Raw genomic sequence first — 41,539 nt, forward strand, 5'->3', positions numbered from 1 at the left:
GCATGCTACGTTTTCAAACGCTTGGTGGTTGGAATCCTCAAGTGATGCAAGCCCAGCGCGTGCAGGTCATGACAAAGAATGGACCGATTGTCGGGGTTATAGCTTCCGTGCCACCTCATTTAATGTCAGATGCAGAGCGGAAAAAAGCCAACTGATCCTAAAAATTTACTCATCGATATTGGAGCTGATTCTTTAGATGAAGCAAAAGAATTCGGTATTCAACCTGGTCAATTTATTGTACCTGTTTCCGAATTTACGCCCCTTTTTAATCCAAAGAAAATTTTAGCGAAAGCTTGGGATAATCGTTACGGAGTGGGTCTTGCTATTGAGCTTTTAAAAGAATTAAAAGGCGATTCGCTTCCTAACACATTATTTTCAGGTGCAAATGTACAAGAAGAGGTAGGGCTAAGAGGAGCTGGTGTTAGTGCGCATATGGTTCAGCCTGATTTATTTTTTGCGCTTGATGCAAGTCCAGCTAACGATACAACCGGAGACAAAACGCAATTTGGACAACTTGGAAAGGGCTTTTTAATGCGCGTTTTTGATCGCACGATGATTATGCATAGAGGAATGAGAGAATTTTTATTAGATACAGCTGAAAGCAACCAGATTCCTTATCAATATTTTACTTCCCCAGGTGGAACTGATGCGGGGAAAGTGCATACTTCACTAAACGGGATTCCGAGTGCAGTGATTGGCGTACCTTCTCGCTATATTCATTCCAGTAATTCAATTTTACACGTAGATGATTATGCTGCGGCTAAGGAAATGATTGTGACGCTTATTCGCGGTTTAGATAAAACGACATATGAAACCATACGAGCAAATGCTTAGATTTTTGAAAAAAGGCACCGTTATTGTGGCTGTCCTTTTAATCAGTAGTGGGCTTTTTTGTTTCATTTTAAATCGTTTACATAGAGGCCAATTTGATTTAGGGTGGTCCATTACAGCTTTCATCGCAGGATGCCTCATTCTTTCATTTGATGGTTTAAATTTTTATTTAGAAGAACGAAAAAAAGCACGACAATCGAAACGATGATTGTCGTGCTTTTTTTAAGATTTTTTAACATAATTGGGACTATCAGGAATATAACCTATTACGCTATTTGTTAACACTACTTCAAGCCAACCTGATTTAGGCATTTTTCTAAGAACTAGAACAGATTCACCAGCTTTTTTACTTTGTGCAACTGGGCTATCCCATTTCTCGGCAGTTCGGAAATTGACATTATTTGTTGTTACATATTTGGTAGTTGGATTTTTATCATACCAATATAAGGATAGACTTGGTTTGTACCAGCCACGTTTACCTTGATAAATCACTTCAATAAAGCCGTTTTCTTGTTTGCCATAATTTAGTTGTGCGGCATAGTAGGGTGTGATTTTAAATGCAATGCTTGAATCCCAAGAAGCCGCTGAGCGAATATTTAACGTTTCGCGAGCATAACGCCATTTGGCATTTTTTAAAGATGCAATATCAAATGCTTCTTGATCCCAAGCGGTTAAACCTCGAGCTTCAATAATAGAGACAAGTTTTTTAGCATAGTCTGGATCAGTTGCATAGCCAGCTTTTTGTAAATAATTAGCGGCTTTCACATAGTCAGTTTCACCAATTAAATCTTGATAACGAGATTTTTGAAGAAAATCACCATGGTCAGTCATACTTTCATTTTTACTTGGATATTTTCTAAACTGGGCATCGATTGTAATCCATTTTCCGTTAACATACTCTTGAGTAGGCATTGTAACAAAACTACCGTTATAAGTACCTTTTACCCCGAAAAGATTGTGTGCCATGGTTGAAAGTTGAGAAGTACCCCAACCGCTTTCAAGTACGGCCTGTGCACCTGTTATAGAGGGAAGAACGGAGTGCTTATCCCAGCTATCAACAGAGCCTTTTTTAAATATCTGCTAAAAAGGCAGGTGGATTTGTAGCTGCTCTAAGCATCGGACGATTTGTGTCCGTGACAGCATAAAATCCCTGACCTAATTCTGGGTTCTGTTTAAGGACGCTCTCTTCTGCATGAGCTACTTGTGTAAGTGGCGCCATAGTCAAAGAAAGAGCCAATAATGAAATTGCTATTTTTTTCAAATTGTTAACTCCTTTTTTAAAAAAAATAAGTACTTCTAAAGTTTAACATAAAAATAGCGATATAAATGTGACAATTTGTTTAAAATTAAAGCGAGCTATGTGCGTTATACTTCAAATAGATATTGCAATACTTGTGCAGCTTCTTTAATGCTTGAAACTGTCACGTTTGCACGCTCAGAAAGTTCTTTTAACGGATGATGAAGATTCTCTTTTCGAATTAAAATAACTGGTGTGCCGTTTGCAATTGCAAGAGAAGCATCAGAGGCGGTATTCCACTGTTTAAACTGTTCGCCAAAATACGCAATGACAAGGTCAGCTTTTTTTAAATAAAGCTGTGTTCGTAAATTGTTTATTTTAGATGCTTGTATATCTTTATAGTAGGAATTAGGTTGTTCGCCCAGTATCGCCTCACCAATCGCATCTGATTTTTCATGATTTTCTTCTGGTCCGGAAAACGTAAACGAAGCAGATGAAATGTGGCGAATGCTCTCTCGTAACTCATTTCGCCAATCAGAATGAATTTCCCCCGCTAGATAAATCATATAGTCCATTTTGAACACTCCTTTCTATCCAATAGTTTAACGAAAAAAAGAAACCGCTTCAAATAATAAAAAAGAAGCTGATTTCTGGACGAACACCCAAACTTTAGGTACGATTTAAAAAAAGCTAATAAAAGGAGCGTTTTTAATGGAAAACTTGCAATCTGTTCAACAATTTGAAGAGGTAAAAGAGAACGGGAAAACCGTTTTTATGTTTAGTGCGGATTGGTGTGGCGATTGTCGCTTTATAGAACCTGTGATGCCGGAAATTGAATCAGAAAATAGTGATTTTACGTTTTATCATGTCGATCGTGATGAATTTATCGATTTATGTGCGGATTTAGCGATTTTTGGAATCCCCAGTTTCCTTGCCTTTGAGGATGGGGAGGAAATTGGACGTTTTGTCAGCAAAGATCGAAAAACAAAGGAAGAAATAAATGACTTTTTAGCTGCACTTTAAAGGAGGTAGCAGATTGAAATTTGACACATTTGGTATGAAAGCAAAATTAGAGGATTTTTTTAAAAAAAAGAGGGGAGAGAATTTACTTTTGACAGAGAAAAAGAACGGTTAAAAGTTTCGGAATATGGTCATTTCGTGACACTTTCCATCCCGCAAATCATCTCTCGTTTTGAATCAGAAGGGGAGGATACTTTTAAAAAAATAGCCTATTATGTGGATGAAGGATTAGAAGCTGGTCAAAAAGAAGTGTCGTTAATTGGACAAGAGGAGAAAATTTTCCCTGTTATTCGAGCGGGGTCCCATCCAGTAAAAACAACAGCTGGTGAAAAATTGTTTTTTGAAGAACATACAGCGGAAACAAAGATTTTTTATGTGCTTGATATAGGGAAATCGTATAAATTTATCACTGAAAATGATTTGATAAAAGCGGATGTTTCCCCAACTGAAGTTCGCATGAAGGCTATGGCGAATGTACGGAAATTAGATACACCGCTCAAAAAAGATACGGTTTCCGAAAATGACTTCTATTTTCTTAGAACAAATGATGGTTATGATGCGAGCCGGGTTTGTAATGAGAAATTTCTGGCGGAGATGCGTTCGCAATTTACAGGTGAGATGGTTATCGCGATTCCTCATCAAGATGTGCTTATTTTGGCTGATATTCGTAATAATACAGGTTATGATGTATTGGCGCATATGACATTGCAATTTTTCGCTGAAGGTATTGTCCCAGTGACGTCTTTGCCATTTGTCTATAATAATGGTAAACTGGAACCGATATTTATTATGGCAAAAAATAGACCAAAGGAGTAATGAAACTTGATAGCAAATGTATTATACAATGAAAAAGGGATTGGCGACACGCTTATTGTCTCCATCAAAGATATTGATCGTTACACGCGAACTTTTGATAAAAAAGGTGATGTTGTGCGTATATTTGATACAGAAACAGGCGCTTTAAGTGGCTTCAATATTTTTAATGCATCTCGTCACTTTACTTTACATGCAAATGGAAAAGTAACTTTGACAGAAGAGTTTGTATCAGCGCTTAAAAAAGTCATCCAAGAAGCAGGCTTTAATGATGATTTAAATATCGATATAACACCAAAATTTGTTGTAGGTTATGTGGAAAGCACCGAAAAACACCCCAATGCGGATAAGCTTCGTATTTGCCAAGTGGATGTAAAAGATGACAAACTTCAAATTGTATGTGGGGCTCCAAATGTTGCGTCAGGCCAGAAAGTAGTGGTAGCGAAAATTGGTGCTGTTATGCCAAGTGGTTTGATTATCAAGCCGTCTAATTTACGCGGCGTTGATTCGTATGGTATGCTTTGTGCCGCAAGAGAGCTTGCCATTCCTAATGCGCCAGAAGAAAAAGGTATCTTAGTATTAGAGGATGACTACATGGTTGGAGAAGAGTTTCAAACGACTTTTTAAAACGATTAGAACTAGCTAAAATCATTTAGCTAGTTTTTTATTGCGTAAAACTGTGTACAATATATAGTAATATTGTTCTTTTTTTCATCAAGAAACCGAGCATAAGATTATCTTATAGCTCCTTTTAAGCCTTTGTTTTCAGTAGTTAAGGCGAGTTTTAGCTTTAAGAAAATGATTTTTCAATGGACATGTATAGCTTTAATCTTTTTTCTCTGTTAGAATCAAAAAAGAAAATCAAAATTAGGGTGATAGACATGGGATGGTTAAAAGATTTTTTCTTTGGCGACTTTGAGGAATCAAAAGAAGAACCGATACAAAAAGCGCCTGTGAAGGAACAGCCAAAAAAAACGGAACAAGTTAAATTAAGTAAGCAGACGGAGACAAAACGTCCAGAACGTAAATTAAACAAAGAACGTGCGGTTGTAACAAAAATGGTATATGAATACCCAAAAGGAAATTTTCGCTTTCCTGTCATACCAGATCGCGCGTTAAATAACGAGGAAGACTTACCATATAAACCGGTGACTGAAACGAAAACTTTAGAGGTAAAGAAAGAAACAACTGTAAAGGAAAAATTTACACCTACAGAAGTGCCGTCGCCAGTATTTGCGTTTCACAAAAGACCAAATCATTTTGAATTTGACTTAGATCAAGCGCAATCAGAAGAGAAAAACTATGAGAGAATTTCTTTAATCACAGAAGAGGTTGAAGTAAAGGAAGAACCAAAAGAAACTTTTTCCAATCCTGTTATTTTAGAAAAAAAAAGAAGAACCAAAGCAAGTTGAAGAAACGCCAAAAGTCACGGAACAAAAGCAAGAAATTGAACCGAAAGAACGAGCGCTTAGAAAACAGAAGAAAGCTTCATCTTCGCATATTCCTTTCAATGTTATGATGGTCAACCAAGATCAGAAACCGAAAGAGGAAGATAACAAACAAGAAGTGGATGCTTATCTTGCGCAAACAGAACAAGTTGTCACACAACCTACTCCTGTCGAAAAGGGGAGTGAGGAGCCATCATCTTATTACTACCCACCGGCGGCATTACTAAGTCCGCCTGTTCATTTAAATAAAGATGAAAGCTGGCTTGATTATCAGGAAGACTTGTTAAATGAAACACTTCAAAATTTTAATGTGGAGGCCCATGTGGTTAATCGTACGCAAGGACCATCTGTCACACGTTTTGAAGTGCAACCTGAAAAAGGTGTGAAAGTAAGTAAAATTACTAATTTAACAGATGATATTAAACTTAGTCTTGCAGCAAAAGATATCCGAATTGAAGCGCCTATTCCGGGTAAAAGTACAATAGGGATTGAAATTCCTAATCAATCGAGTAGACCAGTAATGCTTTCTGAGATTATGAATACGCCTGTCTTTAAAGATAATAAATCGCCACTTACGGCGGCATTGGGCCTTGATATTTCAGGGGCTCCAATTGTGACAGATTTACAAAAAATGCCACATGGACTAATTGCAGGTGCAACAGGTTCTGGTAAAAGTGTTTGCATTAATTCACTTCTTGTCAGTTTACTTTATAAAGCGCGTCCAGATGAGCTGAAATTACTTTTAATTGATCCTAAAATGGTGGAATTAGCTCCCTATAATCGCATTCCCCACCTAGTTAGTCCTGTCATTACAGATGCAAAAGCAGCTACAGCAGCGCTTAAGTGGGCGGTGGAAGAAATGGAACGTCGCTATCAGCTATTTTCTCATGCTGGTGTGCGCAATATGGAACGTTATAATTCACTTTCAGAAGCAGAAGGGCATTCAGGAGAAAAGCTGCCTTATATTTTAATTATCATTGATGAATTAGCAGATTTAATGATGGTGGCACCAAATGATGTTGAAGAAGCAATAAGTCGAATTGCGCAAAAGGCTAGGGCGTGTGGAATACATATGATTGTGGCAACGCAGCGTCCTTCGGTTGATGTTATTACAGGGCTTATTAAAGCAAACATTCCAACACGTATTTCGTTTTCTGTTTCAAGTTCCATTGATTCTAGAACAATCTTAGATGCGACAGGTGCAGAAAAATTACTTGGTAAAGGAGACATGCTTTTCCTACCAAGCGGGGTGAGTAAGCCAGTTCGTTTACAAGGTACATTTGTCAGTGATGAAGAAATCGATGCTGTCGTCCAGCATGTACGTAATCAGGGCGACCCGAATTATTTGTTTGAAGAACAAGAACTTCTAGCTAAAGAAACAATGCGAGAAGAGGAGGATGAACTTTTTGATGAGGCCTGTGATTTTGTTATGAAGCAAAATGCCGCCTCGACTTCGCTTCTTCAAAGGCATTTTAGAATTGGCTATAATCGTGCCGCAAGACTTATGGAGACCTTAGAAAATTACAATATTGTCTCAGGAACAAACGGATCAAAACCGCGGGACGTAATTATTACACGAGAACAACTTGAAATTTTAAGAAATAAAGAAGCTGCAAACTAGTGCTAAACTCACATAAATCGTTGATGATTTATCACATTAAGCGTTTTCTTTCATGAATTCCTATGTCTTTTTCCGTGATTTAAAAAGAATCGTTTTTCTATTGATGGGATAAATGCTATAATATAACGAGTGAACGAGAGCATATAGGACTTAAACATTAAACACTATTTGTAAAAAAGTTAAGTAAGAAGATGTCTAGAATTTTTTTAGACACCCTCTTCAAGTTGAAAATACGGGGGTTCGAAACAATGACAACTTATCATTTTGTTGGGATTAAAGGTGCTGGAATGAGTGCGTTAGCTCAAATTTTATATGATAAAGGATTCAAAGTGCAGGGAAGCGATGTTGAAAAATACTTTTTCACACAAAAAGTTTTAGAGGAAAAAGAAATTCCAATTTTCCCATTTAGTGCGAATAATATTCATGAAGGATTAACGATTATTGCAGGAAATGCATTTCCAGATACACATGAAGAAATTGCAAAAGCATTAGAAATGGATTTACCTGTCATTCGCTATCATAAGTTTTTAGGACAGTTATTAGAAGGTTATTCAAGTATTGCAGTTACTGGATCGCATGGTAAAACATCGACAACCGGCTTGCTTTCGCATGTGCTAGAGTCTATTAAACCGACTTCTTATTTAATCGGGGATGGTACTGGGAAAGGGAATAAACAAGCGGAATACTTTGCACTAGAAGCCTGTGAATATCAACGTCATTTTCTTGCATATAAACCTACATATGCCATTATGACAAATATTGATTGGGATCATCCAGATTATTTTAAAAGTGTGGATGATGTGTTTAATGCGTTTGAAAACTTTGGGAAACAAGTGAAAAAAGCCGTATTCGCTCTTGGTGATGATGTCCAATTGCGTCGTTTAGAAGATTCATTAACGATACCTGTAATTTATTTCGGTTTTGGTGCGGAAAATGAATATATCGCTAAAAATGTTATTAAAAAGACAACTGGAACTATTTTCGATGTTTATCACCGCGAGGAATTTTTAGGAAACTTTGAAATTCCGACTTATGGCGATCATAATGTCTTAAATGCACTCAGTGTCATATCACTTGCCGATTATGACGCTCTAAGCATGGAAGAAGTGAAGAAAGAATTACTTACTTTTGAAGGCGTGAAAAGACGTTTTAGTATTACTGAAAAAGATCATCAAATTTTAGTGGATGATTACGCTCACCATCCGTCTGAAATTCGTGCCACCGTGAACGCGGCACGACAAAAATATCCAGATAAAAAAGTGATCGCGGTTTTTCAACCCCATACTTTTACAAGAACAAAAGCATTTTTGCAGGGCTTTGCAGATAGCTTAAACTTAGCAGATGAAGTCTATCTTTGTGATATATTTGGTTCAGCGCGCGAAAAAACCGGGAATTTAACGATTTATGACTTGGCGAAGAAAACAAAGGGTCAACATGTCATTAAAGAAGATCATACAGATGCTTTACTTGCTTATGATGATGCAGTTATTCTTTTCATGGGTGCCGGGGATGTGCAAAAATTTCAAGCAGCTTATGAAAAAGTGCTAGATGCACATTCAAAAACCCCAAATCTTAGCGAAAAAGCAGCTTTCTAATTTAAAATATAAAGGTCGATACAGATTTTGTATCGACCTTGCTTGTAGAAAAATTCAAAGTTTACGCGAAACAAAACGGCGCACGCCAAAATCAGGCTGCTGAAAAATGGTGAGATTCTAGGCAGAGTCTCTGTTCCGGAGCGGAGCGTACTTGAGTACGTGAGCACCGGAACAGAGGCTCTAACAACGAAGATTGCCGTTTGTCAGCAGTCTGGGTCGATACAGATTTTGTATCGACCTTTTCTTTACAGTTTTTCTTGCCTATATTAAAATTGATGTATGGAATGATTTTAAGGAAGGAAGATGGAATTGACGACACGATTAGTTGGCAATAAGGCACCTAGTTTTTTTGAACAAGCAGTCATGCCAGATGGCTCCATTCAAAAAGTAGCACTTTCCGATTTTATAACAGCAAATAAATGGCTTGTCCTATTTTTCTATCCAAAAGATTTTACATTTATTTGTCCTGCTGAAATTATGGCACTCTCGGCGCGAATGAAAGAGTTTACGCATCTAGAAACTGAAATAGTAGGTATTTCATCAGATAACGTCCATACCCATTTAGAATGGACGCAAACGCCAGTCGCAAAAGGTGGAATTGGAAAATTAAACTATCCGCTTCTTGAGGATACTTCTCATAGTGTTGCCAAAAATTATGGTGTTTTTGTAGAAAAGGAAAGTGAAACGTTACGAGGCCTTTTTATCATAAATCCTGAAGGCGAAGTAGTTTATGAAACCATTCATTTAAATATCGTGTCACGCGAGGTAGATGAAATCTTACGTGTATTAACAGCCTTACAAACTGGCGGATTATGCGAGATAGAATGGTAAAAAGGAGGAGAATCTTGTGATTCTCCTCCTTTTCTCGTTATCTTAAATTTTTAGGATTTAGAATTTCAAGTTCGGGTAAAACAAACAAGCCATCTTTTCGAATTAGAACATCATCAAAATAAATTTCCCCACCACCATACTCAGGACGTTGGATATTGACTAAATCCCAGTGAATATTAGATTTATTACCATTATAGGCCTCATCATAGCACTGACCAGGGGTGAAGTGGAAGCTTCCTTCAATTTTTTCATCAAACAAGATATCGCCCATAGGTTCGTGGATAAAAGGATTGACCCCAATTGCAAATTCTCCAATATAACGCGCACCTTCATCTGTGTCTAAAATTTCATTCAAGCGTAACGTATCATTTGATGTCGCTTCAACAATTTGACCATCTTTAAATGTAAAAGATACATTTTCAAAAACAAAACCTTGATAAGGACTTGGTGTATTATAAGTTAAAGTACCTTGTACAGAATCGCGGATAGGTGCCGTATAAACTTCCCCATCAGGAATATTTAGTTCACCAGCGCACTTTATCGCAGGGATGTTTTGAATGGAGAATGATAAATCTGTTCCTGGTCCAACTAAACGAACTTTATCCGTTTTATTCATTAAATCAACTAAATTGTCCATAGCCAGACTCATTTTTTCATAGTCTAACGTGCAAACATCAAAATAGAAGTTTTCAAAGCCCTCTGTACTCATACCAGAAAGTTGTGCCATAGAGGAGGTTGGATAGCGTAAAACAACCCATTTTGTTTGTTTAACTCGAATATTTGTATGCATTTTTCCAATTGTGCCACCAGAAATTTGCATTTTTCTAGAAGGAACATCGGCTAGTTCATTAATATTATCGCCAGAACGAAGGCCGATATACGCATCCATTTCTTTCATAACAGCGCCCTCAAACGAAGCCATAAGGTCGTACTGTTCTTGACTTGCACCAAGCAACAAAGCACGATCGATTTTAGGCTCCTTAATGGAAACAAAAGGTAGTCCAGAGACATTATAAGCTTCCTTAACAAGTGCTTCTACCAGTTCCGTTTGGAGACCAAAATTTTCAATGAGAACCTTTTCTCCTTTTTTTAGTTTAACGGAATGATGAATTAAGTTATATGCAAGTTTTTCAATACGTGGATCCTTCATTTATATTTCCTCCCTTAATGTTTTTCTTTTCCATTTTACCTGAAAAATGGTAGAATGTGAACGTATAAAAATTCATTTTATTTTATTTTTTACTGTGAAATTGCTAAAATAGATGTATTAAAACGATACCTATACGTTTTAAGTTTTACATAATAAAGGATAGGGTAGAATGAAGAATATGGAGGTGTGGGTACATGATTGTTATTCTATACATTGCAGCACTTATTGCAGCAATTGGGTTGTTTGTTATTGCTATCTACTTAAGTAAAACACTAAAATCAACATCTAAAACGCTTGATGAAGTGGCAAGCACAGTAGATAAAATGGCAACCGAACTACAAGGAATATCAGGAGAAACACAAAAGTTACTTGATAAAACAAATGACTTGCTTGAAGATGTGAATGGAAAAGTTGCTAAAGTTGATCCAGTTTTTGACGCAATTGGTGATGTTGGAACATCTCTACTTGGATTAAGTCAATCCGTTCGTGAACTGGCTACACTTGCGACAAATAAGGTTTCAGCAAATGATAAAAAAATTGCTCAAGCAGTTTCATTTAGTCACTCAATTTTAGCTTTTAAAGATAAATTGAAAGCAAGTAAAGCAGCCAAAGAAGCTGCTAAAGAATCAATTCAATAATTGGAGGGAAAAAAGATGGCGGATAAAAATGGATTAAATGTAAAAGATTTTCTAATTGGTGGTTTAATCGGTGGTATTATCGGTTCAGTAACTGCTTTACTTTTAGCTCCAAAATCAGGTAAAGAGTTACGTAGCGATTTAAATGATCAAGTAGATGTATTAAAAGAAAAAGGTAACGAATGGAAAGATGTTGCCTATGAAAAAGGAATCGAAATTGGCGGTGTGGCTAAAGAAAAAACAAGTCAATTAAAAGATACGGCTGGTGGATTTGTGGATGTAGTAAAAGATAAATCACAACAGTTGGCTGATACGGTTTCCAAACAAGGTAAAAATGTAAAAGATGTTGTTCTTAAAAATAAAGAAGAAAATCTGGAAGCAACAGAAGAAGCAGTAAAAAATGTAAAAGAAGAAGTGGAGCATGCTTCTAAAGATGTTCAAAAAGCAGCCGATAAAGCAAAAACTGATGCAAAGAAAACTGTAGAAGCTGGTAAAGTGGAAGCAGAAAAAATTGCTAAAAAATAATCATCCTAAAAAACATTGTGTTTTAAAATAAACGCAATGTTTTTTTATGGTTGCTAAATTTCCATAAGCATGATAATATTACATTTATAACTTAAATGCTTTATCACTTAAAAGCGATTAAGTGTAAAAGGGTGATGACAAACGAAGCGTTATCCTCTATAATGAATGGTAATCTTTATCGTTTTGATAGCAGAAGGGTGGAAATCTAATGGTGAACAAGGACTTAGATGCATTACGTCATCAAGTGGACGAACTAAATCTAGAATTGCTAAATGTGATAAACAAACGCGCCAATTTAGTTCAAGAAATTGGTAAAATTAAAGGAGTACAAGGTTCGTTGCGATTTGATCCTCTTCGCGAAAGAGAAATGTTAAATCAAATTGTAAGTCAAAATAATGGGCCGTTTGAAGACTCAACGATTGAACATTTGTTCAAAGAAATCTTCAAAGCTGGACTTGAACTTCAAGAAGAAGATCATTCTAAAGCGCTTCTTGTATCGCGTAAAAATAAAAAAGAAGATACCATTGTGAATGTTAATGGCCTTCCAATTGGTAACGGTGAACCTGTTTTTGTATTTGGCCCGTGTTCGGTGGAATCTTATGATCAAGTAGCGGCAGTAGCTGCTTCTATCCGAGATAAAGGTCTGAAATTAATTCGCGGTGGCGCGTTTAAACCACGTACAAGCCCGTATGATTTCCAAGGTTTAGGTGTAGAAGGCTTGCAAATTTTAAAACGAATTTCTGATGAATATGGTTTAGGTGTAATCAGTGAAATTGTAACACCAGCTGATATTGAAACAGCACTTGATTATGTTGATGTTATTCAAATTGGTGCGCGTAACATGCAAAATTTTGAGTTATTAAAAGAAGCCGGGCGTGTAAATAAACCAATACTCTTAAAACGCGGTTTATCTGCGACCATTGAAGAATTTATTGGGGCAGCTGAATACATCATGTCACAAGGAAATGGTCAAATTATTTTATGCGAACGTGGAATTAGAACGTATGAGAAGGCAACACGAAATACGTTAGACATTTCTGCTGTTCCGATTTTAAAGAAAGAGACGCACTTGCCTGTTATGGTTGATGTGACTCACTCTACTGGGCGAAAAGATTTGTTACTCCCATGTGCGAAGGCGGCGCTTGCGATTGAAGCAGACGGAGTTATGGCGGAGGTTCATCCGGATCCAGCGGTTGCACTTTCTGATTCAGCTCAACAAATGAATATTCCTGAATTTGATAAATTCTGGGAAGAAATTTTATCGTCTAAATTAATGGCACATCGCGTCAAATAAAAATTGGCTTTCTAATGGTTTCATTAGGAAGCTTTTTTTGTTTGAAAAAAGTAAGCCTTTTCATGCTTAAATCACTATATTTTATATTATTTGATGCTTTTTTAATATGAAAATTAATGAAAAACAGAAGCGAAAACAATTGCATAACACAAATGAATACTGTATGATTAAGTGAAGGTAACAATGTTTACGTTTACATTGGAAGCAACTTGCTTCTTTAAATATTTTTTTGGAGTGTGAATAAAGATGAATGTGACCATTTATGATGTTGCACGTGAAGCGAATGTATCAATGGCAACTGTATCACGTGTCGTGAACGGAAATCCGAATGTTAAACCAGTAACTAGAAAAAAAGTATTAGATGTGATTAATCAACTTGGTTATCGTCCAAATGCTGTAGCACGAGGACTTGCAAGTAAGAGAACTACCACTGTTGGGGTCATTATCCTGATATTTCAAACGTATTTTATGCAGAGTTAGCACGCGGGATTGAAGATATTGCGACGATGTATAAATATAATATTATTTTAAGCAGTTCAGATGAAAATGAAGATAAAGAACTTCAAGTTCTAAACACTTTATTAGGAAAACAAGTGGACGGAATCATTTATATGGGTGAAAAAATCACCGCTCAATTACAAGAGGAATTTGATCGCTCACCTGCACCTGTAGTACTAGCTGGAGCCGTCGATATGGAACAGAAACTTGCTTCAGTGAATATCGATTACCGAGAAGCTACAAAATCGGCAGTGGCGCGTTTTATCGCTAATGGCCATAAACAAATTGCATTTATCACAGGCTCGTTAGAAGAACCTGTTAATCGTGAATTTAAATTAGAAGGCTATAAAGATGCTCTTAAAGAAGCAGGGATTTCATATGATGAAACCTATGTCATTGAAGCAGATTATAACTATAATGCCGGCGTAAAAGCTTGGGAAGAGCTTTCTGGATTAAAATCTAGACCAAATGCTGCTATCGTGACCGATGACGAACTTGCTATTGGCGTTTTAAATGCCGCACTAGACGCTAATGTAAGTGTTCCTGAGGAATTAGAAGTGATGACAAGCAATAATACTAAATTAACTCTTATGGCGCGTCCGCAACTTTCTACAATCGTTCAACCGCTTTATGATATTGGAGCTGTTGCGATGCGTTTGTTAACTAAGTTAATGACAAATGAAGATGTAGAAGAGAAGACAGTTGTTTTACCACATAGTGAAAAATTACGCGGAACGACAAAATAAATTAGTTCTTGACGGACGAATTTAGATTGTGGTATAACTGAAACTATAATTAAATGATGTAAATGACAATGAATGGACGAAGTAATTCTTTATCCCTGTTTAAAAGAGAACCAGTGGGTGGTGGAAACTGGTACAAATAAAGAATGAATTACATCCTGGAGTCACGCTGCGCTGGATAATAGTGCGGCCGGTTAAAACCGTTAACGAATGAAGAACAAAAGTTGGGTGGTACCACGTTAATACGTCCCTTCGCTATTTTTAGCGGAGGGCTTTTTTATTGTCTAAAAAAAGAAAGAAGGTTATAAAATGAATATTATTGATGAACTTGAATGGCGCGGAGCCGTTTATCAACAAACTGATGAAGAAGGATTGCGCGAATTAACTAACAAAGAATCTATTTCCTTATACTGCGGCATTGACCCAACTGGAGATTCTATGCATATTGGGCATTTAATTCCTTTTATGATTTTACGCCGTTTCCAAGATGCAGGTCATAAACCCATTATTTTAGTAGGTGGGGCAACAGGGACGATTGGAGATCCTAGTGGTAAAAAAGAAGAGCGCAAGCTGCAATCGCTTGATCAAATCAACCAAAATGTAACAAGTTTACGCGCACAACTAGGTCAAATTTTTGACTTCGAGGGAGATAGCGCGGCTACTATGGTCAACAACTATGACTGGACAAAGGATTTATCCGTACTGGATTTTCTAAGAGATTTTGGGAAAAACTTTAATGTGAATACCATGCTCGCCAAAGATATCGTAGCAAGCCGTTTAGAGGTCGGTATTTCATTTACAGAATTTGCTTACCAAATTTTACAAGCGATGGATTACAATCATTTATATGAGCATAACGATTGCCGCTTACAAATTGGTGGCTCAGATCAATGGGGGAATATTACAGCTGGACTTGATTTAATCCGTAAAAAACAAGGTGAAAACGCTAAAGCATTTGGGTTAACTATTCCGCTTTTAACAAAAGCAGACGGAACGAAATTTGGGAAAACAGAAGGGGGCGCCATTTGGTTAAACGCAGAAAAAACAACGCCCTATGAATTTTACCAGTTTTGGATTAATACAGATGACCGTGATGTAATTAAATACTTGAAATATTTCACGTTTTTATCTCAAGAGGCAATTGCCGATTTAGCTCGTCAAGTGGAAGAAGAGCCGCATTTACGTGCAGCGCAAAAAACACTTGCTGCTGAGATGACCAAATTCATTCATGATGAGGCAGCGCTCGAACAAGCGATTAAAATTTCAGCTGCGCTGTTTAGTGGTGATGTGGCAAGTTTAACGGCAGCAGAAATTGAACAAGGGTTTAAAGATGTTCCGACTTTTGTTTCGAAAACAGAAGAAGTGAAACTCGTTGACTGGCTTGTTGAGCTTGGTATTGAGCCATCTAAACGGCAATCGCGCGAGGATATTTCAAATGGTGCCATTTATATTAACGGAGAGCGTATCCAAGACTTGGATAAAATGATTGGAGAAGCTGAACGTATTGAAGGGCAGTTTACGATTGTAAGACGCGGGAAGAAAAAATATTTCTTAGTTCGTTACGCATAATAAAAAGGCATTTCACTGTAAAAACGTGAAATGCCTTTTTTTAATTTACCTTTGCTTGCGCTTTTTCAGGTATATCTGCTTTTTTTACTTCTTCGTAGGAGGTCACACCTTTTACTGGCTTCGTATAAATTTTTAAGTAGGCACCTTTACGTAAGTTTTTAATAGCTGAAAAATCTAATTCTTTTTCTTCTCCGTCTTTTGTAAAGCCAGGAAGTGAGTAGTTATATCGTGTTGAGTCTGCATGTTCATTTTCCCTTACACCATCTTCTGTAATTTTGGTGTAGTAGGTTTCTGTACCAATACGGTTATAATTTATAAAGTAGTAACCACCGCCGATTAATAAGGCTAAAACTGCGACAGTGATAATAGTGCCCCAAAGTGCTTTCATTAAAATACCAACTTTCTTTTATTTATTATATATGTAGTATAGCAAGTGAGGGCGGGGGATTCCCTCGATTTAGATGACAATCTGATTTTTTTGCCTTACAGTTTTGAAAGTCTATCAAAAGGTTGGCATTAAAAAAATCCCTTTGCACGTCGCAAAGGGATTTATCTGAAAGTTCATTGGACGATTAACGAGAGTAGAACTCAACGATAAACGCTTCGTTAATTTCAGCAGCAAGTTCAGAACGCTCAGGTAGACGGTTTAGAGAACCTTCTAATTTATCAGCATCAAATGTTACGTACTCAGGTACGAAACTAGATACATCTAAGCTTTCAGCAATTGCAGAGTTTTTAGCAGATTTCTCACGAACACCAATTACTTGACCAACAGAAACTTGGTAAGAAGGGATGTCAACGCGTTTTCCATCTACTAAAATGTGACCATGGTTTACAAGTTGACGAGCTGCACGACGAGTGCGCGCAAGACCCATGCGGTAAACCAAATTGTCAAGGCGTTGTTCAAGTAAAATCATGAAGTTTTCACCATGTTTACCTTGAAGTTTGCCAGCTTTGTTGAACGTATTTTTAAATTGACGTTCAGTTAGTCCATACATATGACGCAATTTTTGCTTTTCAGCTTGTTGCAAACCATATTCAGACATTTTTTTACGTTGGTTAGGACCATGTTGTCCTGGAGCGTACGGACGACGCTCTAATTCTTTACCAGTACCAGAAAGTGAAATCCCAAGACGACGGGAAATTTTCCAGCTTGGACCAGTGTATCGAGCCATTAAAGACTCCTCCTTTTAATTTGTTTTTTGGCATAAAACAAACGAGTTTGCATAACTACTAGGGCAGTTTACCTTCATATATCTTCACCTATGCAGCCGCAGGGTTACACAATATACCACAGTAATCTGGGGATAAACAACTTACCAGTAGCTTGTCAAACAAGCTGCATTTTACACGCTATCTAGTATAGTACAAAAATTACTGTATTGTCAACTGATTTCAGCGATAAGAAGGTCTCTTATCTTTTCAAGCCACTTTTGATCTGTTGCGTCAAATCGAGAGGTAACCGGACTATCAATATCCAAAACGCCAATCATCTTGCCATTTTTTGACAGAGGAATAACGATTTCAGATTGACTTGCCGAGTCACAGGCGATATGTCCTGGAAAGGCGTTTACATCATGTACGATATAGGTTTTTTGCTCTTTTAGGGCGCTGCCGCATACACCACGGCCGTTTGGAATCCGAATGCAAGCTGGAAGGCCTTGGAATGGACCTAAGACAAGTTGATCGGCTTCTTCTTCATATAAATAAAAGCCAACCCAATTAATCGTGTCTAAAGCTTGATTTAAAAGGGCGGAAACATTGCTTAAATTGGCGATGAGATTTTCTTCACCTTGAATAAGGGCTGCCACTTGTTTGTGTGCGAGTTCATAATTTTGCTCTTTTGTACCTTGAAATTTTGGAATTTCAATCATGTTTTCACCACATTTCTATGTCGATTTATGAAAGAAGTATAGCATATTTTAAAATATTGCTTCTACTAGAATGACTTTTTTTGAAAAAAATAGAGTTTACGGGGGTAAAATTTTGTAAATCATGGTAGAATAAGGGATGGATTAAGTCGTGCCTAGCACTTTACATAGGGCTTTTAAAAATTTCGTACATCACTTGTTGAATGGGAGGATTTTGGATGTTTTATTATATTTTAATTGCGTTTATTATTATTGTCATTGCTATTTTTGGCACTGGCTATTTGCTTAAAAAGAAGCATTATACGCGCATTAATACGCTTGAGGAGCAAAAATTAGCGCTTCGTGAACGGCCTGTCATTGAAGAGCTTTCAAAGGTTAAAAAATTAAAGCTTACAGGTCAAACTGAAAAATTGTTTGAATCTTGGCGTAGTTCATGGGATGAAATTGAAACGCGTCTTTTCCCGGACGTAGAAGAAGTTTTAATGGAAGCGGAAATGAATACGGATAAGTATCGCTTTGGTACTGCGACGCAAAATGAAAATGATTTGGAGCAGATGCTTGTCACGATTGACCGCCAAATGAATCAGATTTTAAATGGTCTAAAGGAACTTTTAACAAGCGAGGAAAAAAATGCGAAGGAAAGTCGGGCGACGAAGGAAAAGTTAGCTGAGATGCGTCGTATTATCCTAACACAAGGTTTTAAACTTGGTGGAACGCTTCCAAGATATGAGACGGAACTTAATGAGGCGGCAGATAAAATTAACCGCTATGATGAGTTGACGGATCAAGGGGATCATTTAGAGGCTCGTGAAATTATTATTTTAGCCAAAAAAGATTTACAGCTTTTAGAAGATGAAATGGATAAAACACCGAAATTACTTCATGAAACGGAGACTGTTCTACCTGATGAGTTAGCTGATTTAAAGCAAGGATATTTGGAAATGGTCGATGGCGGCTATTTTTTAGAGCAGCTTGAGTTTGAAAAGGAACATATTCGTTTATCTGAGCAGGTGAAAAAGGCGAATGAACGTGTTTTAAAAGGGGAACTTTCGGATGCGGAAACGTTAATTACGGAAATACATACGGAAATTAATTTATTTTATGATGCACTGGAACAAGAAGTTCATGCTAAGAGTTTTGTTAGTGAAAATCGGTCGCCGGTTTCTGATAAGCTTGAAGCACAAATGGAATTATCAGCGAAGCTAGCGGAGCAAATTACGGAAGTGAAGGAAACTTACCATGTTTCGGAAGAGGAACTGGCTAATTATCTGGAAACTTCGGCAGCGTTAGCAGAACAAAAAGAGAATTTTAGTCATACCCTTATGAAGTTAAATGAACAAAAATTGGCCTACTCTGTTATTCAGGATGCGCTAAAAGAGATTGACGAAAGATTACTCCAAATTGCTATCGAACAAGATAAGATTAGTGAAGATTTGCGCTCGCTCAGGAAAGATGAAATTGAGGCGAGAGAAGATGTTGAACGGATGAAACGTCAAATTGTGCAGCTGAACCGCAAAATTGATCGGGCACGTCTTCCTGGGGTCCCGACTGAATATAAGGAACTTGAAACACATATGTATGATGCACTTTCGAAAATGGAAGAGAGCTTGAGTGATCGCCCACTTAAAATGAAGACAGTCTCTAAAAACTGGCAAACAGCGAAAGAAGATTTAGAGCATATTTCTGGAAAAGCAACTGAAATTGTTGAAAATGCAGCACTTGTTGAGTCGGTCATTCAATATGCGAACCGCTACCGGATGGATGACAAGGAGCTAGACGAGGAACTTGTTAAAGCAGAACAGCATTTCTACAAAGACTTTCAGTATAAAAAAGCCCTTGAAATTGCCGTTACGGCTCTTGAAAAAGTAGAGGTTGGGGCATTTAAGAAAATTGAAAAGGCATTTTCTGAGGAGTAAACATTATGTTTACTCCTCAGTTTGTAGAAAAACTCAAAGTTTTCGCAAAACAAAACGACACACACCAAAATCAGGCTGCTGACAAATGGTGAGATTCTAGGCAGAGACGAGTACCGAAGTGGAGCGTACTCGAGTACGTGAACCTCGGAACGGAGGCAGCTAACAACGAAGATTGCCGTTTGTCAGCAGTCTGAGGAGTAAACGTTATGTTTGCTCCTCCTTTTATTTTCAAAACATGACTAAGCGCTTGACAGGTGTGGTAAAATAATGAAGGACAAACTAGGCGGATAAATGGAGGAATCCTTTTTAGAGCCTAGCATAACGTATAGGAGGCATATGTCCGAATGATTTATTTTGATAATAGTGCAACGACCAAGCCACATGCGGCAGCACTTGAAACATATACAAAAGTAGCAACGCATTATTTTGCGAATCCTTCTTCTTTGCATAAATTTGGGCAAAAAGTGCGTGATCTTCATGAAGAGGCAAGAAAACAAGTGGCGGCGCTTATGTCTGTTCGCTCTGAAGATATTATTTTTACATCAGGTGGAACCGAAAGCAATAATCTAGCTATTAAGGGGATTGCTCGCGCCTATCAAAATCGTGGGAAACATATTCTCACATCAAAAATTGAACATCCTTCCGTCAGTAATGTTATGAAAGAACTGGAAGAGGAGGGTTTTCAAGTTACTTATTTACCCGTTACCAAAAGCGGACAAGTAAGAATTGATGATATAAAGGAAGCGCTTCGAGAAGATACCATTTTAATATCGATTATGCATGTGAATAATGAAGTCGGATCAATCCAACCCATCGCTGAAATTGGCGAATTACTAAAAGAGCGGGAACTACCATTTTTCCATGTTGATAATGTCCAAGGTTTTGCTAAAAAAGAGCTTGTGCTTTCACAAATCGATGCGATGTCGATTTCTGGACATAAGTTACATGGGTTACGCGGAACAGGGATTTTATATAAAAAAAGTACCGTCAAACTTCATCCTGAAATACTTGGCGGCGGGCAGGAATTTGGCCTTAGAAGTGGGACAGAGAACACGGCGGGCATTGTGGCTCTGGCAAAAGCAATGCGGCTTTCATTAGAAGATTTTGAGAAAAAGAGTAGTGAACTAACAGCACTTCGAGATTATCTACTCGAACAACTGGAAAAGCTTGACGGCGTGACGGTGCATACGGATGCGTTACACTCAGCACCGCACATCATTTGTTTTTCGGCTAAAAATCACCGGGGAGAAGTATTAGTGCATGCTCTTGAGGAAAAAGAGGTTTTTGTTTCGACCACAAGTGCCTGCTCTTCGCGCGCGAAGCTAGAAAGCAGTACACTACACGCGATGGGCGTCTCGGGTAATCAGGCGACGGGCGCTATTCGGGTTAGTCTTTCGTATGACAATACGAAAGCAGAGGCGGAACAATTTATTTATTTTTTAAAAGAAATTTTACAAAAAATTAACGAAGTGGTGAAATAATGGAATTCGAACGTATTTTAATTCGTTACGGCGAATTATCAACAAAAGGTAAAAATCGGAAACAATTTGTGGCTAAGTTAGCAACCAATGTGAAACAAGCCATTAAAGACATGCCAGAAATTAAAGTGCACGGAGAACGTGACCGCATGCAACTTTATTTAAACGGAGCCAGTCATGAGAAGGTGACAGAACGTCTTAAACCTATTTTTGGCATTCAGTCGTTTAGTCCGGTTGTTAAAACCGAGCTTGATGTGGCGGCGGTAAATGAGGCGGCGTATGCGCTTGTTCGTGAACATCATAAGGAAAATGGTACTTTTAAAGTGGCGGCTAGGCGTAGTTTTCGTGATTTCCCTCTTGATTCTAGTGAATTAAATCAAGAAGTGGGCGCTTTTGTTCTTCGGAAAATAGAAGATTTAACGGTTAATGTGAAACAGCCAGATTTAAAACTAAACGTTGAAGTCCGTTCAGACGGTGTGTTTTTATCCTGTGCGACGATTTTAGGGGCTGGTGGTTTGCCTGTTAGTTCTTCAGGGCGTGCGATGCTAATGTTGTCTGGTGGAATTGATAGTCCGGTTGCTGGTTATCTTGCGATGAAACGCGGGGTTGAGGTGGAGGCGGTTCATTTTCATAGTCCGCCGTATACGAGTGAGCAAGCCAAGCAAAAAGCAATTGATTTAGCGCGAAAAATCGCTAAATATAGTGGCCAGATTCAAATGCATGTGGTGCCCTTTACAGAAATTCAAGAAACGATTAAAAAGCAAGTTCCAGAAAGCTATATTATGACGGTAACACGGCGTATGATGCTTCTGATTACCGATGCTCTTAGACGTAAACGAAACGGCCTTGCGATTGTGAATGGTGAAAGTCTCGGGCAGGTGGCGAGTCAAACACTTGAAAGCATGTTAGCGATTAATGCGGTGACAACAACGCCGATTATTCGACCGGTTGTTTCTATGGATAAAAATGAAATTATTAAAATTGCGCAAGAGATTGACACTTTTGAGCTGTCCATTCAACCGTTTGAAGATTGCTGTACAATTTTTACACCAACAGCGCCGAAGACAAAGCCAAAATTGGAAAAAGTGGTTCATTATGAAAGTTTTGTAGATTTTGATGCCTTAATTGAAAAAGCATTGAATGGGATTGAAACATTCCCTGTTGAAGTAGCGGAAATGGCAGAAGTGAAAGATGAATTTGCCGACTTATTTTAATTAGAAAGTGAGGCGCCTCTATGGAAAAGCTAAAAGAATGGCTGATTCAAAAAATACCGTGGTACACAGAAAAAATTCATAGTATTCTTATGTATCTTGTTATGGGCGTCTTCACAACTATAATCAACATTGTAGCGTTTTGGCTTTTGGCTTCCTTTTTCGAGTGGGATTATCGAATTGCTAATACGATTGCTTGGATAGTGTCTGTCTTATTTGCTTATGTAACGAATAAAAAATATGTGTTTGTGAGTTATACGCCAACTTGGCGCGATAAATTGGCGGAAGTGAGTTCATTTTTTGGTTTTCGTTTTATCACCTTTTTAATTGATATGGCTTTCATGGTACTATTCATCGATGTTTTCATGTTGAATGAAACTTGGGCGAAGATTTGGGTAAATATAATCGTTCTGGTTCTCAATTATGTGTTTAGCAAATGGCTTATTTTTAAAATAAGAAAACCTAATTAATAGAAAAAGCTTTAAATAAAAGTTATGACTTTGTTTAAAGCTTTTTTTATTTTTCTAAAATTTATAAAAAACCGTTTGACATTATAAATATACAATATTATAATGAGTATTAATATTTCGAAAATCATTTTAAAGGGGGATTAAAATGAACATATCCATCGTTGGAGCAAGTGGTTATAGTGGTTTGGAACTTATTCGTATTTTGCATAATCATCCATATGTCACAATTGCTTCTATACATAATTATTCAAATGTGGGTATGAAAATAAATCAACTTTTCCCACATTTAACAGATATCTATGAAGCTACTTTAGAAGAAGTGATTCCTGAACAGATTATGGCACAATCAGATTGCGTATTTTTTGCTACTCCTTCTGGTGTATCGAGTCTGGCAGCCATACCGTTTATAAAAGCTGGGTTTCCAGTTATTGATTTATCAGGCGATTTTCGTTTAGACGCGGAAAGTTATTCGAAGTGGTATAGCAAAACGCCGGCGGATGCCGTTTATTTAGAAAAAATGGAATATGGTTTAGCGGAGTTTCGGCAAAATGTGGAGGCGAAGTGGATTGCTAATCCGGGTTGTTATGCGACGAGCGTGTTACTACCACTTCTTCCGATTGTAAGTGAGCAACTGGCGAGTGACACCTTTATTATTGATGCCAAGTCAGGTGTTTCGGGAGCAGGCAAAGTACCGAATTCGGCCAATCATTTTGTAAATGCGCATGATAATCTCGCTTTATATAAAATCAATGCACACCAACATATTCCAGAAATTGAACGATATTTAGGTGAGAAATCCCCGAAATTTCAATTTTTGACCTCTCTTTTACCACTGACTCGCGGCATTATGTCAACCCTTTATTTACCGCTCACAAAAGCGGGAGCAAGGCGAAGCATTGAGCTTTTAGAAGAAACTTATGCCACAAAGACTTTCGTTCGGATACAACCAGATGGACAACTTCCGACAATAAAGCAAGTAGTAGGCTCTAATTTTTGCGATATCGGCCTTACTTACAACGAAAAAACGGGCATCTTAACTATCGTTTCCGTGCTCGATAATCTTGTGAAAGGGGCGGCAGGTCAGGCTGTTCAAAATTTAAATTTAATGTTTGGGATGGATGAGTCGACTGGTTTACTTCAATCGCCGATTTTTCCTTAGAAGGGGGAACTGGAAATGAAAGTGATAAAAGGAACGATTGCTTCGCCGAAAGGATTTTATGCGGACGGGAAACACGCGGGGCTAAAACGGAAAAGAAAAGACATCGGATGGATTTTTTCAGAAGTAAAAGCCAGTGCAGCCGCTGTTTATACTACAAATCAAATTCAAGCAGCGCCCATCCAAGTGACGAAAAATGCGTTTAAACAAAGTGACACGCTTCAGGCGATTGTGGTAAATAGCGGAAGCGCCAATGCTTGTACAGGATCACGTGGCCTAGAGGATGCCTCTTATATGCAAAATTTTGCAGCTACTCAGTTAGGTGTTCAAAATGAAGAAGTGGCCGTTTGTTCCACAGGTGTTATTGGAGAATATTTAGCTCTTGATAAAATTACGGACGGAATAAGTCGTTTAGGTTTACAACACGGGCAAGCAAGTGATTTTGAAGAAGCGATTTTAACCACTGATACAAAGAAAAAACAAATCACCATACAAGAGATGATTGACGGAAAGTGTGTCACAATGAGCGGAGTCGCGAAAGGATCAGGAATGATTCACCCGAATATGGCAACGATGCTCGCTTTCGTGACAACAGATGCTACGATTTCAAGTGCGGACTTACAAATTTTGGTAAAAAAATTAGTGGATGAGACGTTTAATCAAATTACGGTGGATGGTGATACATCAACGAATGATACGGTGATTGTTATGGCAAATGGCCTAGCAAAAAATAAATCGCTCGTAGAAGAACATCCAGAATTTAGTAAATTTAAAGACATGTTGCGTGTTGTATTTGAACATTTAGCAAAAGCCATTGCAAGTGACGGGGAAGGGGCGACAAAACTTATCGAAGTGGCCGTTAAAGGCGCGACAAGTTCACTGGATGCTAGAATGATTGCGAAAAAAATTGTTTCATCAAGCCTAGTTAAAACGGCCATGTTTGGCGGTGACGCGAATTGGGGGCGAATCATTTGTGCGATTGGGTATTCTGGCGGCAGGTTTGCACCTGACTACATTTCGATTTCCGTAGGGCCCTACCAGATTTTAAACAAAAGTGAGGCTTGTATATACAGCGAAGAAGGGCTTCATACCTACTTAAATGAAACGGATGTGATTCGGATTGAAGCTGACTTGCATGTGGGGCTTGAAACTGGGCTTGCGTGGGGCTGCGATTTAAGTTATGACTATGTCAAAATTAACGCCTGCTACAGGACGTGAAGGAGTTATTTTATGGAAGATATCATTGTAGTAAAACTTGGCGGGGGAGCCAGCGAATCACTCGATCAAGCATTTTTTAATCAAATTCGAAAATGGCGTGAAGAAAATAAAAAAATTGTGATTATACATGGCGGTGGGCATGCCATTAGTAAAATGATGGAGCACCTAGGCATCCCTGTTCAGATGAAAAAGGGTCGGCGGATAACATCGAAAGAAACGCTTGATGTTTCGAAAATGGTGTTAATTGGGCAAGTCCAGCCTGAAATTTCCACTAAGTTTCAAAAAGAAAATATTCCTCTTATCGGGTTAAATGCCAGCAATGCCCATTTACTTGAAGCCGTACCAACTGATGACGCTGAGCTCGGATTTGTCGGCGAGATAAGCCGTGTCAATACGCACTTTTTACAAGAAATTTTAACTTTAAATGCCGTCCTTCTCATTGCGCCACTTGGTCTTGATACAAATCACAATTGGTGGAATGTCAATGCGGATGTAGCCGCATCAGCTGTAGCTTCCGCCTTAAATGCGGATACTTTTTATTTACTAACTGATGTGCCTGGTGTTAAAAAAGAAGGCACACTTTTAAAGGCGATTACCCCTTTTCAAATCCAGGATTTAATTGAAAAAGGAGACGTCTTTGGCGGCATGATTCCCAAGCTAAAAAGCGCTGTTGGTGCTTCGCAAAATGGTGTTCAAAAAGTATATATCACAAAGCAAATTGGGGTAGTTGGAACAGAAATAAAAAGGGAGGTGGGGCACAGTGACGCATTTATTTCCCACTTATAATCGTTTACCAATTGAACTTTCAAGAGGGAATGGAACAATCGTCTCTGATACACAAGGAAAAACTTATCTTGATTTCACAAGCGGTATTGGGGTTTGTAATTTAGGTCATGTGAACAACGAGGTGCATCAGGCGGTTAGCGCGCAACTGGCGCAAATTTGGCATACTTCGAATTTATTTTTAAACGAAAAACAGGAACGTGTGGCGGCGCTTCTTGCGAAAGATAATTTAACGTATACCTTTTTTTGTAACAGCGGAGCCGAGGCAAATGAAGCGGCGATTAAGCTTGCGAGAAAGCACACGGGGCGCAATCAAGTTATTACATTTCAACAATCATTTCACGGGAGAACGTACGGGGCGATGGCGGCGACAGGTCAGGATAAGGTGAAGCGTGGTTTTGGAGAAATGTTACCTGGTTTTAGTTATGCGCCATTTAATGATTTTGAGGCACTTTTAGCGTTAGTCACTGAAGATGTCGCTTGTGTCATGTTAGAAATCATTCAAGGAGAAGGTGGCGTCCATCCTGCAAATGAGGATTTTCTGAAGAAAGTCGAGTCACTTTGCCATCAAAACGGGACACTGCTAATTATTGATGAGGTTCAAACCGGTATGGGGCGAACAGGTTTTATGTATGCATACGAAGCATACGGGATTAAACCAGACATCATCACACTTGCTAAAGGACTCGGTAACGGTTTACCAATTGGCGCCGTCGTTGGGGATGAAAAATTATTTTCGTCTTTTTCAAACGGGACGCATGGTTCAACTTTTGGGGGAAATCAAGTGGTGCTTTCAGCTAGTGAGGTGGTGGTGAAGCAAATATCTGACGCGGCTTTTCTAGCGGATGTGCAGAAAAAGGCGACTTCTTTTAGGCAGAAATTAGATACACTGCTGACATATCCGGTCGTAAAAGATGTGCGCGGCAGGGGTTTTTTACTTGGGATTGAACTTCAAACGGATGCAGCCGAAATACTAGAAAAAGCACGTGAAAATGGTTTGCTGCTTTTAACTGCGGGAGAAAAAGTCGTAAGAATCATGCCACCACTCACGGTTTCAGAGGACGAGCTTGATCGTGCGTTTTTCATTTTACAAACTATTTTAAGAGAAGGGTGATTCGATGCAAGTAAAAGAGGAAAATACGTATGGAAAAGATATATTAACGCTTTTGGAATGGGAAAAAGAGGAGATTTTGGATATACTTACTCTTGCCCTAGATATGAAAACAAACCCCGCCGATTACAGCCATGCGCTTAGTGGGAAAATTCTAGGTATGATTTTTGATAAACCATCCACAAGAACGCGTGTATCGTTTGAAGCAGGAATGTTACAACTTGGCGGTCAAGCGATTGTAATGAATTCAAAAGAGCTTCAAATAGGTCGCGGAGAGCCGATTAAGGATACGGCAAAGGTGCTGGACGAATATTTAGATGCCATCATGATTCGTACCTTTAGCCATAAAAGTGTGGAAGAACTTGCGAGTTATGCAAAAATCCCAATAATAAACGGACTGACAGACGAACATCATCCTTGTCAGGCGCTAGCTGACTTACTAACTATTTTTGAAATTAAAGATCAATTTGATGGCGTAAAACTCGCCTATATTGGGGACGGGAACAATGTATGCCATTCACTTCTTTTAGCTTGTGCAAAAGTGGGGCTAGATATCACCTGTGCCACACCAGAAAATTATGCAGTGAATGGAGAAATCTTAGCACTAAGTCAACAGCTCGCAGAAAAAAGCGGATCGAAAATCATACAAACAACAGATGCAAAGTCTGCTACAAACGAGGCAGATTTTATCTATACAGATGTATGGACAAGCATGGGGCAAGAAGAGGAGAGCAAACTACGCTTACATGCTTTTTTGGAAAAATATCAAGTAAATGAAACGCTTGTGCGCTACGCAAAACCCAACTATCACTTCCTGCATTGTTTACCTGCTCATCGCGGTGAGGAAGTGACAAGTGAAGTGATTGACGATACCGAACATTCTCTTATATACCAACAAGCGGGCAACCGGTTACACGTACAAAAAGCACTGCTTCTGACAATTTTAAAAGGATCTACCAGTCGGTAGATCCTTTCAGACTGCTGACAAACGGCAATCTTCGTTGTTAGCGCCTCCGTTCCGAGGTTCACGTACTCGAGTACGCTCCACTTCGGTACTCGGCACTGCTAGAATCTCACCATTTGTCAGCAGTCTGATTTTGGTGAGAAGCGTTTTGTTTGGCGTAATCTTTGAGTTTTTCTACAAGCTGAAAGAATCTACCGACTGGTAGATTCTTTGTTTGATTATAAGAAATTGCGTTTTACTTTGTCCCAGAATGAATTATCAGGAAGTTTAATGATATTAATAAAGCGGTCTCCAACTTCTAAATGAATTTCATGAACATGTTGAATACTTAAGGCTTCACTGTCCATCCCAATTAACGGAAATTCATTATTTCCTTCAGAACCTAAAACAATTTTAAGCTTCCTTTTTGGACTTAAAATAAAGGAAGAACCTAGCGTTCTAAAACGGTTGTTGTTAAGTGAAGCTAGTTCACTTACTTGCATCGAAGGAAGAAGTGGATCAACAATGGACCCGTTAACAGATTTATTATAGGCTGTACTTCCGGTTGGTGTTGAAATAACCATCCCATCCCCGCGGAATGTTTCAAAGTGGCTTCCATTAATATACAAATCCATCGTAAGGGTCCGAATGATAGATGAACGAATGTTAAATTCATTTAAAACATAAAAGGCTTTAGTATTATTGACTGTTCCGTAAATCGTTGGGTATCTTCTAACAAGCCAGCGCTCTTCAGAAGCGGCTTTAATGATTTCATCTAATTGATGAATGTGGAAATCACAATACTGTCCAAGTTGTTCCGTAAGGGCGATTCCAGCATATAAACAATCCTGACGGTAGTTGGTTTCACGTACAGATTTTAGAAAAGCACCGTCACCGCCAATGCTGATGATTACAGTAGCTTTTTGATAATCTTCTGTTAGTTCAAAACCATAATCTGTCGTAATCTTCTTTAAGTCTTTCGCAATTTTGTGCAATTCCTCTGTTTTTCGGTAAGAAAAGTGGAAAATTTGTTTTGACATGTTTGTCCCTCCAGTGGCCATTTCAAAATTTAGAATAAAAACTTCCTTCTTATCATATCACGCTTTTCAAAAGATTGCTTTTTAAAACTGAATTTTTTAGCTGTCTCATTGTTTTTCTCTTGATACGCTAAACGTTAGATGCCGCTTTTACACCGCGAAAACAAGGAATGGCTGATATGATGAAAAAAACGGCGGTTGTGCATAAAAATTTAATTGCGCTACCGGAAAGCAGATTAATGGCTTGAAGCATTAAATTTCCTTACAATAGAGTAGTGTAGAAGGTTAAAGGAGGAGAAAGAGATGACAAATGTAACTTTTAAAGGGAATGCTGTAACGCTTCTCGGAAATGAACAAAAAGTGGGCGATATAGCGCCTGATTTCACCGTTTTAAATCGAGATTTAGAGCCAGTTACGCTACATGATTTTGATGGTTCGGTGCGTATTATTAGTGTCGTACCCTCCATTGATACAAGTGTGTGCTCGCAACAAACTCGACGTTTTAATGAAGAAGCAAGTGGTTTAGAAAATACGGTAGTTTTAACTGTTTCTGTTGACCTACCATTCGCTCAGAAAAAATGGTGTGCGGCGGAAGGCTTGGAGAATGTCATTACGCTTTCTGATCATCGCGACTTATCGTTTGGTAAGGCTTACGGCGTTGTCATGAAGGAGCTGCGTCTCCTTGCGCGTTCTGTATTTGTTGTAGACGCTGCGGGTAAAATTGTTCACGCGGAATATGTTTCAGAAGGAACGAATCATCCGGATTATGAAAAAGCCATTGAAAGTGCTAAAAAAGCCTGATTTAAAAACAGCTTCCTAAACAATTACGGGAAGCTGTTTTCCTGTATTAATTTTGTCTATAAACTGTATTAAAAACTGGACAAAAAAGCATTTTCTTTTAAAAGAAAATGCTTTTAAGTTCGCTAGAAATGCTGTATAATGTTTTGTGGTGTTAGTAATGAAAAAAATTCGAGGTGTTATTTTTGGCAAATACAGCAACTCCGGAAATATTTCAAGTGCTTGATGAAACAGCCATTATTTTGCAAAACGCGTTAGAAATGAGCTATTTGGAAGCGGTTTATGAAACAAGTGAGAATTTATTTCAGCATGAAGTTTTACAAAAAGATGAGCTTTCTTCTGAGCAAGTCGAAAAATTGATGGCTCAATATGAGAAGATTCAATTGGATGATTTTGCGCCAGAAGAAATTCGAAAAAGCTTTCAACTTGCACTTTTAAAAGGTATGAAACACGGAATTCAAATGAATCATCAAATGACGCCGGATTCTATAGGTTTTATTTTAACTTACCTAGTAGAGAAGGCTATGAAATCGAAAGAACAAATTGCGGTGCTTGACCCAGCTGTTGGGACAGCCAACTTATTAACCACCATGATGAACCAGCTTCATTTAAATGACAAAGTTGCTGTTACGGCTACTGGTGTGGAAGTCGATGATTTGCTTATTTCGCTTGCCCTCGTAAGTGCTGATTTACAGGGAATCTCGATTAATTTGCTTCATCAAGATGGGCTTAGCAATTTACTTGTCGACCCGGTTGATGTTGTCATTAGCGATTTGCCGATTGGATATTATCCAAATGATGCTCGCGCAGCGGATTTTGAATTGCACCGTGCAGAGGGACATTCATTTGCTCACTATTTATTTATTGAGCAAGGTATGCGCTATACGAAACCAGGTGGCTATTTATTTTTCCTTGTACCTGATGCAATGTTTCAAACAAGTGATTTTGCGAAACTGGATCGTTTTGTAAAAAAACACGGTTATATGCAAGGAATCATTAAATTACCAGATTCATTATTTAAGTCTGAAGAAGCACGAAAAAGCATTTTAATGTTACAAAAAGGCGGAGAAAATGTCCGCCCACCAAAAGAAGTTTTACTGGCCAATCTATCTTCACTTTCTGATTCGCGTGTGACAGCGCCAATCTTGGCACAGATTGAAGATTGGTTCCGTGAAAATAAACGAGAAGGGAATTGAACTAAAGAAAATGGAAAAAACAATTGCGATTAACGCTGGAAGCTCATCACTTAAATTTCAACTTTATGATATGCCATCTGAGGAAGTTATTACAAAGGGGATTGTAGAGCGTATTGGTCTTAAAGATTCAATTTTTACAATTTCTGTTGACGGAGAAAAAATCACAGAAACAACTGATATTCCGGATCATGAAGTAGCTGTTCAAATGCTTTTAGAAAAATTAATTTCTCATAACATTATTTCGTCCTACGATGAAATTACAGGTGTAGGACACCGTGTTGTTCATGGTGGAGAAAAATTCCCTGATTCTGTATTTATTGATGAACAAGTGATTCAAGACATCGAAGAACTTTCCGAACTTGCGCCACTTCATAATCCTGCTAACGTAACAGGAATTAAAGCCTTCAAAAAAATCTTACCAGATATTATTTCAGTAGCTGTTTTTGATACAGCCTTTCACCAAACAATGCCAGAAGCAAGCTATTTATACAGTTTACCGTATAGCTATTATAAAGATTTTGGCATTCGTAAATATGGTTTCCACGGAACAAGTCATAAATATGTTTCTGAGCGTGCAGCAGAACTTCTTGGACGCCCAGTTGAAGAACTTCGTTTACTAACTTGTCACCTTGGTAATGGCGCGAGTATCGCAGCTATTGAAGGCGGTAAATCAATGGATACATCCATGGGCTTCACGCCACTTGCTGGTGTTTCAATGGGAACACGTTCAGGTAACATTGACCCAGCACTTATTCCTTTCATTATGGAAAAAACAGGGAAAACAGCAGAACAAGTTTTAGATGTGCTAAATAAAGAGTCTGGTATGCTTGGTGTATCTGGAATTTCAAGTGATCTTCGTGACCTTGAACAAGAAGCTTCTAAAGGAAATGAACGCGCTGATTTAGCATTAGAAGTTTTTGTGGATCGAATTCACAAATATATTGGCTCCTATGCTGCTCGTATGAACGGTGTTGATGCGATTATCTTTACGGCTGGTATCGGCGAAAATAGCTCTTTCATTCGCGAACGTGTTTTACGTGGATTAGAGTTTATGGGCGTATACTGGGATCCGGCACTTAACCAAGTTCGCGGCGAAGAAGCATTCCTAAACTACCCGCACTCACCAGTTAAAGTAATTGTTATTCCAACAAATGAAGAATTGATGATTGCACGTGATGTGGAACGCATCAAAAGTAATCGTGCATAATAAAAAAGCGCCTTTCTAAAATTTAGAAAGGCACTTTTTAATTCATCTCATTTTATTCCGCGTATTCAGGTTCGTCATTTCTTACAACGAGAACATCGCAAGGGGAGTGACGAATAATGTATTCAGAAACACTACCAATAAGTAAACGTTCTACAGCATTTAACCCTGTTGCACCACACATGATTAAATCTGCTTGGAATGCTTTCGCGGCTTCTTTTGTAATCGCTGTTTTTGGAGACCCATATTCAATATATGTTTCTACTTTTGTAACGCCGCCTTTTAAAGCATCCTCTTTATAGCCACTTAATAACTCATCCGCATATTCCGTTGCTTTATCTGCCATGCTCGTATCATAGTTTGCCACCGATGAAAAAGCACGAGTATCAATGACATGAACAAGTCCAAGCGAACCATCATTTCGTTTCGCCACTTGAATCGCTTTTTGAAAAGCACGCTCCGCTTCTTTTGATCCATCCACCGCAACAAGCACTCGTTTGTATTGTTGTAACATAAAAAACCCTCCCAAGATTATTTTTTTCTATACCTTATATTTTACCCCTTTTTTTGAAAAACAACCATAAAAATCGTGAAAATTTTTAGATAATAAGAGGCGTTTTAAGTCGCTCGTTTTATCTAACAAAAGTTTGTGAGGGAAATCGCATAAAGGCAGGGCGTGAGCTGAAGAAAAAAATGTTAAAATTCGAGTTTTATTATTGCTCAATTTAGGAATATTGTGTTAAAATTTAAATGTAAGCGGTTAACATTAGGGCTATATCCCTACAAAAAGGAGAGATTGTAATGATTATTGGTGTACCGAAAGAGATTAAAAACAATGAAAACCGAGTAGCAATGACACCAGCAAGTGTACTTTCATATATAAATGCTGGTCACGCCGTTTTAGTGGAAAAAAATGCTGGCTTAGGTTCCAATTTCCATGATGATGACTATATTCAGGCGGGGGCGAAAATAGTAGCAACAGCACAAGAAGCATGGGATGCGGAAATGGTCGTCAAAGTAAAAGAACCCATTGCTTCAGAATATCAATATTTCCGTGAAGGCTTACTGCTTTTCACATATTTACATTTAGCTAATGAACCAGAACTAACAGAAGCTTTGGTTAAAAATAAAGTAAACAGTGTTGCGTATGAAACCGTAGAACTTGATGACCGATCGTTACCGCTTTTAAGTCCAATGAGTGAAGTGGCGGGACGCATGGCCACACAAATTGGTGCACAGTTCTTACAAAAAATAAATGGTGGCATGGGCGTCTTGCTTAGCGGCGTACCAGGCGTTGAAAGAAGTAATGTTACGATTATCGGTGGCGGTATGGCAGGTACAAATGCAGCTAAAATTGCAATTGGTTTAGGCGCAAAAGTGACAATCCTAGATTTAAATTTACATCGACTTCGCGAATTAGATGATATTTTCGGAAATGATGTTACAACGCTCATGAGTAATGATTTTAATATCGAAGAATCTGTGAAAAATTCTGATTTAGTCATCGGTGCCGTTTTAATCCCAGGAGCAAAAGCACCAAAACTTGTAAAAGAACACATGGTCAAACAAATGAAACCAGGCTCTGTTTTAGTCGATATCGCCATCGATCAAGGTGGTATTTTTGAAACAAGTGATCGTGTAACTACTCATGATAATCCTACGTATGAAAAGTACGGGGTTGTTCATTACGCCGTAGCAAATATGCCGGGTGCCGTTCCACGTACGTCTACAATGGCATTAACAAATGCTACACTTCAATATGGTTTAAAATTAGCCAATCAAGGTTTAATTCAAGCGGTAACAAATGATTTCCATCTTTATAAAGGTGTGAATACATTTGAGGGGAATGTAACGTATCAGGCGGTGGCGCGCGATTTAGGTTATGATTACAAAGAACTTAGCGCCCTTTTAAATAACACAACCGCTAAATAGTATCAAAAAAGTCGTGCTTGGCAAGTAGCCAAGCACGACTTTTTTATTGCTCACGGTGATCCAACATAATAAAACTACGCGTGTCATAACGATGTCTGGACCTAGAATATTCAATAGGCCGCCCATCTTTTAAATAAACCACTTGTTCCACTTCTAAAACAGGGTCATGCTCCTTGCAATCTAAATACATTTTATCATACTGAGACGGTTTATCAGCATTGATTTTCCGAAAAGCACCGCTAAGCACATAGCCAAGTGTATCTTTTAAATACGTATAAATCGAATGGTTTAAAATTTCTTCTGAAAGCCCGTGAACAAGATCAACCGGCATAATCGTATGTTCTAACACATAAGGTTTACCGTCTAATAAACGCAAGCGAATGATGGAATAGACAGGCTGATTTTTTTTAATTAAAAGTTGTTCTTGTGTTTTTTCATCGGGAAACAAAATTTGGAATTCAATAATTTGACTTGAAATATGCTCTTCGCCCATCATTTTCGTAAGCCCTTCATAATCGCGCAAACTAGCATCTTGCTTATTAATAAGCGCATTTTTCATGACAAAAGTACCTGCTCCCCGTTGCCTGTAAACGAGACCTTCCATCGCCAAAATATCAAACGCTTTTTTTATCGTCATCCGACTACACTCATATTCTTTACACAAACTCACTTGATCAGGTAATAGAGAATCAGGAGGGTAGATTCCAGCATTAATTTTTTCACGGATGCTTGTTGCAATCATTTCATATTTCAACATGTGCGCGCCTCTTTCCCTAAACATCTAGTCATTTTCAAGAAAAATTATAGCACACCCATTACTAAAAGACGAATTATTCTTCCGCGGCAACTGATTCGCGCTCTAAGTTACTACGATCCACTAATTTTAAGAACGGATACCAAATGACAAAAACAATGAAAAAGTCGACAATTTGTAAAGCCCCACCAAGCCAAGAATTTGTAGCTAAAATTCCGTTAAGTACAATCGGGACCGTCCAAGGTACAGCCACACCAGTTGGAGCTGGCACAATACCGGCGGCCATGACAAAATAATTAAAGAGCGTGACAATGAGCGGCGCTACAATCCATGGAATTAAAATCGTGGCATTTAATACAATAGGCATCCCAAATAATACAGGTTCATTCACATTAAAAATACCTGGTCCAAGTGCGAGCCTACCAATTTCCTTACTTTGTTTACTTTTCATAAAAAAAGCAAGCGTAATGACAACAGCAAGCGTCATTCCAGAGCCACCCATTCCTACAGTGAAAACTTCCATAAATGGCTTTGTAATAATGTGTGGCAATGGATTTCCTGCTTTATAGGCTTCCAAGTTTTCAAGCATAAGCGTGTTCCAAATAGGGTCCATAACAGAGTTGACAATAATTTGACCATGCAAGCCGAAAAACCACAGTAATTGTACAAAGAAAAGCGCGATAAGTGTAGGCACAATACCCGATCCAAGGCCAACTAGCGGTTTTTGAATAACAGTATAAATGACATCGTGTAAGTTAGTGTGAAAACCAGCTTGAACAATAATATTGATTGCTAAAAAGATGGTTAAGGTTAAAATAGCTGGGATAAGAGCAGCGAATGATTTAGCTACGGCAGGCGGTACACCGGGCGGCATCTTGATCGTCCAATTTTTCCGAACGAAAAAGCGATAACATTCAGCCGCTATAAAAGCGGTTATCATGCCAATAAACATGCCTTTAGCGCCTAAGCGATCAAGCGATAGCGCACCGGTAATAAGTTCGCCCTTAGCGCTGTTAAAAAAGAAAGGTGTGAGTATTAAAAAACTAGCCAGTGCCACAGCGCCGCCGTATATTGCCTCGACTTTATAATAATTTGACAATGAATAACCAATTCCAAAAACAACAAATACTGTCATAATACTCATCGTGGCATTTTGAGCGTTCCCTAAGTAAAGTTGTAACATTTCTTTAGTTGAATCACTCCAAAAAGGGAGATTCATAAGTACAACCGCAATCGAGCCGAACATAGTAAGCGGAAAGGCAAGCATAAAAGCATCACGTAAACTACTTAAATAACGATTTTCTCCAAGTTTAGCGGCAAGCGGCATAAGTTTATTCCCAAGCATTTCCATAAATTTATTCACTAGCATATCCTCCATTTTTAAAAAAATAAAAGAAAACGTTTTCTAGTGATAATTATACGTATTTATTTTTAAATGTCTAGTCTTTTAATTAAAAAAGATTGTTCAATAAAAAAGAAAACCCATAAATGGATTTTCTTTTTTATGCTTATTTAATAACAAGTAGTTCTTTTGGAAACTCTGTTAAAATTTCATACCCATCTTTCGTCACGACAATATCGTCTTCAATACGAACACCTGCAACGCCTGGTACATAAATACCCGGTTCAATCGTAAAGACCATATTTTCAGATAGCGGCATTTCGTTTGTCTCTGTAATAGAAGGGAACTCATGGACACTTGCGCCTAAACCGTGACCAAGACGGTGAGGGAAAAAGTCCCCATAACCGGCGGCGCGAATTGTATCTCGAGCCGTTATATCGAGTTCCTTTGCAGGAGCGCCGGCACGAACTTTTGCAATGGCCTTTTGCTGCGCATCTAACACCGTATCATAAATTTTCTTTTGCTCATCCGTAATTTCGCCAAAAGCAACCGTTCGAGTGATGTCGGAACAGTAGCCCTTATGAACAACACCTAAATCGAAGAGGACTAAATCGCCTTTTTTAATTTTAGTATCACCAGGCGTTCCATGTGGAAGTGCGCCGTTTTTGCCTGTTAGAACCATCGTATCAAAACTCATTTTTGAAACGCCTTTTTTCTTCATTTCAAATTCAATTTTGGCTACAATTTCAGCTTCTGTTTTTCCTTCAGCAATTTCATCAACACCAACTTGAACAGCATAATCGGCCAGCAGTGCGGCTTCTTTTAAAATTTTAAGCTCGTCTTCTGTTTTAACAAGACGAATCATTTGAATTTTATGTTCGATTGGAATAAAAGATGTTCCGGCAAATTTACCTGAAAGTTGTTCAAAACGGTCTAACGTAATATGATTTTTTTCTACCGCGATTTTGGTCGGTTTTTGAACACGTGCCTGAATTTCTCTTGCAATAATTTGAAATGGATCTTCGGTGTCGCTGTAGCCGTAAACGTCGTGCTTCCAACCGCTTGTTTTTGCATCCTCTACTTCAAGTCCCGGTGTAAAGAGGAAAGGGGGATGATCGCTGAAAACAAGTAAGCCTAGTACACGCTCGTGCGGGTCGCTATGATAGCCTGTGAAGTAAGCGATATTTTCCGGCTCTGTGATAAAGGCGACTTCTGAGTGCTGCTCCTTTAGCCAGCTTTCTAAAACGTCAATTATTTTTTTTCCATTATTTTTACCTTCTTTCCGAAGTAAGTTCATATTTATCATAGCATTATTTTAAGTAGGACTAAACTAATTTTAAAAGTCTTTTTTTATTTTTATATAGTTATAGTTGCTTTTCTATTCTAATAAATATAAAATTAGAGTAGTACAGTTTAACCCATATATATCAATAGTTTAGTTTGTTTTTATTTATTATTTATCTTCTATTCTATAGCAGTTTATAATACAACGGAAGGATGTTGGAGAATGAAAATTTCGTTTCACGGACAATCTTGCATCAAAATCGTAACAGACACGTATACTATTTTAGTGGATCCCTTTATCTCTGGTAACCCGGCATGTGATTTAGTTGTGTCAGAACAAAAGCCAGATTTTATTGCGGTCACCCACGGGCACGATGATCATGTGGGAGATACGGTTCAAATTGCTAAAAATTCTGGCGCGGCAATCATTTGCAATGCAGAACTTGCAACCTTTTTTGGTCTGCAGGGTCTTGAAAATATTCAGGCTATGCATATTGGAGGCAAGCGACAATTTGATTTTGGAACTGTAAAATTAACACAAGCCTTTCATGGTTCTTCCACTGTGCAAAACGGTCAAATCATTAATCTTGGTTTGCCTAATGGGTTTATTTTTACAATAGAAGGTCATTCCATTTATCATGCAGGTGACACAGGAATATTTTCTGATATGAAACTTATTGGTGAACTTACACCTCTTGATATTGCCTTTTTACCGATTGGCGATAACTTTACTATGGGGCCAAGCGATGCAAAATTGGCCGCTGATTTTTTGAAGGCGAAACTAGTTATACCGATGCACTATAATACCTTTCCTTTAATTGAACAAGATGCGCATGCATTTATAAACACGTTATCAACAAACATCGACGGAAAAGTCATGGAAATCGGAGACGAAATCGAAGTATAAAGAAATAGGTGAAAAAATTGGCTACTAAACATGAACAAATCTTAAAATACATTGAAAATCTTGCTGTTGGTGAGAAAATTTCAGTTCGTAAGATTGCAAAAAATTTATCGGTTAGTGAAGGAACAGCCTATCGTGCGATTAAAGATGCCGAAATCATTGGTTTCGTTTCTACAATAAAGCGCGTAGGAACTCTTCGAATTGAAAGAAAACAAAAAGATAGTATTGAAAAACTAACATTTGCTGAAATTGTTAATATGATAGATGGACAAGTGCTAGGTGGGCGAGAGGGTTTATATAAATCGCTCAACAAATTCGTTATTGGCGCGATGACAGTGGATGCCATGGAGCGTTATACGGATGCCGGTAATCTTGTTATTGTTGGAAATAGAGAACGAGCCCACGAATTAGCACTTCACCGCGGTGCCGCTGTTTTAATAACAGGTGGTTTCGATACGAGTGACGAAGTGAAACGTCTCGCAGATGAAAAGGAATTACCGATTCTTTCAACTTCATACGATACCTTTACCGTAGCGACAATGATTAACCGTGCCATTTACGATCAGCTGATAAAAAAAGAAGTCGTTTTAGTGGAGGATATTCTAACGCCCGTTCAAGATATTGCCTACTTAGATACATCACTAAAGGTTGCGGATTGGCATACGTTGCAAGAAAAAACAGGGCATAGTCGTTTTCCTGTGGTGAATAAAGCAAACCGCCTTGTCGGCATGGTAACGAACAAAGATATTATTGAAAAAAATCCAGCCATTTCGATTGAACGGGTAATGACCAAAAATCCGCTTACTGTTGGATCAAAAATGAGCGTTGCCTCAGTGGCACATATGATGATTTGGGAAAGTATCGAAGTGATTCCCGTTGTAAAAGATGATTTAACGCTGATCGGCATTGTGAGTCGCCAAGACATTTTAAAATCAATGCAAATGATTCAAAAACAACCTCAAGTTGGTGAAACAATTGATGATACTATTGCGTCGCAACTTTCAGAAAAAGAAAATGAGCAACAAGAAAGTATGTATGAATTTAAGGTAACACCTCAAATGACCAATTCACTTGGAACACTTTCTTATGGTGTTTTCACACAACTGGTTTGTGATGTTGTTCAGCAAAAATTATTTTCAATGAAAAAAAGAAATGTTGCGATTGAAAATGTGACCATGTATTTTCTAAAACCTGTTCAAATGGATGCTACGCTCTCCATCGTGCCACGTGTTCTTGAAATGGGAAGAAAAGCTGGTAAATTGGACGTTGAATTGTATTTAGAAGGTATTTTAACCGGTAAAGCCATTGTTGCTTGTCAAATGATGGAGCGGTAAATAGAAGGAGCGCGGAAATGAAAACAAAAATTTTAAATGAAATAAAGACTTTTGAGACGATTGTCATCCACCGACACGTACGTCCGGATCCAGATGCTTATGGTTCACAAATGGGACTAGCAGAAATTATCCGAGCTACTTTTCCAGAAAAAAAAGTGTATGTTGTTGGAACTTCTGAACCAACGCTTGAATTTCTTGGTGAGATTGATGAAGTCGCGGATAATGTTTATAACGGGGCGCTTGTTATAGTTTGCGATACGGCAAATACGGAGCGGATTGATGATTCTCGTTATCAAAATGGGGAAAAATTAATAAAAATTGACCATCATCCAAATGATGATCCTTACGGCGATTTATTGTGGGTGAATACAAAAGCCTCTTCATGTAGCGAAATGATTACCTCGTTTTATGAAAACTTTAAGGATGAGCTAGTCTTAAATGAGACGGCTGCAAGACTTCTATATGCGGGAATCGTAGGGGATACAGGGCGGTTTTTATATCCGAGCACGACAGAAGAAACGCTCCGACTTGCGGCAAAATTGGTTACATTTCCGTTCGATCGCTCTCTACTTTACCAAAATTTATATCAAAGGCCCTTTAAAACAGTTAAATTACTAGGCTATATTTTTGAACATCTTAATCTAAAAGATAACGGTGCGGCAACCATTTATATTTCAAAAGATATTTTGCGGCAATTTGACATTAGTCCAAAGCAAGCTTCTGATTTAGTAAGCTCCATTGAAAACATTGAAGGTTTAAAAGCGTGGATTATGTTCGTTGAAGAAGAGAACGAAATTCGAGCACGCCTCCGTTCGAAAGGCCCGGTTATTAACGAACTTGCAAAAGAATATCGCGGGGGTGGGCATCCACTTGCATCTGGTGCGACGGTTTATACGCAGGAGGAAGTCACGGAGATGGGAGAAAAGTTATATCAAATTTGTAATGAAACACCGAGATAAGGGTTTGTCATCTTGACAAATCCTTATTTTTACGAACATACTTTCTTTTTTTGTTTGTAAAAGCTATAATGAAAAGGAGAAACAAGAGGAAAGGAGCGAGAGTAGTGGGATTTGTTCATTTACAAGTTTCGAGTGCCTATCATTTATTATCAAGTACGGCGCGAATTTCTGAACTCGTTCAAACGGCGAAAGCTTACCATTATTCTGCGCTAGCGATTACAGATAAAAATGCGCTTTACGGAGCGATTGAATTTTATAAAACCTGTAAGAAGGAAGGCATTAAGCCAATTATTGGCATGACAATTGATGTTGAGGGCGTCATTAATCCAGGTAAAAGTTATGAACTTGTTTTGCTTGCCGAAACAACGGAGGGGTATTATAATCTTCTAAAAATCGCCAGTGCCATTAAAACGCGTGAAGATAGAGAGGAAATGCCGCTGAAATGGTTGCGTTCTTACAAAAAGGGGATTATCGCCCTTTCGCCTGGGAGGACGGGGGAAATTGAAGAGCTTCTTTTAGAACAAGATGAGGCCTCTGCACTTAAAGTGGTCGCTATGTGGCAAGAGATATTTGGTCAGGCTAATTTTTACTTAACACTTCAAAAACATCACCCGAATATGGCGCAAGTTGTAACAGAATTTGCTAAACAACATTCGCTTTTAGCTGCGGCTTCGAAAAATGTCCATTATATGCGCCCGAAAGATATCCAAGCTACCACTGTTTTACGGGCTATTCGGGATAATCAAACGGTTGATTGGACCTCTCTGGAATTAGTCGGTCAGGCTTATTTTGCAAGTCCAGATGAGATGGCAAGAGAATATACAACGG

The 41,539-nt window shown here is 38.3% G+C and carries 38 protein-coding genes, 4 pseudogenes and 1 other annotated feature (1 of these 43 running past the window's edge); of the genes and pseudogenes, 30 read left to right on the forward strand and 12 right to left on the reverse strand.

From position 1 onward, the window contains the following. Nucleotides 1–834: pseudogene (locus tag LFLEISCH_RS02330) on the forward strand (M42 family metallopeptidase) (it extends 241 nt beyond the left edge of the window). A gap of 4 nt (nucleotides 835–838) precedes the next feature. Next, nucleotides 839–1,039: a hypothetical protein gene (locus LFLEISCH_RS02335; RefSeq protein WP_241432860.1), complete on the forward strand. Its 201-nt coding sequence runs from the start codon at nucleotides 839–841 to the stop codon at nucleotides 1,037–1,039. A gap of 14 nt (nucleotides 1,040–1,053) precedes the next feature. Here the strand turns inward: LFLEISCH_RS02335 and LFLEISCH_RS14520 are convergent, their stop codons facing one another. From LFLEISCH_RS14520 to LFLEISCH_RS02350, 3 genes are all read right to left on the reverse strand, one after another. Next, the gene (locus LFLEISCH_RS14520) at nucleotides 1,054–1,908 is read right to left on the reverse strand and encodes a glucosaminidase domain-containing protein (RefSeq protein WP_077907940.1); all 855 of its coding nucleotides are present in this window, start codon (nucleotides 1,906–1,908) and stop codon (nucleotides 1,054–1,056) included. Beyond that, nucleotides 1,901–2,092 carry a hypothetical protein gene (locus LFLEISCH_RS14525; RefSeq protein ID WP_007472645.1) on the reverse strand — a complete coding sequence of 64 codons (192 nt, stop codon included), beginning with the start codon at nucleotides 2,090–2,092 and terminating at the stop codon, nucleotides 1,901–1,903. The genes LFLEISCH_RS14520 and LFLEISCH_RS14525 overlap by 8 nt, the downstream gene beginning before the upstream one ends. Nucleotides 2,093–2,196: 104 nt before the next feature. Continuing rightward, on the reverse strand, nucleotides 2,197–2,643 hold the full coding sequence (locus tag LFLEISCH_RS02350; RefSeq protein WP_007472647.1) for a YtoQ family protein: 447 nt from the start codon (nucleotides 2,641–2,643) through the stop codon (nucleotides 2,197–2,199). 136 nt (nucleotides 2,644–2,779) lie between these two features. On the opposite strand from LFLEISCH_RS02350, the gene LFLEISCH_RS02355 reads away from it, so the two are divergent. The 6 genes and pseudogenes from LFLEISCH_RS02355 to LFLEISCH_RS02380 all read left to right on the forward strand — a co-directional run bounded on the left by LFLEISCH_RS02355 (nucleotide 2,780) and on the right by LFLEISCH_RS02380 (nucleotide 9,396). Next, complete coding sequence (locus LFLEISCH_RS02355; protein ID WP_007472648.1) at nucleotides 2,780–3,091, forward strand: thioredoxin family protein; 312 nt, start codon at nucleotides 2,780–2,782, stop codon at nucleotides 3,089–3,091. Nucleotides 3,092–3,125: 34 nt separating this feature from the next. After that, nucleotides 3,126–3,904 (forward strand): annotated as a pseudogene (locus LFLEISCH_RS02360) (DUF1444 family protein). A 6-nt stretch (nucleotides 3,905–3,910) separates the two neighbouring features. Then, nucleotides 3,911–4,528, forward strand: a complete 618-nt coding sequence (ytpR, locus tag LFLEISCH_RS02365) for a YtpR family tRNA-binding protein (protein WP_007472650.1) — start codon at nucleotides 3,911–3,913, stop codon at nucleotides 4,526–4,528. Between the two features lie 254 nt (nucleotides 4,529–4,782). Then, nucleotides 4,783–6,970 (forward strand): annotated as a pseudogene (locus LFLEISCH_RS02370) (DNA translocase FtsK). 248 nt (nucleotides 6,971–7,218) lie between these two features. Then, entirely contained in the window at nucleotides 7,219–8,565 is a 1,347-nt protein-coding gene (gene murC, locus LFLEISCH_RS02375; RefSeq protein ID WP_007472653.1) for a UDP-N-acetylmuramate--L-alanine ligase, read from the forward strand. A gap of 309 nt (nucleotides 8,566–8,874) precedes the next feature. Then, on the forward strand, nucleotides 8,875–9,396 hold the full coding sequence (locus LFLEISCH_RS02380) for a peroxiredoxin (RefSeq protein ID WP_206538437.1): 522 nt from the start codon (nucleotides 8,875–8,877) through the stop codon (nucleotides 9,394–9,396). A 37-nt stretch (nucleotides 9,397–9,433) separates the two neighbouring features. On the opposite strand, the gene LFLEISCH_RS02385 is transcribed toward LFLEISCH_RS02380, so the two are convergent. Further along, on the reverse strand, nucleotides 9,434–10,546 hold the full coding sequence (locus LFLEISCH_RS02385) for an aminopeptidase (protein ID WP_007472655.1): 1,113 nt from the start codon (nucleotides 10,544–10,546) through the stop codon (nucleotides 9,434–9,436). 194 nt (nucleotides 10,547–10,740) lie between these two features. On the opposite strand from LFLEISCH_RS02385, the gene LFLEISCH_RS02390 reads away from it, so the two are divergent. The 5 genes and pseudogenes from LFLEISCH_RS02390 to tyrS all read left to right on the forward strand — a co-directional run bounded on the left by LFLEISCH_RS02390 (nucleotide 10,741) and on the right by tyrS (nucleotide 15,810). Further along, a complete protein-coding gene (locus tag LFLEISCH_RS02390; RefSeq protein WP_007472657.1) occupies nucleotides 10,741–11,184 on the forward strand; it encodes a DUF948 domain-containing protein in 444 nt (147 codons plus the stop codon). A 15-nt stretch (nucleotides 11,185–11,199) separates the two neighbouring features. Continuing rightward, on the forward strand, nucleotides 11,200–11,706 hold the full coding sequence (locus LFLEISCH_RS02395; RefSeq protein WP_007472658.1) for a YtxH domain-containing protein: 507 nt from the start codon (nucleotides 11,200–11,202) through the stop codon (nucleotides 11,704–11,706). A gap of 208 nt (nucleotides 11,707–11,914) precedes the next feature. Next, nucleotides 11,915–13,000, forward strand: a complete 1,086-nt coding sequence (locus LFLEISCH_RS02400) for a bifunctional 3-deoxy-7-phosphoheptulonate synthase/chorismate mutase (RefSeq protein WP_007472659.1) — start codon at nucleotides 11,915–11,917, stop codon at nucleotides 12,998–13,000. A gap of 246 nt (nucleotides 13,001–13,246) precedes the next feature. Continuing rightward, nucleotides 13,247–14,244 (forward strand): annotated as a pseudogene (ccpA, locus tag LFLEISCH_RS02410) (catabolite control protein A). Between the two features lie 59 nt (nucleotides 14,245–14,303). Next, nucleotides 14,304–14,496, forward strand: a binding site (T-box leader). A 54-nt stretch (nucleotides 14,497–14,550) separates the two neighbouring features. Next, nucleotides 14,551–15,810 carry a tyrosine--tRNA ligase gene (gene tyrS, locus LFLEISCH_RS02415; protein WP_007472660.1) on the forward strand — a complete coding sequence of 420 codons (1,260 nt, stop codon included), beginning with the start codon at nucleotides 14,551–14,553 and terminating at the stop codon, nucleotides 15,808–15,810. A gap of 40 nt (nucleotides 15,811–15,850) precedes the next feature. Here the strand turns inward: tyrS and LFLEISCH_RS02420 are convergent, their stop codons facing one another. The 3 genes from LFLEISCH_RS02420 to LFLEISCH_RS02430 all read right to left on the reverse strand — a co-directional run bounded on the left by LFLEISCH_RS02420 (nucleotide 15,851) and on the right by LFLEISCH_RS02430 (nucleotide 17,684). After that, complete coding sequence (locus LFLEISCH_RS02420) at nucleotides 15,851–16,198, reverse strand: YxeA family protein (RefSeq protein WP_007472661.1); 348 nt, start codon at nucleotides 16,196–16,198, stop codon at nucleotides 15,851–15,853. A 184-nt stretch (nucleotides 16,199–16,382) separates the two neighbouring features. Next, nucleotides 16,383–16,985 carry a 30S ribosomal protein S4 gene (gene rpsD, locus LFLEISCH_RS02425; RefSeq protein ID WP_007472663.1) on the reverse strand — a complete coding sequence of 201 codons (603 nt, stop codon included), beginning with the start codon at nucleotides 16,983–16,985 and terminating at the stop codon, nucleotides 16,383–16,385. 210 nt (nucleotides 16,986–17,195) lie between these two features. Further along, nucleotides 17,196–17,684 (reverse strand): GAF domain-containing protein, encoded by a 489-nt coding sequence (locus tag LFLEISCH_RS02430; protein WP_007472664.1) that lies wholly within the window; start codon nucleotides 17,682–17,684, stop codon nucleotides 17,196–17,198. Nucleotides 17,685–17,899: 215 nt separating this feature from the next. On the opposite strand from LFLEISCH_RS02430, the gene LFLEISCH_RS02435 reads away from it, so the two are divergent. The 9 genes from LFLEISCH_RS02435 to argF all read left to right on the forward strand — a co-directional run bounded on the left by LFLEISCH_RS02435 (nucleotide 17,900) and on the right by argF (nucleotide 27,991). Beyond that, entirely contained in the window at nucleotides 17,900–19,597 is a 1,698-nt protein-coding gene (locus LFLEISCH_RS02435; RefSeq protein WP_007472665.1) for a septation ring formation regulator EzrA, read from the forward strand. A 344-nt stretch (nucleotides 19,598–19,941) separates the two neighbouring features. Further along, a complete protein-coding gene (locus LFLEISCH_RS02440; RefSeq protein WP_007472666.1) occupies nucleotides 19,942–21,078 on the forward strand; it encodes a cysteine desulfurase family protein in 1,137 nt (378 codons plus the stop codon). Then, nucleotides 21,078–22,289: a tRNA uracil 4-sulfurtransferase ThiI gene (gene thiI / locus LFLEISCH_RS02445; RefSeq protein WP_007472667.1), complete on the forward strand. Its 1,212-nt coding sequence runs from the start codon at nucleotides 21,078–21,080 to the stop codon at nucleotides 22,287–22,289. The genes LFLEISCH_RS02440 and thiI overlap by 1 nt, the downstream gene beginning before the upstream one ends. 20 nt (nucleotides 22,290–22,309) lie before the next feature. Next, a complete protein-coding gene (locus tag LFLEISCH_RS02450; RefSeq protein WP_007472668.1) occupies nucleotides 22,310–22,756 on the forward strand; it encodes a GtrA family protein in 447 nt (148 codons plus the stop codon). Nucleotides 22,757–22,901: 145 nt separating this feature from the next. Next, complete coding sequence (gene argC / locus LFLEISCH_RS02455) at nucleotides 22,902–23,915, forward strand: N-acetyl-gamma-glutamyl-phosphate reductase (RefSeq protein ID WP_007472669.1); 1,014 nt, start codon at nucleotides 22,902–22,904, stop codon at nucleotides 23,913–23,915. Nucleotides 23,916–23,930: 15 nt separating this feature from the next. Next, on the forward strand, nucleotides 23,931–25,130 hold the full coding sequence (gene argJ, locus LFLEISCH_RS02460) for a bifunctional glutamate N-acetyltransferase/amino-acid acetyltransferase ArgJ (protein ID WP_007472670.1): 1,200 nt from the start codon (nucleotides 23,931–23,933) through the stop codon (nucleotides 25,128–25,130). A gap of 12 nt (nucleotides 25,131–25,142) precedes the next feature. Beyond that, the gene (gene argB, locus LFLEISCH_RS02465) at nucleotides 25,143–25,916 is read left to right on the forward strand and encodes an acetylglutamate kinase (RefSeq protein WP_007472671.1); all 774 of its coding nucleotides are present in this window, start codon (nucleotides 25,143–25,145) and stop codon (nucleotides 25,914–25,916) included. After that, the gene (locus LFLEISCH_RS02470) at nucleotides 25,891–27,027 is read left to right on the forward strand and encodes an acetylornithine transaminase (protein WP_007472672.1); all 1,137 of its coding nucleotides are present in this window, start codon (nucleotides 25,891–25,893) and stop codon (nucleotides 27,025–27,027) included. Before argB ends, LFLEISCH_RS02470 begins: the two co-directional genes overlap by 26 nt. Nucleotides 27,028–27,031: 4 nt before the next feature. Beyond that, entirely contained in the window at nucleotides 27,032–27,991 is a 960-nt protein-coding gene (gene argF / locus LFLEISCH_RS02475; protein WP_007472673.1) for an ornithine carbamoyltransferase, read from the forward strand. A 215-nt stretch (nucleotides 27,992–28,206) separates the two neighbouring features. On the opposite strand, the gene LFLEISCH_RS02480 is transcribed toward argF, so the two are convergent. Further along, complete coding sequence (locus LFLEISCH_RS02480) at nucleotides 28,207–29,007, reverse strand: NAD kinase (RefSeq protein WP_007472674.1); 801 nt, start codon at nucleotides 29,005–29,007, stop codon at nucleotides 28,207–28,209. Nucleotides 29,008–29,307: 300 nt separating this feature from the next. On the opposite strand from LFLEISCH_RS02480, the gene tpx reads away from it, so the two are divergent. The 3 genes from tpx to LFLEISCH_RS02495 all read left to right on the forward strand — a co-directional run bounded on the left by tpx (nucleotide 29,308) and on the right by LFLEISCH_RS02495 (nucleotide 32,205). Beyond that, nucleotides 29,308–29,805 (forward strand): thiol peroxidase, encoded by a 498-nt coding sequence (gene tpx / locus LFLEISCH_RS02485; protein ID WP_007472675.1) that lies wholly within the window; start codon nucleotides 29,308–29,310, stop codon nucleotides 29,803–29,805. Nucleotides 29,806–29,987: 182 nt separating this feature from the next. After that, the gene (locus LFLEISCH_RS02490; protein ID WP_007472676.1) at nucleotides 29,988–30,998 is read left to right on the forward strand and encodes a class I SAM-dependent methyltransferase; all 1,011 of its coding nucleotides are present in this window, start codon (nucleotides 29,988–29,990) and stop codon (nucleotides 30,996–30,998) included. 10 nt (nucleotides 30,999–31,008) lie between these two features. Next, a complete protein-coding gene (locus LFLEISCH_RS02495; RefSeq protein WP_007472677.1) occupies nucleotides 31,009–32,205 on the forward strand; it encodes an acetate kinase in 1,197 nt (398 codons plus the stop codon). A gap of 52 nt (nucleotides 32,206–32,257) precedes the next feature. Here LFLEISCH_RS02495 and LFLEISCH_RS02500 read toward each other — a convergent pair whose 3' ends face one another. After that, a complete protein-coding gene (locus tag LFLEISCH_RS02500) occupies nucleotides 32,258–32,716 on the reverse strand; it encodes a universal stress protein (RefSeq protein WP_007472678.1) in 459 nt (152 codons plus the stop codon). 287 nt (nucleotides 32,717–33,003) lie between these two features. Here LFLEISCH_RS02500 and ald point away from each other — a divergent pair, with 287 nt between their 5' ends. Then, nucleotides 33,004–34,134, forward strand: coding sequence for an alanine dehydrogenase (gene ald, locus LFLEISCH_RS02505; protein ID WP_007472679.1), 1,131 nt, complete (start codon nucleotides 33,004–33,006; stop codon nucleotides 34,132–34,134). A gap of 43 nt (nucleotides 34,135–34,177) precedes the next feature. Here the strand turns inward: ald and LFLEISCH_RS02510 are convergent, their stop codons facing one another. From LFLEISCH_RS02510 to LFLEISCH_RS02520, 3 genes are all read right to left on the reverse strand, one after another. Beyond that, nucleotides 34,178–34,891 (reverse strand): GntR family transcriptional regulator, encoded by a 714-nt coding sequence (locus tag LFLEISCH_RS02510; RefSeq protein ID WP_007472680.1) that lies wholly within the window; start codon nucleotides 34,889–34,891, stop codon nucleotides 34,178–34,180. A gap of 73 nt (nucleotides 34,892–34,964) precedes the next feature. Then, nucleotides 34,965–36,251 (reverse strand): PTS cellobiose transporter subunit IIC, encoded by a 1,287-nt coding sequence (gene celB / locus LFLEISCH_RS02515; protein WP_007472681.1) that lies wholly within the window; start codon nucleotides 36,249–36,251, stop codon nucleotides 34,965–34,967. Between the two features lie 145 nt (nucleotides 36,252–36,396). After that, nucleotides 36,397–37,527 (reverse strand): M24 family metallopeptidase, encoded by a 1,131-nt coding sequence (locus LFLEISCH_RS02520; RefSeq protein ID WP_007472682.1) that lies wholly within the window; start codon nucleotides 37,525–37,527, stop codon nucleotides 36,397–36,399. Between the two features lie 210 nt (nucleotides 37,528–37,737). Between LFLEISCH_RS02520 and LFLEISCH_RS02525 the strand changes: the two genes are divergently transcribed. The 4 genes from LFLEISCH_RS02525 to LFLEISCH_RS02540 form a co-directional block, all read left to right on the forward strand. Then, a complete protein-coding gene (locus LFLEISCH_RS02525; protein ID WP_007472683.1) occupies nucleotides 37,738–38,421 on the forward strand; it encodes a metal-dependent hydrolase in 684 nt (227 codons plus the stop codon). Between the two features lie 17 nt (nucleotides 38,422–38,438). Next, a complete protein-coding gene (gene ytoI / locus LFLEISCH_RS02530) occupies nucleotides 38,439–39,752 on the forward strand; it encodes a CBS-HotDog domain-containing transcription factor YtoI (RefSeq protein WP_007472684.1) in 1,314 nt (437 codons plus the stop codon). A 17-nt stretch (nucleotides 39,753–39,769) separates the two neighbouring features. After that, a complete protein-coding gene (locus LFLEISCH_RS02535; RefSeq protein ID WP_007472686.1) occupies nucleotides 39,770–40,711 on the forward strand; it encodes a DHH family phosphoesterase in 942 nt (313 codons plus the stop codon). A 104-nt stretch (nucleotides 40,712–40,815) separates the two neighbouring features. Beyond that, nucleotides 40,816–41,539, forward strand: a 724-nt coding sequence (locus LFLEISCH_RS02540) for a PHP domain-containing protein (RefSeq protein ID WP_007472687.1), incomplete at its 3' end; no start/stop codon positions are given.

Origin of the sequence: Listeria fleischmannii subsp. fleischmannii LU2006-1 (genome assembly GCF_000344175.1) — a bacterium.
GTDB lineage: Bacteria > Bacillota > Bacilli > Lactobacillales > Listeriaceae > Listeria > Listeria fleischmannii.

Coding starts and splice junctions, on each gene's coding strand:
- LFLEISCH_RS02520 (WP_007472682.1), bottom strand. CDS start 37,527: ATGAACTTACTTCGGAAAGAAGGTAAAAATAATGGAAAAAAAATAATT.
- LFLEISCH_RS02440 (WP_007472666.1), top strand. CDS start 19,942: ATGATTTATTTTGATAATAGTGCAACGACCAAGCCACATGCGGCAGCA.
- LFLEISCH_RS02450 (WP_007472668.1), top strand. CDS start 22,310: ATGGAAAAGCTAAAAGAATGGCTGATTCAAAAAATACCGTGGTACACA.
- LFLEISCH_RS02535 (WP_007472686.1), top strand. CDS start 39,770: ATGAAAACAAAAATTTTAAATGAAATAAAGACTTTTGAGACGATTGTC.
- rpsD (WP_007472663.1), bottom strand. CDS start 16,985: ATGGCTCGATACACTGGTCCAAGCTGGAAAATTTCCCGTCGTCTTGGG.
- LFLEISCH_RS02435 (WP_007472665.1), top strand. CDS start 17,900: ATGTTTTATTATATTTTAATTGCGTTTATTATTATTGTCATTGCTATT.
- LFLEISCH_RS02500 (WP_007472678.1), bottom strand. CDS start 32,716: ATGTTACAACAATACAAACGAGTGCTTGTTGCGGTGGATGGATCAAAA.
- LFLEISCH_RS02495 (WP_007472677.1), top strand. CDS start 31,009: ATGGAAAAAACAATTGCGATTAACGCTGGAAGCTCATCACTTAAATTT.
- LFLEISCH_RS02395 (WP_007472658.1), top strand. CDS start 11,200: ATGGCGGATAAAAATGGATTAAATGTAAAAGATTTTCTAATTGGTGGT.
- tpx (WP_007472675.1), top strand. CDS start 29,308: ATGACAAATGTAACTTTTAAAGGGAATGCTGTAACGCTTCTCGGAAAT.
- LFLEISCH_RS02480 (WP_007472674.1), bottom strand. CDS start 29,007: ATGTCAAAACAAATTTTCCACTTTTCTTACCGAAAAACAGAGGAATTG.
- LFLEISCH_RS02350 (WP_007472647.1), bottom strand. CDS start 2,643: ATGGACTATATGATTTATCTAGCGGGGGAAATTCATTCTGATTGGCGA.
- argC (WP_007472669.1), top strand. CDS start 22,902: ATGAACATATCCATCGTTGGAGCAAGTGGTTATAGTGGTTTGGAACTT.
- tyrS (WP_007472660.1), top strand. CDS start 14,551: ATGAATATTATTGATGAACTTGAATGGCGCGGAGCCGTTTATCAACAA.
- LFLEISCH_RS02390 (WP_007472657.1), top strand. CDS start 10,741: ATGATTGTTATTCTATACATTGCAGCACTTATTGCAGCAATTGGGTTG.
- LFLEISCH_RS02355 (WP_007472648.1), top strand. CDS start 2,780: ATGGAAAACTTGCAATCTGTTCAACAATTTGAAGAGGTAAAAGAGAAC.
- LFLEISCH_RS02430 (WP_007472664.1), bottom strand. CDS start 17,684: ATGATTGAAATTCCAAAATTTCAAGGTACAAAAGAGCAAAATTATGAA.
- LFLEISCH_RS02385 (WP_007472655.1), bottom strand. CDS start 10,546: ATGAAGGATCCACGTATTGAAAAACTTGCATATAACTTAATTCATCAT.
- LFLEISCH_RS02420 (WP_007472661.1), bottom strand. CDS start 16,198: ATGAAAGCACTTTGGGGCACTATTATCACTGTCGCAGTTTTAGCCTTA.
- LFLEISCH_RS02525 (WP_007472683.1), top strand. CDS start 37,738: ATGAAAATTTCGTTTCACGGACAATCTTGCATCAAAATCGTAACAGAC.
- argB (WP_007472671.1), top strand. CDS start 25,143: ATGGAAGATATCATTGTAGTAAAACTTGGCGGGGGAGCCAGCGAATCA.
- LFLEISCH_RS02510 (WP_007472680.1), bottom strand. CDS start 34,891: ATGTTGAAATATGAAATGATTGCAACAAGCATCCGTGAAAAAATTAAT.
- argF (WP_007472673.1), top strand. CDS start 27,032: ATGCAAGTAAAAGAGGAAAATACGTATGGAAAAGATATATTAACGCTT.
- thiI (WP_007472667.1), top strand. CDS start 21,078: ATGGAATTCGAACGTATTTTAATTCGTTACGGCGAATTATCAACAAAA.
- ald (WP_007472679.1), top strand. CDS start 33,004: ATGATTATTGGTGTACCGAAAGAGATTAAAAACAATGAAAACCGAGTA.
- LFLEISCH_RS02400 (WP_007472659.1), top strand. CDS start 11,915: ATGGTGAACAAGGACTTAGATGCATTACGTCATCAAGTGGACGAACTA.
- argJ (WP_007472670.1), top strand. CDS start 23,931: ATGAAAGTGATAAAAGGAACGATTGCTTCGCCGAAAGGATTTTATGCG.
- murC (WP_007472653.1), top strand. CDS start 7,219: ATGACAACTTATCATTTTGTTGGGATTAAAGGTGCTGGAATGAGTGCG.